57 protein-coding genes, 2 pseudogenes and 1 riboswitch (2 of these 60 only partly in view) are annotated in these 57671 nt (G+C 42.4%); of the genes and pseudogenes, 22 read left to right on the top strand and 37 right to left on the bottom strand.

The features are described 5' to 3' along the window. The 3 genes from pyc to KS242_RS07345 all read right to left on the bottom strand — a co-directional run. On the bottom strand, positions 1-1470 hold the 5' end (the start) of the coding sequence (pyc, locus tag KS242_RS07355) for a pyruvate carboxylase (protein ID WP_217323725.1). Its footprint begins 1974 nt before the window's first position; the window shows 1470 of its 3444 coding nt (coding positions 1-1470); it begins with the start codon at positions 1468-1470; the stop codon falls past the left edge of the window. After that, entirely contained in the window at positions 1458-2702 is a 1245-nt protein-coding gene (ftsW, locus tag KS242_RS07350; protein WP_217323724.1) for a putative lipid II flippase FtsW, read from the bottom strand. Before ftsW ends, pyc begins: the two co-directional genes overlap by 13 nt. Positions 2703-2850: 148 nt before the next feature. Beyond that, positions 2851-3141 (bottom strand): Fpa/YlaN family protein, encoded by a 291-nt coding sequence (locus KS242_RS07345; RefSeq protein WP_077309827.1) that lies wholly within the window; start codon positions 3139-3141, stop codon positions 2851-2853. A 179-nt stretch (positions 3142-3320) separates the two neighbouring features. Between KS242_RS07345 and KS242_RS07340 the strand changes: the two genes are divergently transcribed. The 3 genes from KS242_RS07340 to KS242_RS07330 all read left to right on the top strand — a co-directional run bounded on the left by KS242_RS07340 (position 3321) and on the right by KS242_RS07330 (position 4286). After that, on the top strand, positions 3321-3785 hold the full coding sequence (locus KS242_RS07340; protein WP_217323723.1) for a hypothetical protein: 465 nt from the start codon (positions 3321-3323) through the stop codon (positions 3783-3785). Positions 3786-3900: 115 nt separating this feature from the next. Beyond that, positions 3901-4104 (top strand): YlaI family protein, encoded by a 204-nt coding sequence (locus KS242_RS07335; RefSeq protein ID WP_217323722.1) that lies wholly within the window; start codon positions 3901-3903, stop codon positions 4102-4104. Positions 4105-4121: 17 nt separating this feature from the next. After that, positions 4122-4286, top strand: coding sequence for a DUF5325 family protein (locus KS242_RS07330; RefSeq protein ID WP_179636866.1), 165 nt, complete (start codon positions 4122-4124; stop codon positions 4284-4286). 26 nt (positions 4287-4312) lie between these two features. Here the strand turns inward: KS242_RS07330 and KS242_RS07325 are convergent, their stop codons facing one another. Then, positions 4313-5113, bottom strand: a complete 801-nt coding sequence (locus tag KS242_RS07325) for an inositol monophosphatase family protein (protein WP_217323721.1) — start codon at positions 5111-5113, stop codon at positions 4313-4315. A 42-nt stretch (positions 5114-5155) separates the two neighbouring features. Next, the gene (locus KS242_RS07320) at positions 5156-5344 is read right to left on the bottom strand and encodes a hypothetical protein (RefSeq protein ID WP_217323720.1); all 189 of its coding nucleotides are present in this window, start codon (positions 5342-5344) and stop codon (positions 5156-5158) included. A gap of 156 nt (positions 5345-5500) precedes the next feature. Between KS242_RS07320 and KS242_RS07315 the strand changes: the two genes are divergently transcribed. After that, a complete protein-coding gene (locus KS242_RS07315; RefSeq protein ID WP_217323719.1) occupies positions 5501-6124 on the top strand; it encodes a YktB family protein in 624 nt (207 codons plus the stop codon). A gap of 42 nt (positions 6125-6166) precedes the next feature. On the opposite strand, the gene KS242_RS07310 is transcribed toward KS242_RS07315, so the two are convergent. Continuing rightward, on the bottom strand, positions 6167-6436 hold the full coding sequence (locus tag KS242_RS07310; RefSeq protein ID WP_217323718.1) for a UPF0223 family protein: 270 nt from the start codon (positions 6434-6436) through the stop codon (positions 6167-6169). A 124-nt stretch (positions 6437-6560) separates the two neighbouring features. Here KS242_RS07310 and KS242_RS07305 point away from each other — a divergent pair, with 124 nt between their 5' ends. Further along, the gene (locus tag KS242_RS07305) at positions 6561-8033 is read left to right on the top strand and encodes an aminotransferase class I/II-fold pyridoxal phosphate-dependent enzyme (RefSeq protein WP_217323717.1); all 1473 of its coding nucleotides are present in this window, start codon (positions 6561-6563) and stop codon (positions 8031-8033) included. Between the two features lie 139 nt (positions 8034-8172). On the opposite strand, the gene KS242_RS07300 is transcribed toward KS242_RS07305, so the two are convergent. Further along, positions 8173-9006: a polysaccharide deacetylase family protein gene (locus KS242_RS07300; RefSeq protein ID WP_217323716.1), complete on the bottom strand. Its 834-nt coding sequence runs from the start codon at positions 9004-9006 to the stop codon at positions 8173-8175. A gap of 209 nt (positions 9007-9215) precedes the next feature. Here KS242_RS07300 and KS242_RS07295 point away from each other — a divergent pair, with 209 nt between their 5' ends. From KS242_RS07295 to KS242_RS07285, 3 genes are all read left to right on the top strand, one after another. Then, a complete protein-coding gene (locus KS242_RS07295; protein WP_217323715.1) occupies positions 9216-10769 on the top strand; it encodes a glycine betaine uptake BCCT transporter in 1554 nt (517 codons plus the stop codon). Positions 10770-10960: 191 nt separating this feature from the next. Continuing rightward, positions 10961-11365, top strand: coding sequence for a C45 family autoproteolytic acyltransferase/hydrolase (locus KS242_RS07290; RefSeq protein ID WP_371747630.1), 405 nt, complete (start codon positions 10961-10963; stop codon positions 11363-11365). Further along, positions 11352-11849 (top strand): C45 family autoproteolytic acyltransferase/hydrolase, encoded by a 498-nt coding sequence (locus KS242_RS07285; protein ID WP_217323713.1) that lies wholly within the window; start codon positions 11352-11354, stop codon positions 11847-11849. Before KS242_RS07290 ends, KS242_RS07285 begins: the two co-directional genes overlap by 14 nt. Positions 11850-11864: 15 nt before the next feature. Here KS242_RS07285 and lpdA read toward each other — a convergent pair whose 3' ends face one another. From lpdA to KS242_RS07260, 5 genes are all read right to left on the bottom strand, one after another. After that, positions 11865-13274, bottom strand: a complete 1410-nt coding sequence (gene lpdA / locus KS242_RS07280; RefSeq protein ID WP_217323712.1) for a dihydrolipoyl dehydrogenase — start codon at positions 13272-13274, stop codon at positions 11865-11867. 3 nt (positions 13275-13277) lie between these two features. Further along, complete coding sequence (locus tag KS242_RS07275; protein ID WP_077309851.1) at positions 13278-14576, bottom strand: dihydrolipoamide acetyltransferase family protein; 1299 nt, start codon at positions 14574-14576, stop codon at positions 13278-13280. A 24-nt stretch (positions 14577-14600) separates the two neighbouring features. Then, a complete protein-coding gene (locus KS242_RS07270) occupies positions 14601-15578 on the bottom strand; it encodes an alpha-ketoacid dehydrogenase subunit beta (RefSeq protein ID WP_077309853.1) in 978 nt (325 codons plus the stop codon). Positions 15579-15581: 3 nt separating this feature from the next. Further along, entirely contained in the window at positions 15582-16625 is a 1044-nt protein-coding gene (gene pdhA, locus KS242_RS07265) for a pyruvate dehydrogenase (acetyl-transferring) E1 component subunit alpha (protein WP_179106613.1), read from the bottom strand. Between the two features lie 404 nt (positions 16626-17029). After that, positions 17030-17683, bottom strand: coding sequence for a YkyA family protein (locus KS242_RS07260; RefSeq protein ID WP_217323711.1), 654 nt, complete (start codon positions 17681-17683; stop codon positions 17030-17032). 179 nt (positions 17684-17862) lie between these two features. Here KS242_RS07260 and def point away from each other — a divergent pair, with 179 nt between their 5' ends. Further along, a complete protein-coding gene (gene def, locus KS242_RS07255; RefSeq protein ID WP_217323710.1) occupies positions 17863-18417 on the top strand; it encodes a peptide deformylase in 555 nt (184 codons plus the stop codon). 33 nt (positions 18418-18450) lie between these two features. Here def and KS242_RS07250 read toward each other — a convergent pair whose 3' ends face one another. Then, complete coding sequence (locus KS242_RS07250) at positions 18451-19224, bottom strand: Cof-type HAD-IIB family hydrolase (RefSeq protein WP_217323709.1); 774 nt, start codon at positions 19222-19224, stop codon at positions 18451-18453. A 461-nt stretch (positions 19225-19685) separates the two neighbouring features. Between KS242_RS07250 and KS242_RS07245 the strand changes: the two genes are divergently transcribed. Further along, a complete protein-coding gene (locus KS242_RS07245; protein WP_097040186.1) occupies positions 19686-19898 on the top strand; it encodes a DNA-dependent RNA polymerase subunit epsilon in 213 nt (70 codons plus the stop codon). Further along, positions 19895-21562 carry a ribonuclease J1 gene (gene rnjA / locus KS242_RS07240; protein WP_217323708.1) on the top strand — a complete coding sequence of 556 codons (1668 nt, stop codon included), beginning with the start codon at positions 19895-19897 and terminating at the stop codon, positions 21560-21562. Before KS242_RS07245 ends, rnjA begins: the two co-directional genes overlap by 4 nt. 40 nt (positions 21563-21602) lie before the next feature. On the opposite strand, the gene KS242_RS07235 is transcribed toward rnjA, so the two are convergent. The 9 genes from KS242_RS07235 to KS242_RS07195 all read right to left on the bottom strand — a co-directional run bounded on the left by KS242_RS07235 (position 21603) and on the right by KS242_RS07195 (position 32656). Next, the gene (locus KS242_RS07235; RefSeq protein ID WP_217323707.1) at positions 21603-23327 is read right to left on the bottom strand and encodes a pyruvate oxidase; all 1725 of its coding nucleotides are present in this window, start codon (positions 23325-23327) and stop codon (positions 21603-21605) included. 96 nt (positions 23328-23423) lie between these two features. After that, positions 23424-24086: a potassium channel family protein gene (locus tag KS242_RS07230; RefSeq protein ID WP_217323706.1), complete on the bottom strand. Its 663-nt coding sequence runs from the start codon at positions 24084-24086 to the stop codon at positions 23424-23426. A 59-nt stretch (positions 24087-24145) separates the two neighbouring features. Beyond that, a complete protein-coding gene (locus tag KS242_RS07225; protein ID WP_217323705.1) occupies positions 24146-25159 on the bottom strand; it encodes a cytochrome d ubiquinol oxidase subunit II in 1014 nt (337 codons plus the stop codon). Further along, on the bottom strand, positions 25156-26511 hold the full coding sequence (locus tag KS242_RS07220; RefSeq protein ID WP_254391837.1) for a cytochrome ubiquinol oxidase subunit I: 1356 nt from the start codon (positions 26509-26511) through the stop codon (positions 25156-25158). Before KS242_RS07220 ends, KS242_RS07225 begins: the two co-directional genes overlap by 4 nt. 226 nt (positions 26512-26737) lie before the next feature. Then, complete coding sequence (locus tag KS242_RS07215) at positions 26738-28558, bottom strand: ABC transporter ATP-binding protein (RefSeq protein ID WP_217323704.1); 1821 nt, start codon at positions 28556-28558, stop codon at positions 26738-26740. Positions 28559-28569: 11 nt separating this feature from the next. Beyond that, positions 28570-30324, bottom strand: coding sequence for an ABC transporter ATP-binding protein (locus tag KS242_RS07210; protein ID WP_217323703.1), 1755 nt, complete (start codon positions 30322-30324; stop codon positions 28570-28572). Between the two features lie 123 nt (positions 30325-30447). Next, positions 30448-31617, bottom strand: a complete 1170-nt coding sequence (locus KS242_RS07205) for an alanyl-tRNA editing protein (protein WP_217323702.1) — start codon at positions 31615-31617, stop codon at positions 30448-30450. A 66-nt stretch (positions 31618-31683) separates the two neighbouring features. Further along, entirely contained in the window at positions 31684-32109 is a 426-nt protein-coding gene (locus tag KS242_RS07200; RefSeq protein WP_217323701.1) for a TlpA disulfide reductase family protein, read from the bottom strand. A gap of 1 nt (position 32110) precedes the next feature. Then, a complete protein-coding gene (locus tag KS242_RS07195; RefSeq protein ID WP_217323700.1) occupies positions 32111-32656 on the bottom strand; it encodes a peroxiredoxin in 546 nt (181 codons plus the stop codon). 126 nt (positions 32657-32782) lie between these two features. On the opposite strand from KS242_RS07195, the gene KS242_RS07190 reads away from it, so the two are divergent. Next, the gene (locus tag KS242_RS07190; protein WP_217323699.1) at positions 32783-33637 is read left to right on the top strand and encodes a mechanosensitive ion channel family protein; all 855 of its coding nucleotides are present in this window, start codon (positions 32783-32785) and stop codon (positions 33635-33637) included. Positions 33638-33652: 15 nt separating this feature from the next. Here the strand turns inward: KS242_RS07190 and KS242_RS07185 are convergent, their stop codons facing one another. From KS242_RS07185 to cbpB, 3 genes are all read right to left on the bottom strand, one after another. Beyond that, positions 33653-34765 carry an N-acetyldiaminopimelate deacetylase gene (locus KS242_RS07185; protein WP_217323698.1) on the bottom strand — a complete coding sequence of 371 codons (1113 nt, stop codon included), beginning with the start codon at positions 34763-34765 and terminating at the stop codon, positions 33653-33655. A 59-nt stretch (positions 34766-34824) separates the two neighbouring features. Beyond that, complete coding sequence (dapD, locus tag KS242_RS07180) at positions 34825-35538, bottom strand: 2,3,4,5-tetrahydropyridine-2,6-dicarboxylate N-acetyltransferase (RefSeq protein ID WP_217323697.1); 714 nt, start codon at positions 35536-35538, stop codon at positions 34825-34827. A gap of 99 nt (positions 35539-35637) precedes the next feature. Beyond that, the gene (cbpB, locus tag KS242_RS07175; protein WP_217323696.1) at positions 35638-36111 is read right to left on the bottom strand and encodes a cyclic-di-AMP-binding protein CbpB; all 474 of its coding nucleotides are present in this window, start codon (positions 36109-36111) and stop codon (positions 35638-35640) included. A 211-nt stretch (positions 36112-36322) separates the two neighbouring features. Here cbpB and KS242_RS07170 point away from each other — a divergent pair, with 211 nt between their 5' ends. The 3 genes from KS242_RS07170 to KS242_RS07160 all read left to right on the top strand — a co-directional run bounded on the left by KS242_RS07170 (position 36323) and on the right by KS242_RS07160 (position 38452). Beyond that, the gene (locus tag KS242_RS07170) at positions 36323-36955 is read left to right on the top strand and encodes a PAQR family membrane homeostasis protein TrhA (protein WP_217323695.1); all 633 of its coding nucleotides are present in this window, start codon (positions 36323-36325) and stop codon (positions 36953-36955) included. A 70-nt stretch (positions 36956-37025) separates the two neighbouring features. Continuing rightward, positions 37026-37895 carry a metallophosphoesterase gene (locus tag KS242_RS07165; RefSeq protein ID WP_217323694.1) on the top strand — a complete coding sequence of 290 codons (870 nt, stop codon included), beginning with the start codon at positions 37026-37028 and terminating at the stop codon, positions 37893-37895. Between the two features lie 83 nt (positions 37896-37978). Next, the gene (locus KS242_RS07160) at positions 37979-38452 is read left to right on the top strand and encodes a YkyB family protein (RefSeq protein WP_217323693.1); all 474 of its coding nucleotides are present in this window, start codon (positions 37979-37981) and stop codon (positions 38450-38452) included. On the opposite strand, the gene KS242_RS07155 is transcribed toward KS242_RS07160, so the two are convergent. Together KS242_RS07155 and KS242_RS07150 are read right to left on the bottom strand one after the other, a co-directional pair. Then, complete coding sequence (locus tag KS242_RS07155; protein ID WP_217323692.1) at positions 38453-38719, bottom strand: hypothetical protein; 267 nt, start codon at positions 38717-38719, stop codon at positions 38453-38455. 113 nt (positions 38720-38832) lie between these two features. After that, positions 38833-38970: an FbpB family small basic protein gene (locus tag KS242_RS07150; RefSeq protein ID WP_077309895.1), complete on the bottom strand. Its 138-nt coding sequence runs from the start codon at positions 38968-38970 to the stop codon at positions 38833-38835. Positions 38971-39083: 113 nt separating this feature from the next. Between KS242_RS07150 and KS242_RS07145 the strand changes: the two genes are divergently transcribed. Next, positions 39084-40244, top strand: a complete 1161-nt coding sequence (locus tag KS242_RS07145; RefSeq protein WP_217323691.1) for an aminotransferase A — start codon at positions 39084-39086, stop codon at positions 40242-40244. Positions 40245-40275: 31 nt separating this feature from the next. On the opposite strand, the gene KS242_RS07140 is transcribed toward KS242_RS07145, so the two are convergent. After that, positions 40276-40503: an aspartyl-phosphate phosphatase Spo0E family protein gene (locus KS242_RS07140; RefSeq protein WP_306278132.1), complete on the bottom strand. Its 228-nt coding sequence runs from the start codon at positions 40501-40503 to the stop codon at positions 40276-40278. A gap of 363 nt (positions 40504-40866) precedes the next feature. Here KS242_RS07140 and KS242_RS18085 point away from each other — a divergent pair. Then, a pseudogene (locus tag KS242_RS18085) lies at positions 40867-40953 on the top strand (YjcZ family sporulation protein); the annotation flags it as partial. A 44-nt stretch (positions 40954-40997) separates the two neighbouring features. Here KS242_RS18085 and KS242_RS07130 read toward each other — a convergent pair. Together KS242_RS07130 and KS242_RS07125 are read right to left on the bottom strand one after the other, a co-directional pair. Next, the gene (locus KS242_RS07130) at positions 40998-42362 is read right to left on the bottom strand and encodes a TrkH family potassium uptake protein (RefSeq protein ID WP_217323689.1); all 1365 of its coding nucleotides are present in this window, start codon (positions 42360-42362) and stop codon (positions 40998-41000) included. Positions 42363-42439: 77 nt separating this feature from the next. Next, positions 42440-42850: a YwpF-like family protein gene (locus KS242_RS07125; protein WP_217323688.1), complete on the bottom strand. Its 411-nt coding sequence runs from the start codon at positions 42848-42850 to the stop codon at positions 42440-42442. A gap of 136 nt (positions 42851-42986) precedes the next feature. Between KS242_RS07125 and KS242_RS07120 the strand changes: the two genes are divergently transcribed. After that, positions 42987-44333, top strand: coding sequence for a dihydrolipoyl dehydrogenase family protein (locus KS242_RS07120; RefSeq protein WP_217323687.1), 1347 nt, complete (start codon positions 42987-42989; stop codon positions 44331-44333). 46 nt (positions 44334-44379) lie between these two features. Here the strand turns inward: KS242_RS07120 and KS242_RS07115 are convergent, their stop codons facing one another. Next, the gene (locus KS242_RS07115; protein ID WP_217323686.1) at positions 44380-44871 is read right to left on the bottom strand and encodes a class I SAM-dependent methyltransferase; all 492 of its coding nucleotides are present in this window, start codon (positions 44869-44871) and stop codon (positions 44380-44382) included. A gap of 138 nt (positions 44872-45009) precedes the next feature. Then, positions 45010-45366 carry a hypothetical protein gene (locus KS242_RS07110; RefSeq protein WP_217323685.1) on the bottom strand — a complete coding sequence of 119 codons (357 nt, stop codon included), beginning with the start codon at positions 45364-45366 and terminating at the stop codon, positions 45010-45012. A 173-nt stretch (positions 45367-45539) separates the two neighbouring features. Here KS242_RS07110 and KS242_RS07105 point away from each other — a divergent pair, with 173 nt between their 5' ends. After that, positions 45540-45890 carry a YflT domain-containing protein gene (locus tag KS242_RS07105; RefSeq protein ID WP_217323684.1) on the top strand — a complete coding sequence of 117 codons (351 nt, stop codon included), beginning with the start codon at positions 45540-45542 and terminating at the stop codon, positions 45888-45890. A 39-nt stretch (positions 45891-45929) separates the two neighbouring features. Here KS242_RS07105 and thiT read toward each other — a convergent pair whose 3' ends face one another. Beyond that, the gene (gene thiT / locus KS242_RS07100; protein ID WP_217323683.1) at positions 45930-46493 is read right to left on the bottom strand and encodes an energy-coupled thiamine transporter ThiT; all 564 of its coding nucleotides are present in this window, start codon (positions 46491-46493) and stop codon (positions 45930-45932) included. A gap of 85 nt (positions 46494-46578) precedes the next feature. Then, positions 46579-46678: riboswitch (TPP riboswitch) on the bottom strand. Between the two features lie 210 nt (positions 46679-46888). Between thiT and KS242_RS07095 the strand changes: the two genes are divergently transcribed. Continuing rightward, entirely contained in the window at positions 46889-48265 is a 1377-nt protein-coding gene (locus KS242_RS07095; RefSeq protein WP_217323682.1) for a peptide MFS transporter, read from the top strand. On the opposite strand, the gene KS242_RS07090 is transcribed toward KS242_RS07095, so the two are convergent. Together KS242_RS07090 and KS242_RS07085 are read right to left on the bottom strand one after the other, a co-directional pair. Beyond that, positions 48243-49196: an ABC transporter ATP-binding protein gene (locus tag KS242_RS07090; RefSeq protein ID WP_217323681.1), complete on the bottom strand. Its 954-nt coding sequence runs from the start codon at positions 49194-49196 to the stop codon at positions 48243-48245. The genes KS242_RS07095 and KS242_RS07090 overlap by 23 nt on opposite strands. A gap of 168 nt (positions 49197-49364) precedes the next feature. After that, entirely contained in the window at positions 49365-50867 is a 1503-nt protein-coding gene (locus KS242_RS07085; protein ID WP_217323680.1) for a glycine betaine uptake BCCT transporter, read from the bottom strand. Between the two features lie 320 nt (positions 50868-51187). Between KS242_RS07085 and KS242_RS07080 the strand changes: the two genes are divergently transcribed. Next, positions 51188-51742, top strand: a complete 555-nt coding sequence (locus tag KS242_RS07080) for a TetR/AcrR family transcriptional regulator (protein ID WP_217323679.1) — start codon at positions 51188-51190, stop codon at positions 51740-51742. A gap of 89 nt (positions 51743-51831) precedes the next feature. Here KS242_RS07080 and KS242_RS07075 read toward each other — a convergent pair whose 3' ends face one another. Then, positions 51832-53625 (bottom strand): M3 family oligoendopeptidase, encoded by a 1794-nt coding sequence (locus KS242_RS07075; protein WP_217323678.1) that lies wholly within the window; start codon positions 53623-53625, stop codon positions 51832-51834. 124 nt (positions 53626-53749) lie between these two features. Beyond that, a pseudogene (locus tag KS242_RS07070) lies at positions 53750-56913 on the bottom strand (NTTRR-F1 domain). A gap of 401 nt (positions 56914-57314) precedes the next feature. Between KS242_RS07070 and ilvD the strand changes: the two are divergent. Next, positions 57315-57671 carry the beginning of a dihydroxy-acid dehydratase gene (gene ilvD / locus KS242_RS07065; RefSeq protein WP_217323676.1) on the top strand. Its footprint extends 1311 nt past the window's final position, so 357 of the gene's 1668 nt are visible here — the first part of the coding sequence; it begins with the start codon at positions 57315-57317; the stop codon falls past the right edge of the window.

Here is a 57671-nt window from a genome sequence, read left to right as displayed (position 1 = left end):
TGCTTTGCCGCTCCCGTCAAAGCCATTGACCGTCGTATAGCCGATATACTGAAGCATTTTCGTTCCTCTGTCCCGGCTTTTCGGAAAATCAAACAGCTCTGGCGTCTCATCTATAAAGCTTGTTGTGTAATCCGCCGATAAAAACTTTTCATGCAATACTAAATTTTCCAAAAATGGAATGTTGGTTTTGATACCGCGAATACGGAACTCACGCAGATTTCTTTCCAATTTGTAAGCTGCTTGCTGATAACCAGCCGCCCAGGTTGAGACTTTCACTAACAAGGAATCATAATAGGAGCTAATCACTGCGCCTTGGAAGGCATTACCTCCATCCAAACGCACACCAAATCCTCCACTGGAACGGTAAGCCATAATTTTACCTGCATCCGGCATGAAATTATTTAACGGGTCCTCCGTTGTGACACGTGCTTGGATGGCATAACCATTTGTTTTGATGTCAGCTTGCGCAGGTATTCCAAGTCGCTCATCTGTTAAGCTGTACCCTTGCGCCAACAATAACTGTGTTTGCACAATATCTACGCCTGTTACCATTTCTGTGATCGTATGCTCTACTTGGACACGAGGGTTAACCTCGATAAAATAGAATTGATTATCTGCCACAAGAAATTCAACTGTACCCGCATTCAAGTAGGATACATTCTTCATCAATTGAACAGCTGCATCGCAAATTGCAAGCCGCAATGACTCAGGCAAGCCGACACTTGGAGCTACTTCTATGACTTTCTGGTGACGTCTTTGAATCGAGCAATCACGTTCATACAAATGAATAACGTTGCCTGCACTGTCACCAAGTATTTGCACTTCAATATGTTTCGGATTTTCAATCAGTTTCTCTACGTACATTTCATCACTGCCAAATGCAGCTTTCGCTTCGGATTTCGCACGCTCATAAGCTTCTGCTACTTCTTCCGCATCACGCACAACGCGCATACCGCGTCCTCCGCCGCCAAGTGATGCTTTTATGATGATTGGATAGTCATGTTGGACAGCAAAAGCTTTTACTTCTTCAAGATCTTGGACTGGTCCATCACTTCCAGGAATAACTGGTATTTCTGCCTGTAATGCTTGCTGTCTTGCTTTTACTTTATCTCCGAACATATTCAGCTGTTCGCTGCGCGGCCCAATGAAAGTGATACCTTCGTCTTCACAGCGTCTCGCAAAATGAATGTTCTCCGAAAGAAAACCATAACCTGGATGGATAGCATCCGCCCCAGAAGTTTTCGCAATTTCAAGAATATTCTCGATATCAAGATAGGCATCAATCGGCTTCTTCCCCTCGCCGACCAAATATGCCTCATCCGCTTTAAAGCGGTGACTGGAGGATTTATCCTCCTTTGAATAAATCGCGACCGTCTGTATACCGAGCTCAACACAAGCTCGGAATACACGAATCGCGATTTCCCCTCTGTTTGCAACTAAAACTTTACTTATTCCCCTTAGTTCGTCCATCGTTCTCCTCCTCTAGTCTTTCCCCTGGTTTGTGTAGTCGTACTAGTGGTGCGGATCCTCTGTCGATTGGAGGGACGTTTTCCCCGCTTATCTTGTGTGAAGGTGCTGTCTGACACGATCAGTTCCTGTGAACGTACATGCTTGGCAACGTTATTCAAAATTCCCATAGAAGCGAACAAAATCAGCAAGGATGTACCACCGTAACTGACAAACGGCAGTGTGACACCTGTAATTGGCAATAGGCCGGTGATTGCACCCAAATTAATAAAGGTCTGGATGCCCACCATCGACGAAATGCCTATTGCCAGTAATGAACCAAAGCTATCTTGACACTGCTTGGCAATATAAAGTCCTCGCAGCACAATAATGGCTAGCATAGCCAGGACAGCGGCTACGCCAATAAAGCCAAGTTCTTCTGCTATAACGGCCATAATGAAGTCTGTGTGCGGTTCTGGCAAGTATCCTAGTTTCTGTACGCCCTGACCGAGACCGTCACCAAACACACCGCCAGTCCCAATGGCCAGGTAGGATTGAACGAGCTGGAAACCGTCATCTTGAACATGTTCCTCATCAAATGGCTGATAAGCACCTGTAAAACGGGAGACCCTTTCATCTGTAACCATATGCGGCGATACTGCCAAAATTAATAAAAGTCCCGCTACAATTAATAAACTCAAATGTCTAATCTTTATCCCAGCGCTGAAAATAATCGTACAGGAAATCAAGAATATAATGGAGGCGTTCCCAACATCCGGCTGAATAACAATTAGACCAAGAATAATTCCCAATGCGATTAATGGAGGCAGAACGCCCTTAGAGAAACTATCTAAATAGCTCTGTTTCTTCGAATAAATAGAAGCGAGATAAATAATCATCCCTACTTTAGCCAATTCTGCAGGCTGCACACTGAAAAATCCGAGGCTGAACCAAGAGCGGGAACCATTTACTTTACCTGTGAATAACACAAGGACTAGCATTAAAAAGATAACTAGCATGAGCGGCTTAATTACTTTATGGTACTTTTGATAGGGTACGAAACTAAAAAACGCAAACACTGGAATAGCCAGTGCAAACCATACAAGTGTCCGTACAAAGAAGTGTGTTGCTGACCAATCATACTTGACTACAGCAACTGTATAACTGGCACTGTAGATCATTACTGCTCCAAAAGCAGTTAGCAGTAAAGGTGTGAACAGCAAAGTAAAGTCAAAATTACGCAATCTTTTTTTCATATTAAAGCTCCCAGTATGTATTTTACGATCTTCACTAAATCGCAGGATGGAATAATAAAAAAACCCCGCCGATTTTGAAGGGCAAGGGGTTTTCATCTTTCATATGGGATGCCCGTACAAGTGTATGTCAAGCGGCCTGCCCTCTGTATTAAGAACGCATAGACCGCTGTGCCGCTTCATGCAGCACATTCAACTGTCTTTCCAAGTTTTCAAGAAGCTCTTTTCCATCTTCTTCTTTCACCAGGTTCAATCGAATAGCAAAATCTATCTCACGAGACAATCCAAACATTTGTGTATCAAGCACTTCTTCATAAAGCGGACATTGCGGCATCATCAAATTGTCCATCTGTACTTTGATTAGTTTAAGTATCTTATCAGCATCCGCCAAAAGAAGGGCATATGCTTTCTCTTGATTACTAACGGTGATCTCAGATATCAAAATTATCCCTCCGTTAAACAGACTTCTTCTATACAATTCTAGCGGTACTCCTGCTAAATTGCAAGACACGTCCACCTATTAATTTTGTCGAATCTTTGTCATTCGACGCAATACTTATGTTAAACTACCAATATGTTGTTCAAAAAGAGAGTATATTCTGTTAAAGGAAGTGTCTCCATATGATAATTACATTGACAGGCAAGGTGGAATTTCCACTTACACTTGACCCATCAGTCTGGATTTTTGATGATCGCAAAGTCCTTTTTGAAAACGCTTTTAAAGAGGCTGAACCCGATCCTGATACCGAAGAGAAACATTGGGATCGATCTATTTACCAACAAAAGATGAAACCGCCTATTAATAAAAGTCTGACACGAGAAGAACGAAAAAAAGCGCTGGAGAACAGCTATGTGATGCCAATTGCTGATTTTATCGCTACTGCTAACGTACACGATGACGCAACACATGCCGTGTTCGTGACAGAAACCGGAGAAGAAAGCGTCGGTTTGGACGATTTCAAGGAAAGTATGTTTCTATTTGCAGTAGACGGACGCAGCATTAAAGAAACTGGCCCTGCTCACTGCTACCTTCCGAGCAAGAAAGAACAACCTATAAAGGCAATCCGCCAAATTCGTATCAGCTAAGCTGCTGTATAGCGATGCCTCCTATTGGGTAAGATGCGAGGGCCGGCGCAAACCAAAGCACAAAGTCGCTTCGTATGGTAAACTGAAAAAGTATTATACTTTCTGAGGTGATAGCATGCGAGTAAAGTGCGTAATTTGCGATATAGTCGAAGAAATAGATGATGGAAGTCCGCAAGCGAAGAAGCTGCGCAATCGCCGTAACACCATGCATATGTGTACAGCTTGTACAGAGCGCATTACAAGACGGACGAATGAACGAAAAGCAACCGGCAACTTTCAATTGTACCGGGAATCAAAGACAGATGAACCTTTAATTTAATTAAATGAGGTGAAACGATGTCAAAAGGACTAGCTTTATTAACTGCCATTTTGGTAATTGCCTGTTTTGTAGCAGCAGGCGTGACGATCAGCTACCAGAATTACGGCTGGATGACAGTGGCCATCCTAGCCGGTTTCGTCATTATGGGAGCTGGCATTTTTGCCAAAAGAAAAGGGCAATAAAAAAAGACGGAGTCTCCGTCTTTTTTTTATTTTAATTCAATATAATCATCAATTAATTCTTGATGAATACTCGCATTTGCAGCTACTACTGTTGTACTGCTTAAGAAATCGACTGGCTGTCCTGCAGCATTCGTCAATTTAGCTCCTACTTCTTCTAATAAAACATAACCGCCCGCATAATCCCAAGGCTGTAAACTGAAAGTCAAATAAGCATCCGTAATACCTTCAGCAATAAAAGCAAGTTCTAATGCAGCTGAACCATAAGCTCTCGTTCCTATTGCTTTGTATACTAGCTGCTGGAGCTTTACTTCATTTACACGACGGTTTGGGCATAACCAAAAATGATTCAATTCAATCAAACATTGATCGAGCGTTTTCTCCGGAAGTTTTGGAAGCTGCTTATCATTTTTAAAAGCACCTTCTCCTCGTTTTGCATGATAAATGGTGCCCTCCATCACGTTGTAAATCAAACCAATTTCCGCTTTGCCTTCATGAATTATTCCAATTGAGACAGCAAAATTAGTCTTCTGGTGGACAAAATTCATTGTTCCGTCGATCGGGTCGATGATCCAGACGGTACCGGTCGTCTCACGCGCAGCTTTTCCAACGCCTTCTTCACCTAAGACATTGTGATTTGGATAATTTTCTTCGATCTTCTCTAAGAAGAAGGACTCTACCGCTTTATCCATTTCAGTCACAAGATCTTTTGGGCTTGACTTTGTCATGATTTCCAACGGTGTGTCCATTTTATCTTTAATCAGCTGTCCCGCTTCCAGCACCCATTGATAGGCCTGTTCATGTAATGTATGCTTCAATGATTGCTCCATCTGTGCTCCCCCATTCTTTCCACTAGCTTAACATAAAAAATCTTATCGTTCGAATTGATTCAGTCGCTCCCGCAGCATAAACAGTCTAGCTTTCGTTTCTTCGATTACCGCCCTATCTTCCTCCTGCATAGCATCATGCAACGTAACAAGCTGATAATCGATTTCCAGACGAATGGCCGGCACTTTTTCCTCTGCTTCTCTTCTCCGTAATGCTTCCACTACATCACGCATTTTCTTCCCCCTCCTTCATCGATTTATCATTTAGCCAAGTTGTTTCTTTTTACCACTGTTGTGCCGTTTGTAAACCTTTCCTTGCTTGCAATCTTCCTATATGACAGGTATGATAAAAAAGATTTAACGGACAGATTTCGGCAAGGAGTGACACAGATGTCAGCATTATTTACTCAACAGGATTTTGATGTATTTACGATAGATGGATTGGAAGAAAGAATGGAAGAGCTGCGTAGCCGGCTGTCTCCAAAGTTAGAGATGCTCGCGAATGAACTGGCTCCTTTTGCAGAGCAAGTAACGGATGAAGATATGTATGTACATGTTGCAAAGCATGCTCGCCGTACGAAAAACCCTCCAAAAGATACATGGTCGGCTTTAGCATCCAGTAAGCGAGGATACAAAAAGCTTCCACATTTCCAAATAGGTCTTTGGGGCAGTCATGTATTTGTGCAATTTGCTCTTATTTATGAAAGCCCATTGAAAGAAACTGTCGGCCTCAAAATGGCAGAAGCAAAACAGCAGATTCTAAATACAATCCCAGCCCACTACGTCTGGTCAATGGATCATATGAAGCCAGATGCTTCTCCTATCTCCGATGAATTGTATGATAAAATAGCAGAACGTTTGCAGCATATTAAGAAATCGGAGTTGGTTTGCGGTGTTCATCTGCAGCCTGACGATTCTGCGCTTGCTTCAAAAGAAGCATTTCTTAAGGTGTGTCAAGATGTCTTGAAACATACAGCTGTTTTATACGAACAAGCAGCGCATCAACATGCTTAATAAATAACAAATCCCCTTCCTGGCCTGGAGGGGGATTTTGCTTTACATTTTTATTTTTTCTCCTGGAGATGCAGCTTTTGCTTTTTGAACGGCTCGATAACTAGAGTAACCAAAGTCTTTTTCAAATTGCGCTCCCAATTGTTTTTCTTCTGACTTGGAAGGTACTATCTGTTTGAAGCGCTCATATGCAAGCAGCAACTCATCCCGCAAAATACCATCTTCATATGTACGCTCGACTAAGGAAAAGAAATTGACAACATCAATAATTTCTTCTTTTGTCCACGTTTCATCTAATGGATAGCTATAGCTCATTTTACCCCTCCTTCTCTGGATAATAGTGTAACACGAAAAGAGCAATCCATGCGAAGCTAGTAATCACAAGCTAGTTCTGCTATAATTCTTTTGTTTTTAACAAGTAAAGAGGGTGTCAGCAAAGATGTGTTCACAAGAACAAGCACCATTGTTCGAAGGCTTGCGTAAGCATGCCGCGAACAAACCACTTCAATTCCATATACCTGGACATAAAACCGGCAAAGGGATGGACAGTGCATTTTCGGCTTTTATCGGTGAAAACACGCTTTCCATTGATTTAATCAATATAGAACCATTGGATGATCTGCATCATCCGCGCGGCATGATTCAAGAAGCACAGCAGCTTGCAGCCAAAGCATTTGGTGCGGATTATACCTTCTTCTCTGTTCAAGGTACAAGCACTCCCATTATGGCGATGGTAATGAGTGTGTGCAAACCTGGTGACAAAATTATTGTTCCACGGAATGTGCATAAATCTGTTACGAGTGCATTAATTTTTTCTGGAGCTATACCTATTTTCGTACATCCGCAGCTGGATCATCAGCTTGGCATCTCGCATGGGATTACACCTGCTGCTGTTGAGAAGGCCTTAGAGGCGAATCCTGAAGCTAAAGGCGTCCTTGTCATTAACCCGACGTACTTTGGTGTTGCGGCGGATCTTACTAAAATTGTAGAGGTGTCACATCGATATAGTGTTCCAGTTCTAGTCGATGAAGCCCACGGTGTTCATATTCACTTTCATGAACAAATGCCTGTTTCTGCTATGGTAGCTGGAGCAGATTTGGCGGCAACAAGTGTTCACAAACTGGGCGGTTCTTTAACGCAAAGTTCTATATTGAATCTGCGTGAAGGACTTGTACGGCACGAGCAAGTCCAAACGGTGCTTTCCATGCTTACTTCGACAAGCACCTCTTATATCCTGCTGGCATCGTTGGATGCAGCGCGCCGCCAGCTTGCTACGAAAGGTGTGGAGATGAACACGCGTACAATCCAGCTTGCAAATGATGCACGACAGCAAATCAATGCTATTACTGGTCTGTATTGTGCTGGAGCAGAAATACTTGATTCAGAAGCTGCGTTTGCTATGGATCCGACGAAGCTGCTTGTGTCCGTTAAACAGCTTGGCATTTCTGGAAGTGATGCAGAGCGGTGGCTGCGACAAGAAAAAAATATGGAAGTAGAGCTTTCTGATTTATACAACTTGCTGTTCTTAATTACTCCTGGCGACACAGAAAAGGAAACACAGCAGCTGTTGAGTGCTTTAGCAGACCTGGCAGCATTACATCAAGGAGGCGTTTCTGTTTCTAATATCGAAGTCTCTGTTCCTGAAATGCCCGTTTTGTCACTTAGTCCTCGTGATGCGTTTTATGCTGACACAGAAGCAATTCCGCTAACGGAATCTGAAGGGAGAATTAGTGCTGAATCTATTATGGTCTATCCGCCAGGCATCCCGATTTTCATTCCCGGCGAAATCATAAGTGCTGAAAATATTAGCTATATTAAAAGCAATATAGAAGCAGGTCTTCCCGTACAAGGGTTGATGGATGAATCGAGCGAATACATTCGTGTCATTAAAGAACATCGTGCATTTCGGTAACAAAACGGCAAAACTACATTTGTCCTAAGAACATTTATTGTACCGCTTCACTTCCTGCTCTAAACGCAAAAAAATCCGAGCTGCGTCAATTCTTATCAAAGAATTGAGATAGCTCGGATTTTTGTTTAATCAATCCTAGTTAAGCCGGCCTTTCAATTGTATCTGGATCTACTAGTGTGAAGCCTTTATCTCTTAAGCCTTTCACAATTTCAGGAACAGCTGCTGCTGTCCATTCTCGGTCATGCATAAGCAGATTTGCACCATTTCCGAGCAATTCTGTGTTTACCATTATATCTGCCAGCGCAGCTTTGTCTTGATACTGACTTACCCAATCATATCCATAAGTCCAGTTCATGACTGCCATCCCCTCTTCTTCAGCCAGCTGTCTAGAGTAATCCGTGTTTTCTCCAAATGGTGCACGGAAGAATGCTGGCTTCTCCCCTGTAATTTCTTCTACCAGTTTGTTTACTTTTAAGATTTCTTCTTTTGTTTCTTCTTGTGTTAAGTCGTTTAGGTTCGCATGACTATATGTATGGTTACCAATGGCAAAACCCATGTCATGTATCTTCTTCAACGTTTCTTTTTCTTCATCAGTTGTTAAAAAATGTCCGTTCACAAAAAAGATTGCCGGTGCATTTTGTTCTTTTAATTTTTTTGCAATTTCTAATGCATGCTTATCCGGCGCATCGTCAAATGTCAGCAAAGCTACCTGTGCTTCTGCGTTATCAATAGGTACAATGGAAGAAACTTCGGAAACCTTGTACTGCGGTTCCTGCTTCTCCACCTGTTTAACCGCTTGTTGTTCTGCTTCCTTCTCCGCTTTTACTTCCTCTTCCTTTTCTTGCTCTTGTTCCTGCTTTTGGGAAGTATTTTTCTCAGTTTTCTCAGATGATGACTGGTCCGCATTTGCACAACCGCTGAATACCAAAACGGATAATACAGCCAGCAGCGGAAATACTAAGTATCTCTTCATAACTTACACCCTCCAAATGACATATTATTGCCATTATAGAGGAAACGTCTGCTCATGTAACGTAAGAAGACCTTTTTTGTCGATATAGCAAGAATTATATCAATAATGGTTTATTTAAATGGAATTATGGGTATCTAAAGAAAGTGATAATTTGTTATAATGGTTATTTGCATAAGAATATACAAGCTTTTAGCGGAAAGGATTGACTTATGAAAAAAACAACTAGTGTATTCTGGTGGGGAGTCGGAATCGTTATTGCTTTTCTAATTTGGGGAAGCATTCCTGAATCTGTACTTCCTAACGGAAATACTGCGAATGTGACAAACATTATACAAGCTTTTCTAATTGATCAATTTGGCTGGTTTTATTTGATTGCTGCAACTATCTTTCTTGGTTTCGCTATTTTCCTCATGTGCTCGAAGTACGGGAAAATCAGACTAGGTAAACCAGAAGACAGACCGGAGTACAGCTACATATCATGGTTTGCAATGCTGTTTAGTGCCGGTATGGGTATTGGGCTTGTGTTCTGGGGAGCTTCAGAACCTCTAAATCATTTCAATACACCTCCTACAATTGTAGGCGAAGCAAGCTCAGCAGAAGCTGGAACAACTGCCTTAGCATACAGCTTCTTTCACTGGGGTCTGCATCCATGGGCTATTTATGCCACACTAGCTCTGGCAATTGCTTACTTTACTTTCCGTAAAGATTCGAATGGCGGTGTGATTAGTTCCATTCTTGAGCCAATCTTTGGTAAACGCATTTTGGGTCCATTAGGTAAGACAATTGACATCATAGCGGTCTTTGCTACTATCTTTGGTGTTGCAACTTCTTTAGGATTGGGTGCCATTCAAATCAGCACTGGTTTGGGGTATGTATTCGATGGGATTGAATCATCATTCGGACTTCAGTTATTAATTATTGCTATTGTGACAGTGCTATTCATCACTTCTGCATTAAGCGGCCTTGATAAAGGAATTAAAATACTAAGTAACGCTAACATTATTATCGCGATTATCCTGATGGTAGCAGTACTTATATTAGGTCCAACTAACTTTATTCTAAGTTCATTCTCAACGTCACTTGGACAATATATCCAGCATCTGCCGGAGTGGAGTTTCCGTTTGACACCTTATGATACCGACAACGCATGGATAGGTAACTGGACTCTATTCTACTGGGCTTGGTGGATTGCTTGGGCTCCATTTGTTGCGACTTTCATCGCTCGTGTTTCTCGCGGACGTACCATCCGAGAATTTGTGACAGGCGTTCTCTTGGTTCCAACTATATTTGGCGCCATCTGGTTTGCTGTATTTGGAGCAACAGGTATTCACATGGAATACTTTGAAGGAATTGACTTGTTCAGTGACATTTCTCAAATAGGCTCAGAAGTCGGCTTGTTCGCACTGTTATCCAATATTCCAGGCGGAACAATTCTTTCAATTGTTGCCTTGCTGTTGATTAGTACATTCTTCATTACCTCAGCAGACTCCGCTACCTTTGTATTGGGTATGCAGACAACCAACGGAGATATCCATCCAAGCAAGAGCGTACGTCTTACTTGGGGACTGATTCAATCAGCAACAGCAGCTATCCTGCTCTGGGTAGGCGGATTGAATGCCTTACAAACAGCATCCATCATTGCAGCTTTTCCTTTTGCAATTATTCTGGTGCTTGTCGTCGTCTCACTCATTATTTCGTTTAAACAAGAAGCTAAACGTGTTGATTTAACAGCCACAACAAAAAAGGAAAAAACAGGAGAGTAAATCTCCTGTTTTTTTGTTTGCAGGAAGTTTGACTCCCTTGACGAAATTCAATTAGCAAGAGGTGAATTTCGTGGAATTTAAAGTAGACATTTTGCAAATACGAGAAAGTTCCTACACTATCGGTAAAAAAACAGGTGCTTTTTATGCTGATAACCCCATACTAAAGCAATTTAAACAATTATCCGCTCCACATACAAACTACCAAGTTTTCCTCTTTTGCTCCTCATCTTCTTGATGAACTACAGGGAATTGCAGATGGTATAGGTATTCACCCTCAGCAAGCTGCTTATTTTTACATTGGATATAATATGCAACGCCCTCAGGCCCTCGGCTGCTCCGCCTTTGTGAATCATGCTATTTATGCGCGTAATTATGATTTTGGTCCTGACTTATACGATCATTGCTTAAGTTTTCTGTCTCCAAAAGATTCTTATGGTTCAATCGGCTACAATCTTCAACTGATTGGCAGACATGATGGCCTGAATGAAAAAGGACTCGTCATGGGGCTCCATTTTGTCAGTAACAATGGTTTCAGCAAAGGCTTGGCTGCTTGGACTGCCATCCGGATAGCGCTTGATACTTGTGCGAACAACTGATCAAATAATTGAATTATTTAAACAGATTTCTCAAGCATCTTGCTATAACTTTTCCGTGGGAGATGTAAATGGACATTATGCAGTACTGGAAGTATCGCCCAATGCAGTTCTTGTTCGTACGTCGGATACAGGCTTAATCTGTACCAATCACTTCTTGCAAGCAGAGGCTTGTAACCGTCCAGATGTGACTTGCTCGCGTAATCGTTACAGCTTCTTAACTGAACAGAAAGCTGCCTCGATGACGCAGAATGATTTATTTAATCTTTTCGCAGATTCTGCTTCTCCCCTCTTTTTTGATGACTATGACAACTTATTTGGTACATTACATACCTTTTCCTATTCTTTTGAAACAAGACGATTGATAACTGCTTTAGCTCAAGGAAATGTATTAGATATAAATGCTTCAGAATGGTTTGCCGGAAAAGATCTTACCATGAAAGCTATATATGGGAATATAGCAAAAAAGCCTACCCAAGACGGGTAGGCTTTTTAGAATCCATTATTTTACGATATGGATTGGTGTGCCGATTGCAACTTCAGCAGCTTCCATTGTGATCTCACCAAGAGATGGGTGAGCATGGATTGTAAGAGCGATATCTTCAGCAGTGATACCAGACTCAACAGCAAGTCCAAGTTCAGCAATCATATCACTAGCATTAGGACCAGCGATTTGCGCGCCTAGGACTACACCGTCTTCCTCACGAGTGATAAGTTTCATGAAACCGTCACTGTCGTTAAGAGATAGCGCACGACCATTTGCAGCAAATGGGAATTTAGACGCTTTTACTTTGTAGCCAGCATCTTTAGCAGATTTCTCTGTGTGACCTACAGAAGCAAGTTCAGGCTCAGAGAATACTACCATTGGAATACCGTTGTAATCGATAGCAGATGGTTTGCCGCTGATTGCTTCTGCAGCAATCTTACCTTCGTAAGAAGCTTTGTGAGCAAGTGGCGGTCCTTCTACGATATCACCGATTGCATAAATATTTTCAACATTTGTACGGCACTGTTCGTCGATTTCGATCAAGCCGCGGTCTGTCATTTTGATTCCTACTCCTTCTAAACCAAGTTCAGAAGTGTTCGGACGACGACCTACAGTTACAAGTACATAATCTGCATCGATTGTTTCTTCTTTACCGTTTGCTTCATATGTTACTTTAACGCCATCAGCAGACTCTTCAACGCCTTTAGCCATAGCTTCTGTAACAATGTTTACGCCTTTTTTCTTCAGTCCGCGGGAAACAAGTGAAGTCATTTGTTTCTCGAAACCGCTAAGGATGTCTTTCATTCCTTCAAGAACTGTTACTTCAGTACCGAAGTTAGCATAAGCAGTACCAAGCTCAATCCCTACGTAACCGCCGCCAATAACGACAAGTTTCTTAGGAATCTCTTTAAGATTAAGCGCGCCAGTTGAATCTAGAACACGATCAGTGTACTTGAATGTCGGTAGCTCGATTGGCGTAGAACCTGTTGCAATAATACAGTTGTTAAATGTGTAAGTTTGAGAGTTCTTCTCATCCATTACTTTTACTGTGTTTTTGTCAACGAAGTAAACTTCGCCGGATACTACATCTACTTTGTTACCTTTCAATAGACCGCCAACACCAGATGTAAGCTTGTTTACAACGCTAGCTTTCCAGTCTTGTACTTTAGAGAAATCAACTTTTGCACCTTCAGTAGAAATACCAAGATCAGCATCACCATGTGCATATTCTACTTTGTGACCAGCTTGAATCAATGCTTTAGAAGGAATACAACCAACGTTTAAGCAAACACCGCCAAGGTTGCCTTTCTCTACTACTGTTACTTTTTGACCTTCTTGTGCAGCGCGGATGGCAGCTACATAGCCGCCAGGTCCCGCACCTACCACAAGTGTATCTAATTCGATTGGGAAGTCTCCTACTACCATTCCTTATCCCTCCATCATGATTAGTTGTGGATCTGCTAATAGACGTTTCAAGTGGTTCATTGCTGTTTGAGCAGTTGCACCGTCAACGATTCTGTGGTCAAAGCTTAGAGAAAGCGCAAGCACTGGAGCTGCTACGATTTCACCATCTTTAACGATTGCTTTTTCAGCGATACGTCCAACACCAAGGATTGCTGCTTCAGGGTAGTTGATTACCGGAGTGAACCACTGACCACCTGCAGAACCGATGTTAGAGATAGTGCTTGAAGCACCTTTCATTTCGTTCGGTCCTAGTTTACCGTCACGCGCTTTAACTGCAAGCTCGTTGATTTCCTGGGAAATAGTAAACACGGATTTGCGATCTGCATCTTTAACAACTGGTACAAGAAGACCTTTTTCAGTGTCTGCTGCAATACCGATGTTGTAATAATGTTTTGTAACGATCTCATCTGTCGCATCATCGATGGAAGAGTTCAAGATCGGGAAGTTTTTCAATACAGAAACAAGCGCTTTGGCAACGTATGGAAGATACGTAAGCTTGATTTCTTTTTCAGCAGCAACTGCTTTGAATTTCTTACGATGTGCAACAAGCTCAGTAACATCAACTTCATCCATCAATGTAACGTGAGGAGCTGTTGTTTTAGAAGTTACCATCGCTTTTGCAATCGCACGACGGATACCGCTCATTTTCTCTCTGGATTCTGGGAACTCGTCGCCAGAAACAACAGGAGCAGAAGCAGTAGCTTTTTCTTCAGCAGCTGGTTCAGCAGCATCTGTTTGCGGAGCAGCTTTTGCAGCACCGCCATTTTTGAAGCTGTCGATATCTTCTGCTAGTACACGGCCGCCTTTACCAGAGCCAGATACTTGCTTGATGTCAACACCTTGCTCACGAGCATATTTACGTACAGAAGGCATTGCAATAACTAGGTCGCCTGATGGCGCTTCTGCTTTAGGGCCTTCTTCTTTAATTTCTTTAACTGTTTCGTTAGATTCAGTTCCATTTGCTTGGATGGAAGTCTGTTCTTGCTCAGCTGGAGCCGGAGCATTTCCGCCTTCAGCGTCGCCGCCTTCTCCGTCGAAAGTGATAAGTGTATCACCAACAATAGCTACTTCACCTTCACCAACAGAGATTTTAGAAACAGTACCATCGTAAGGAGATGGAATTTCTACTACTGCTTTATCGTTTTGAACTTCGCAAAGTACGTCGTCCTCTGCTACAGTGTCGCCTTCTTTGACGAACCATTTTACGATTTCACCTTCGTGAATACCTTCACCGATATCCGGCATTTTAAATTCGAAAGCCAAAATAATTACCTCCTGATTCTGCTTTTAGAAATTGATTACTTCGTTCGCTTTTTCAACAATGTCGCTATGGTTTGGAAGCCATACTTCTTCTGCTTGTGAGAAAGCAAATACAGTATCCGGTGCAGTAACTCGCATTACTGGAGCATCAAGATGCAGGATAGCGCGTTCTTGAATTTCAGAAATCAAGTGAGCTGCAACACCAGCTTGGCGCTGTGCTTCTTGAACAACTACTACACGGCCTGTTTTCTTAACAGAAGCTAGAACTGTATCAAGATCAATTGGGCTTACTGTACGCAAGTCAATTACTTCAGCAGATACGTTGTTTTTCTCAAGTTCTTCAGCAGCTTTCATGGAAGCTTGTACCATAGCACCATAAGCGATAAGTGTGACGTCAGTACCTTCACGTTTAACAGCTGCTTTACCGATTTCTACAGTGTACTCTTCTTCAGGTACCTCTTCACGGAATGAACGGTAAAGTTTCATGTGCTCAAGGTAGACAACCGGATCGTTATCACGAATCGCGGAGATCAAAAGACCTTTTGCATCGTATGGATTGGATGGGATAACTACTTTCAGACCAGGCTGTTGCGCCATAAGGCCTTCAAGGGAATCCGCATGCAGTTCAGGAGTGTGCACACCGCCGCCGAAAGGAGCGCGGATTGTTACTGGAGCACTTTGCGTGCCGCCAGAACGATAACGCAAACGAGCCAATTGTCCGCTGATTGCGTCCATTACTTCGTATACGAAACCAAAGAATTGGATTTCCGGAACTGGACGGAAGCCTTCAACTGCAAGACCTACAGCCATACCGCCGATTGCAGACTCAGCAAGTGGTGTATCGAATACACGTTCTTCGCCGAACTCAGCTTGCAAACCTTCAGTCGCACGGAATACACCGCCGTTTTTACCAACGTCTTCCCCGAAGATCATAACGTTTTCGTCATTCTTCAGTTCTGTACGTAGAGCATCAGTGATTGCTTGGATCATTGTCATTTGTGCCATGACTTACTTCGACTCCTTTTCTTTGTACACTTCCAATTGTTCTTTAAGGTTAGAAGGAAGTACTTCGTACATATTGTTGATCAAGTCGGATACTTTCATCTTAGGATGCGCATCTGCTTGTTTAATCGCGGCTTTGATTTCTTCTTTCGCCTGATCGATTACTTTGTTTTCTTCTTCTTCGGACCATAGGCCTTTTGCTTCCAAATACTTACGGAAACGAACCAATGGATCTTGTTTTTCCCACTCGGAATCCATATCTTCTGTACGGTAGCGAGTTGGATCGTCACCAGCCATTGTATGCGGGCCGTAACGGTAAGTAAGAGTTTCGATCAATGTTGGGCCTTCGCCGTTGATCGCGCGCTCACGAGCATCTTTAGTAGCTGCGTATACTGCAAGTACGTCCATACCATCCACTTGGATGCCGTTAATACCTACTGCAACTGCTTTTTGAGCAAGTGTTTTAGCTTTTGTTTGTTTTTCACGTGGTACAGAGATAGCGAATTGGTTATTCTGCACAACGAAGATTGCTGGTGCTTCGAATGCTCCTGCAAAGTTCATACCTTCATAGAAGTCACCTTGTGACGTACCGCCATCACCAGTGTAAGTAATTGCAACCGCTTTTTTGCCGCGGCGTTTCATACCAAGTGCTACACCAGCTGCTTGCGTGATTTGAGCACCAATGATGATTGCTGGGCTAAGTGCGTTTACACCTTCAGGGAATTGGTTTCCATGGAAGTGTCCGCGAGAGAATAGGAATGCTTGGTAAAGTGGAAGACCATGCCAAATTAGCTGTGGTACATCACGGTATCCAGGCAAGATAAAGTCTTCTTTTTCCAAAGCAAACTGTGTACCAAGCTGGGACGCCTCCTGACCTGCTGTCGGCGCGTAGAACCCAAGTCTACCTTGTCTATTCAATGCAATGGAGCGCTGATCAAGGATGCGCGTATACACCATTCTGTGCATTAATTCCTTCAATTCTTCATCTGACAAATCCGGTAAAGCTTCTTCGTTTACGACTTCGCCATCTTCGTTAAGAATTTGAAACATTTCAAATTGATCTTCGATTCCTTCTAGCGTACGTTTCAAAGCTAGTCACCTATCCTTCCTAGAACTATATTTACTGTAATAGCCTTTCCAAAAACACGGGAAGTACCACAATAGTTTACTGTACCCATCTCGTCCCCCCGTATAACCGGATAAAACAGAAGTACACAAAACTGTTACATTAATCATGCGAACAAATAGTGATACAATTCATGTCCTGTTATAGTTTAGCTTATCTTGCCGGAAAAGGTCAATAACTTAGATTTGATATTAATAAAAATTTATGAAAACGTTATTAATAGAATCTTCGCACTTCTCCTGTTTTTGAACTGTACTACACAATATTTTAATACTGTATCAGTAATTGTAAAAACCCTTTTCTTTATATAAGAAAAGGGTTTCACGCTTTACTTTGTCTCTACGTCTAGTCCTGCTGCGTCATAAAATTGCTGTTTTTGTTCATTAAATGCTTCTGTCTGCTTATTAAATCCATCATTGGCCGTCTTGATGGTTTCGTAACTTGTATTGATTTTCTCAATTTGAGCAGTCAGTTCATCTTGCGAAATGTCTTCTTGCTGGAACATTTCATATAGTTTCTCGTCTTGGTCGAGTGCATCAGAATAGGCACTGTGAAGTTTGTCATAAGCATTATATCGAGCTTCCATTGTGTCGTATAGCGTTTCTGCCTTTTGTGTCGCTTCCTCATCTTCCAGATCAGGGATAACCGATTCAATTTCCTCAAATTCTGCTTGTGCCTTTTCTAAGCTCTCCTGTTCCTTCTCCAGCGCATCTCTGCGCTGTTCAATTACATCAATTGCTTCTTTTGCTTTGCTTTTAATCTGGTCCAGCTCGTCTTCTCCCAGCTGAAGGATTTCATTGTATAATTCCTGTTCCTGCTTCTCCAACTTTGTCAGGGGATCCTGCTGATCAACGTAACCCGATTCGAGCGAAACCGTCTCTTCCAGGTGATTATAAACCTGTTCTTCCGGCGATGCATTGTTACATGCAGTGAGTCCCACAGCACTCCCTATCAGGAGTATGCTAAGTCCTAACTTGCGCAAAACGTATCCTCCTCTGCCATGTTTCCCACAGCTTCTATGTAGTCCCACCCATTGTATACCAAATAAGAAAATGGTGAAAGAAATTCGATAATTCAATTTCCAGTTTGATTCTGGTGTCATACATGCATACTTGTGATAGACTATAAAATTGAAAAGTAACAGCGCAAGGAGTGATCAACATGATTACAATGGATGATATTATCCGGGAAGGGAATCCAATTCTCGAGCAAGTAGCAGAGGAAGTTGAGATTCCTGCTACGGAAGAAGATAAACAAACGTTAACAGAAATGCTTGAATACTTGAAGAACAGCCAAGATGATGAAACAGCCGAAAAATACGGTTTGCGCCCTGGCGTAGGTTTGGCCGCACCGCAAATTGGCATATCAAAACGAATGATTGCTATTTATTTTGAAGATCCGAACGGCACACTTTATGATTACGGGTTGTTCAATCCGAAAATCGTCAGCCACTCTGTAGAAAATACGTATCTAATGAGCGGGGAAGGCTGTCTGTCGGTTGATCGTGAGATTCCAGGATATGTTCCTCGACATTCCCGCATCACCGTGAAGGCTGTTACATTAGAAGGAAAAGAAGTGAAGCTTCGGCTGAAAGGTTACGCTGCTGTTGTCTTTCAGCATGAAATCGATCATCTGAACGGCACGATGTTCTATGACCGAATTAACCAAGAAGATCCTTTTGCGCAGCCGGAAAATTCAAAACCAATAGAACTATAAGAAATGCGCACTCAGTCGTGAGTGCGCATTTCTCTATATCAGACCTGCTTGCTTCAGACCGAGCGCAAGACCGTTTTCATCAACATGGGCTGTCTGAATATCAGCGAGCTCTTTCAGTTCGGGTACAGCATTGCCCATGACGATGCCAGTTCCTGCATAAGCAATCATCTCTAAGTCATTCAGGCCATCTCCGCATGCATAGGCCGCATTAACTGATAGTTGGGCAGCATCTAATAATTTCATAAGGCCGACCTTTTTGGATCCATCTCTAGGAAGTACATCACAGGATAGAGGATGCCAGCGGATAAAGCGTACATGGTCATGATGGGAAGCAAATGTTTCTTCTTCCTTCTCTTCACAAAACAAAAGTGCTTGATAAATGGGCTCATGGTGAAAATAATCCTTATCAATTTCCGGGTATGTAAATCCAAGAGAAGCTAAACTCTCTCTTATAAATCCATTATCCGTTTCGGATGCCTTCATAATGGATTCGCCCATAAAGACCATAGCGAGCTCTTTTTCAGATGCTTCATTATATAAATGCAGCAGATGTTCTCTTGCAATCGGATTCTGATGGATAACTTCCCCTTCGAAGACGACATATTGCCCGTTATAACTGACAAAAGACGTAATATCAAGTTCTTGGCGGATATCCTCAAACATGAACGGAGCCCGCCCTGTAGCGATTGCAACGTAATGGTCGTTGTCTTTCAGTGCCTGAACAGCTTCCTTTGTCGCTTGCGGAATTTTACCTTGCGAATTTAAAATTGTGCCATCAATATCTAAGAATACAATCTTTTTTTCCATACTATATCCTCCTCCTCGTTTCCCCTGCCCTTGCATCTTTCCTCTCTACTTCTTATAATCGAGTATAAGTTATGCAGGTTCGTCGAAAAATATCTTTACATGAATCCCAAGAGAAAACAACCATTCCTTCCTTTTACAGGCAGTTTTTTTAAAACTCTATAGTGTTTTTGTTTTCATCTTAGCGTTTTCATACTATACTGTAGGTAAGAGGGATTGGACGGGTAAACGTTTTTTCTTGCTTTTCTGCGAAACGAAAGGAGTTGCTTCGTGTGCTCAAGCGTTTGAAGGAAAAGTTAAAGAAACGGTGGAAAGATTTATTTGGCCAAAAACGACGAGTGCCTACAACGTGCGGACAAGATCTAACTGAATAGCATTACGTCAGCAATTCGGTTGTTTACAGACTTGCTCCGTTCGATATGGATATAAAGCAATTGTCAACCATAAGAATAGGAGAGATAAATATGGTATTTAAAGTATTTTATCAAGAAAACCCATCCGAAATTCCGGTACGAGAAGACACTAAGAGCTTGTACATGGAAGCGGAGAGTGTAAGACAAGTACGTAAGACTCTAGCAGATCGCAACATCAACATCGAGTTCATCCAGCCGCTCGATGAGGAACATCTTGCTTATGAGCAGCAATCAGAACATTACAAATTGGAGCAAGCGAAATGAAATTTGTAAAAAATGACCAAACAGCAGTTTTTGCCATCGGCGGACTAGGTGAAATTGGCAAAAACATGTATGGTGTCCAATTCCAAGATGAAATCATTATTATTGATGCCGGAATCAAATTCCCTGAGGACGAGCTCCTTGGAATTGATTACGTCATTCCTGATTTTACTTATATCATTCAAAATCAAGATAAAATAAAAGGCTTGTTCATCACCCACGGTCACGAAGACCATATTGGCGGTGTTCCTTACCTTCTAAAAGAAGTGAATATCCCGATTTATGCAGGTAAACTTGCAATGGGAATGATCAAGAATAAGCTGGATGAACATGGCTTATTGCGTAACGCAAAACTTAATATTTACGGCGAAGATGATGTAATTAAGTTCAGAAAAACTTCCGTCAGCTTCTTCCGTACAACGCATAGTATTCCGGAATCATTCGGTGTAGTGGTCAAGACCCCTCCTGGCAACGTCGTGCATACCGGTGATTTCAAATTTGATTTCACTCCAGTCGGACAGCCTGCTGATATTGCAAAAATGGCTGAAATAGGCAAAGAAGGCGTACTCTGCTTACTATCCGATTCAACGAACAGTGAAGTCCCTGGCTTCACAATGTCTGAGCGCGTTGTTGGTGAAAGTATCAATGATATCTTCAGAAGAGTGGACGGACGCTTGATTTTTGCAACCTTCGCTTCTAATATCCACAGATTGCAGCAAGTAATTGAATCGGCAGTTAAAACAGGCCGTAAAGTTGCTATCTTTGGCAGAAGCATGGAAACAAATATCAACTTAGGTATTGAGCTTGGATTCATAAACGCACCGAAAGATACGTTTATTGAATCTCATCAAATTAATCGCTTACCTGCGAATGAAGTTGTTATCCTTTGTACTGGTTCTCAAGGTGAACCGATGGCTGCCCTATCTCGTATTGCTAACGGCACACACCGTCAGATTCAAATACAGCCTGGCGATACAGTCGTTTTCTCATCTTCACCAATTCCAGGAAACACAATTAGCGTAAGCCGTATTATCAACATGCTGTATCGTGCAGGAGCAGATGTCATTCATGGTCCATTGAATGAAATTCATACTTCCGGTCACGGCAGCCAAGAAGAACAAAAACTAATGCTTCGCTTAATGAACCCGAAATACTTCATGCCGATTCATGGGGAATACCGGATGCTTGTCGAGCATATGAAACTTGGTAAACTTTGCGGCATTGACGAAGCCAATTCCTTTATCATGGACAATGGAGACGTCTTGGCTCTAGGCAAAGACAGTGCAGCAATTGCAGGGAAGATACCTTCTGGTTCTATCTACGTAGACGGAAGCGGTATCGGTGATATTGGTAATATCGTTTTACGTGACCGCCGCATCCTTTCTGAAGAAGGACTTGTCATTGTTGTTGTCAGCATCAACATGAAAGAATTCCGCATTGCATCGGGACCAGACATTATTTCCCGCGGTTTCGTATACATGCGTGAGTCAGAAGATCTGATTAACGAAGCACAAAAAATTGTTTCTTCCCATCTAAATAAAGTGATGGAAAGAAAAACGACACAATGGTCTGAAATTAAAAATGAAATTACAGATACCATTGCACCGTTCTTGTTTGAGAAAACAAAACGTCGTCCGATGGTACTTCCAATCATCATGGAAGTATAAGCACAAGAAAAGCCTGAGTTTACAAACTCAGGCTTTTTTCTTATTTCAATAGTCGTTTTACGGACTCTTTCATATTCGGTAATTCTATTTTACCAGAGGAGAAGAATTCTTTAATCAGATATTCTGTGTATTTAACCGCTTGCTGGTAAGAGATTTTTCCTGGCAGCGGAGCTAAATCCTCAATCACAATATCAATGACAGCTGGCTTATCAGATAGAAATGCTTGTTTAATACTTGTTTCCAGATCTTCAAATTTCTCTACACGATAACCTTCTCCCCCGCAAGATTCACCAAATTTCGCAAAATTCATTTCGCCCATATCGATGCCGTAGTTAGACGAACCAATTGTTGCTTGTTCAAATTTTATTAAACCAAGTTGACTATTATTCAGTACGATTACTTTAACCGGCAAGTCATATTTCACTGCCGTCACAAAATCCTGCATGTTCATACTGAATCCGCCATCACCACAGATAGCGATTGCCTGCTTATCCGGATACGCCATTTTGGCTGCTATTGCTCCCGGTAAGCCGCAGCCCATCGTAGCCAACCGGCCGGATACGACAAATTCTTGATGCGTTAATGGCAAGTACCGTGTCGTCCAAACTGTTACATTACCGACATCAGAAGAAATAACCGCATCTTTGTCCATATTCTTTTCTAGCGCATACATGATCTGCGGCGGCTGAATCGGGGATTCTTCTCTTTTCTTTTGTGTATGCAGCTGGGTATGCCATTCTTTCATCTTGCCTTGGTATTTCTCAATAAAGTCTGTTTCCTGTTTTGCTTCCGTTGTCGCTGTTAACTCTGTCAGCACATCCTTTGTATCTCCTGGCAATCCGACTTGAATTGGATAAATGCTGCCGATCTTACTTGGTTCTATATCGATTTGGATCGCAGGAACATCCTCCGGTAAGAAGGCGCGATATGGGAAAGTGGTTCCTGCAAGCAGCAGCAAATCCGCCTCCTGTACTGCTTCATAAGATGGTGTAGTACCAATTTGCCCATTTTGTCCTAAGTTATAGCTGTGCATATCTGGAATAACACCTTTAGCCAGCAAGCTAAGTATGATTGGCGACTTAATATGTTCAGCGAACGTGATCAATTCTGCTCGTGCATGCTTCGTTCCTCGGCCTGCAAGAATGACTGGCTTCTTCGCATTATTAATCAATTTAATTGCTTCCTGTAAATCTTGTTTTGCTGGTGAAATTCGAGGTTTCGCATAATTAGCCGACGTTTTACCAGGCTTTTCTGAATGCTTCTGCGCAAATAAATCATCAGGAACAACCAGCACACTTACGCCAGAGTTCGCATAAGCTTCACGGATTGCTTGATTCATTAAATCAGGCAGTTGTTCAAAGGATTCTGCTCTTTCATTGAAGACCGCTACATCTTCAAACATTTGCTCTAGCTTCACTTCTTGAAAGGCTCCTGTTCCTAGTTCGTGACTTTTTACTTGCCCAACAATGGCAAGAACTGGCGCATTATCTTCTCGCGCATCATACAATCCGTTCATCAAGTGAACTGCTCCCGGACCTGCTATGGACAGACAAACACCAAGTTTTCCAGTCAATTTTGCATAAGCAGCGGCTGCAAGGGCCCCTGCTTCTTCATGGCGAACTTGGATAAATTTCAGTTCCTCTTCCTTTCTATGTAAGTCACTGATAAATTCGTTCACAGAATCCCCAGGAATGCCATAAATGTGATCCACGCCCCAGTCAACTAACTGATCAGCAAGGACTGCTCCCGTTCTTCTTTCAAACATGCAATCATCTCCGTTTCTATTTTTATCTCCTTTTGTATGTAACCTTTTTTTGACATAAAAAAACCCCAAACAGCAAAACTGTTTGGAGTCTGTTCATTAATCTTCTGCCAAGGAGCGTTCAAAACGGCCAATATCGCGGTCTGCTCCAATTACAATGAGGACATCATCTGCAGCAAGCTCTGCATCTGGTGATGGGCTTACGTTTATTTCATTCCCCTGTTTAATCGCAACGACGTTACAGCCATATGCAGCCCGAATATCAAGCTCAATTAGAGATCTGCCAGCCATTTTCTTGCCAGCTTGCACCTCTACAATGCTATGTTCGTCACTAAGTTCTAAGTAATCGAGAATATTGTTGCTGATAATCTTGTGAGCAAGTCGTTTTCCCATATCTCGCTCTGGGTGAACTACATGATCAGCACCTATCTTGTTTAACACTTTCTCGTGATAATCGTTCTGTGCTTTTACCGTAATTTTTTTAATACCTAGCTCTTTAAGCATAATTGTCGTTAGAATACTCGCTTGAATGTTTTCTCCGATTGCGACAATGACATGTTCAATATTACGAATTCCCAATTCTTTCAGAACCTGCTCATCTGTCGTATCAGCAATTACTGCATGAGATGCGATATTACGGAATTCATTTACTTTATCTTCTTCCATATCTATCGCTAATACATTGAATCCTTCCCGGCTTAATTCCATACAAATACTGCCACCGAACCGACCTAATCCGATAACTGCAAATTCTCTCTTCATCGTACTTCCTCCACTATTTACAAACTACTCATAGTCTATCATAAACAGTCAAGGTTGTATCACTTCTTTCCTTTTACATATTCTGCATCGAAGAGAAACATGCGCATCACAAGTATGAGGGACGGAATCAGCATGAGCAGTCCCCCTCCAAATGCTAATAGCAATGCGGTACCCATTGCCGGAAGTGTTGCATCAGCAGCTACTTGAATTTGGTCGTACAATATATAAGGCATATGTGCGATACCATATCCTAACAGAGCGAAAAAGAACTGAAGCATCACACAAATGAACGAAAGTCCAAAACGTTTTTCTTTGAAGATCAAGTATACAGCGATTAAAAAGAATAATACAGACAAACCAAACATCCACCAAAGATCCAGCATATTATTATAATGCTCAGGATTTTGTCTGCTTATGGCAATAAAAGCGGTCAAGCTAGCAATAATCTGCGGTGCTGCCCAGAACAGCGCATAAGAACGTAAAAGTTTCTTTGCTGGTTCATCTCCTGCTTTGCTTGCATAATACGTCAGGAAGTTTGCGCTGATATATAAGACAGATACGATTGCCAAGAAAACAACCGCCCAGGAAAATGGATTTGTCAGCAATTCTGTATAGCGTAAATAAACACTGCCATTTGCTTCTCGCAAAAATCCACCTTCTGAAATCGTAAGTCCCGTAGCGATTGCAGCTGGAATTAACAATCCGCTCGCTCCATACAGAAACGTGTACAACAGACTGCTGCGCGAACCGTAATTCTCGAAGGCATAAAAAGATCCGCGAATTCCTATCAAGACTAAAATAATGGACCCTGGAATAAGCATCGCAGAGCCATAGTAATAACCCGCATCAGGGAAGAAGCCTGCTAGTCCATAATAAAAGAAAATAAAAAACACATTTGTGATTTCCCAAACTGGTGATAAATAACGTGCAATCAGCTTGTTTAGGATATGGTCTTTCTTTGTTTGCTTCGCATAATAAGCAAAGAATCCCGCACCGAAATCAATGGATGCGATAATCAAGTAAGCAAAAAGGAAAAACCATAGAGCAGAGAGCCCTAAGATTTCGTAACTCATTTTTGGTCACCTCCAAACAACGTATCCGGAAACCGCTGTTCCCACTCCTTTTGAATCGGGTTCTTCTTGTACAGCCGAACCAATACAACCGTTACAAAAGTACCAAGCAGTACGTACAGGATCAAGAACATGGCAAAGGCAATATGAACATACGGCGAGGAAACAGCTCCTTCAGCCACGCGCAAATATCCACGCATTATCCACGGCTGCCTTCCTACCTCTGCATAAATCCAGCCAAACTCGAGTGCAAGCATAGCAAACGGCGCATTAATGACAATCGCTCGCAGCAGCCATTTGTTATATTGGTCTCGTTTTTTCCAAAACATGAACAATACAAACAACATACTAATCATGATACTGTATGCACCAAGCGTAACCATCAAGTCAAACATATAATGAATCCACAAAGGCGGTATTAAATCTGCATCTACCCGATCCAAGCCAATAACCTCACTATTAAAGTCACCGAAGGATAAGAAGCTGAGCAGCTTTGGCAGATGAATGGCTCCTTTCACTTCATTGTCCTCTGTTAATTTTCCGAAAAGAATAAGATCGGCACCCTTTTCTGTTTCAAAATGCCATTCTGCAGCAGCTAGTTTTTCAGGCTGATACGAGGCGAGGAATTTGGCAGATGTGTCACCCGCTATTGCTGTGAAAATAGAAAAAATTAAGGTTACAATCATCGTAACTTTCAATGCTTTTTTGTAGTATTTGTTGTTGCCGTACTTCAATATAAAAAATGCAGTAATCGCTGCTAAAACTGCTCCACATGTCATATAAGAAGATGTCAGTACATGAAAGACCTTTGAAGGTGTTGCTGGATTCCAAATTGCTTTTAGCGGCTCGACCGATGTGATGGTCCTCCCTACTAAAGTGAAACCTTGCGGGGTGTTCATGAAAGCATTCACACTTGTAATAAACACAGCACTCATTCCGCCGCCAATAATAACTGGCAAGGAAAGATACCAGTGCGTATACCGCCCTTTAAATCGATCCCAAGTATAGATATAGGCTCCAAGGAAGATAGCTTCAAAGAAGAACGCAAACGTCTCCATAAATAGCGGCAAACTAATGACATGGCCAGCTATCTGCATAAATGTTGGCCACAAGAGAAATAACTGCAAGCCAATGGCGGTTCCCGTTACCACCCCTACTGCTACTATAATGACAAAGCCTCGCGTCCATCGTCGAGCTAATAATACGTAATGCGGATCTCGTTTTCTAATGCCGATATATTCGGCTACACTGATTAACAGTGGTACACCGACACCTATCGTTGCAAAAATGATGTGAAAAACGAGCGTCATGGACGTAAGCATTCGAGCTAAAATGACACTATCATATGCGAACAACGTGCATCCCTGCTTTCTTTATAGAATAATCGCTTCTCTTGTTATGCCCATAGAAGAAAAAATTACCCAAGAAAGCGGTGGGAGATAACAGATTTATCAAGTATGCTGCTGAAGCCATCGATTTAACAAAAGGTAGCAAACAGCACAAAAAACGAACAAATCTAAATTCTAATAAAGAATTCATCTTCGTTCGTTTCTCATCTTTTATTTCCTTCGCCCTAACCTGTTATTGCTCTTCGGATTGAAACTGCGTTTTAACCAATTCATAATATTTCCCTTGTCTATCCATTAAACTGTTATGGCTGCCTTGCTCTAAAATACGCCCTTGTTCAAGAACGATAATATTATCTGATTCCCGGATCGTGGACAATCGATGTGCGATCATAATGGCTGTTCGTCCTTGCAATAATGTTTGCAGTGCATGCTGTATCTTTAGCTCAGTTTCTGTATCAATACTTGCGGTTGCTTCATCAAGAATAATGATGCGCGGATTGGCAAGCATAGCACGAGCAAAGGAGAGCAGCTGTCTTTCACCTGCAGATAAAATGTTTCCTCGTTCTTCTACTTCTGTTTCATATCCCTCCGCCAACCGCTGGATAAAATCATCTGCACCAACGATACGGGCAGCTTCTCTTACTTGTTCATCAGTTGCTTCGGGATTGCCAAAACGGATATTTTCCATGATTGTTCCCGAAAAGACAAAGGTATCCTGCAAGACAACACTAATTTGCTGTCTTACATCTTGCAGTCTGACTTCACGTAAATCTTCACCGTCAATTTTCACAGTACCTGCTGTTGGATCATAAAATCTGCTGATCAAGTTAGCGATTGTCGATTTTCCGGAACCCGTGTGTCCGACAAGCGCCACTGTTTGGCCCGCTTGGATGTGTAAATCAATCTCATGCAGTGCAATTCGTTCTGAATTATAAGTAAACACTACTTTTTCAAAGCGAATATCTCCTCTCATTTCGGGAAGCCGTTTCGCATTTTTTTGTACTTTTACATTTGGTTCTTCATCCAGAAATTCAAAGATACGCTCCGACGATGCCATTGCCACCAGAAGCTGATTGTATATTTGACCTAAACGGGAAATCGGCTCCCAAAACATACCGAGGAAGAAAGCAAATGTAACAAAAGTGCCGATTTCAATTTGATTTGTCAAAATTAAGTGCGCACCGTATGCAATTAGAATGACGGTTCCGACCGCGTTACTCATTTCTACAAACGGGCCAAAATATGCGCTTTTTTTCGTAGCAACCCGCTCACTCTCAAAATTATCCCGGTTAAGTGCTTCAAAGTACTCGGTATTTTCCGGTTCCTGCGCAAAAGATTGCGTCACTCGTATTCCTTGGATTGCTTCGTTCAAATGTGAATTAAGACGTGATTTCTGCATGCGTACTTGCTGCCAAGAACGCCGGATATTTCGTCTTAGTCTTGTAGAAATGAAAAACATTAGCGGCAGGATAATCAGTACTGCAATAGCGAGCTTTGGGCTAAGAAAGAACAGAATAGCAATGATTCCAATCAGCATAACCGTATCTGTTAACAAATTGATAATTCCGTTTGTAAACAGTTCCTGTAACGAGTTGATATCATTTAAAACTCTAACCAAGATCGATCCGGCAGATCGCGTATCAAAAAAGCGATGAGACAAATGCTGTATATGACTGAATAATGCTTTTCGCAAATCATAGATCACATGCTGGCCAAGGATATTTACCCATTTGATTCGAAATATATTAGCTGCATAGTTTAAGACATACAAACCACCAATCAACAGTACCAGGTAAACGAGATAACGTGTGTTTCCTGTTGCAATGGCTACGTCTATTGCAACTTTTCCGATTAATATTGGAATGAGCAAGCGAATGAGCGTTGCCAGCAGCATGGTAATAATCGCACCAGGCAGCAATGTTTTGCTGTATGGTTTTATAAACGCGAGCAGCCTTCTTATCTGTGCCCAATCAAAAGGCTTTTCCATGACTTGGTCCTGTGAATAGTGGAATCTGTTAGTATGCCGTTTCTGATTCGATTGCAGATTCTCCATCTTTCCCCCCCTTACTGCGCAGAGCGCATAATTGCTTTTTGATCTTGGTATTGGATATCGTAAATACGTTGGTACAGACCGCCATTTTGCAGAAGATACTCATGAGTCCCCCGCTCGGCAATTGCTCCATTATCCAACACAAGTATTTCGTCCGCATGCTTAACCGAGGAAATGCGGTGCGCAATAATGAATGTCGTTCGGTTTTTCATTACTTCTTTCATTGCCTTTTGAATCTTTACTTCTGTCTGCATATCTACTGCACTTGTCGCATCGTCCAAAATTAGAATACTTGGATTAATCAGCAGCGCCCTTGCAATTGCAATACGCTGTTTTTGTCCTCCAGACAGCCCCATTCCACGTTCGCCGAGCATGGTGTCATACTGATTGGGCAGTTCCATAATAAAATCATGTGCTTGCGCCCGTTTCGCTGCAGCAACAATTTGTTCAAAGCTGACGTTATCCGGATTGCCATAAGCGATATTTTCTTTAATTGTTGTGGAGAAAAGGAATGCCTCTTGCAAGACGAAGCCAATATGCTGGCGCAGCAACCTTAAATCAAAGTCCTGCACCAGCTTTCCATCTATGTAGACTTCGCCGGAAGCAGGTTCATAAAAACGCGTAATCAGCTGTGTGATACTCGTTTTACCCGCACCTGTTCCTCCAACTAGACCGATTACTTTTCCAGGAGGCGCATCAAAGCTGACATCTTTAAGAGCTAAGTCATCTTCTTTTGTATATTGCAAGGATACATGGTTAAATGTCACGTGACCGCTAATCTTTCGCTTCGGAAGCGGCTGCGTATGTTCGGCGATATCTTCCTTTGCTTCCAGTACTTCAAGCAGCCTCTCGCCCGACGCTTTCGCTTGCGAGAACATATTGATAATAAACCCAAGGTTGGCAAGCGGCCCTAGTATATAAGTGACTAAGCTGAAGAATGCAACGAGTGCACCTAGCTCAAGCCGTTCAGATATGACAAGATAGCCTCCATATGAAATAAGTACAACCATACAAACATTGCCAATTAACTCCATGAGTGGGAAGAACTTTGCCCATATTTTTGAAGTAGAGATATAGTTATCACGGTAAGTGGAATTAGTAGTAGTAAAGCGCCCAATCTCGAAATCTTCTCGTGACAATGATTTTACAGTGTTCATGCCACTGATATTTTCCTGCACGCGTGTATTGAGTACGCCTAGAGAGGTTCTAATTTTACGAAAAGCTGGGTGCACACGCCGATCAAAACGATACACTACAATTGCTAGGAATGGCATCGAAACCATGGTGATAAGGGCAAGCGGGATGGAATAGAAAAACATAACTGCTAAGCTGATGACAATTAATAAGATAACTCTTAGTAATTGCCCTACTCCTGCTGATAAGAAAAAACGAATTCCTTCCACATCAGCAGTCAGCCTGGACATCAAGTCGCCTGTTCTGGCATTGTCATAGTACGTGAAGCTTAACCGCTGGAGTTTTTGATACAAGCTGTTCCGCATTCGGAAAACGGTCTGCACACCAAACAAATCCCCTAAATACTGCTGCAGAAAATTGGACACCCCTTTAATCAGCATCAACAAAATGAATACAGCTGACAACATCGGAATAAGCTCATATTGGTTCCCCAGCACAACATCATCAATCGTAATTTGCAAAATAACTGGATATACCACGGTAATCGCAGTGACAACCGCTATAAACAAGAGTGACAAATAGAAGTTTCTTCGGTGCGGCCAGTAGAATTCCTTTAACTTTCGGAAAATATTCAAAGCCTTCTCTCCCTCCACATTTCGTCGCATGTTCTAATATATCGGGTTCCGAACTAATTTACCAGCACTAATTTACGATAATTTAAAAAAGTCTGATTTATGGGTAAAAAAAGAAAGCATCGATTAAACGATGCTTTGATAATGTGCCTTGAGAAAGTCGATATAACGGTCCATATCTTCTTGGGCAGAAAAACTCGCCTGCGCAATTTGCGCATTCCCACCGCCCTTACCATTAAATGCAGCTAGTGACTCCCGAAACAAGCTGCCGCTATGCATACCTTCTATATGGTGAGCGAACACAAGTTTTCTTTCTATATAATTGGACAGAATCACAAAATCTTTTCCGGACTCCGCAACTGTGCCAGCCATTCGCTGCAGTGCTTTGACCGTTTTGCCTTCAAATGAGCGATTGATTATACGCTCTTCTGTTTGCATAATTTCTTTCAGCTCGAGTTGCTCCAGCTGATTCTCTAGAACTTCAGAACGCTTCACAGCAGCTTGTAAATCAGCCGACTGCTTTTCCAATCGTTCCAGCACATTACTGCGGTTTGTCTGAAACTGTGCTGCGGCTTTATCGACAATCCCAAACATCGTCTTTGCAGTGTCAAAAGCCCGCTTGCCGCATTGGAAAAAGATTCGCTGTGCTTGTTTTTGTTTTTCCACCTTTAAAATTTTAATCAAACCTACCTGACCGGTGGATCGAACATGTGTCCCTCCGCATGGATTATACTCCACACCTTCCACCTCAACAATCCGAACATTTTCCGTAACAGTAGGCTGTTTGACAACAGGCAGTTCTGCTAGCTGCTCAGAAGTAACATAATAACTGGAAATGGTCTTATCATCATAAAGCAGCTCGTTTGCTTTGCGTTCAACCTCGACAAGCTCTTCATCTGTTAGTTTATCACCTGCAACGTCTATTGTTACGTCATCCTGTCCGAGATGGAATCCTACGGTTTCCCGGTCAGCTTTTATTCTAAAGCTTGCAGACAAAAGATGCTGTCCCGTGTGCTGCTGCATCAAATCAAATCGATGCTCCCAGTTAATTTGGCAGTCTACTTGTTTATTCACTTGCGATTCTAATCCATAATAAGGAACATCATCTTTCATTTCGACAGCCTGCACTTCCACTCCAGCAATAGAACCACTATCTGCTGGCTGTCCGCCGCCTCCTGGGTAAAAGGCTGTTTCTTGCAACGCGACAAAATAAAGTCCATCTTTTTCATATGTATCAATCACTATCGTCTGCCAATTCTGGCAAAAGCTATTCTCTCTGTATAGCAGCTTGCTCATATCGCTCATCCTTTATTTTCTGATAGAGCAAGCTTACCATGAATTGCCCGCAAGGATAAAGCATGCTTAACTGTATTTCAAGCTATCGAGCTGCTTTGTCAGCATGGTTGTAAAATTACCGCCTGCTTGTATATGTCGTAACCTTCCTTTTTTGTCAATTAGAGCAATACTAGGCAGCTTTTGCACGCGAAAGGTATTCTTCATTTGATGCTTGTGATCCAGATAAACCGGAACATCTAATTGCTGCATATATTCTTTTATTTCATGTACAGCTAAATCCGCTGCTGAACGAGGCACATGAACAAACAGCATATCAAAAAATAACGATTCTTCTTTAGCAAAGTGTAAGAAGCTAGGCATTTTCTCTTTGCACATGGTACAGCTTATTGACCAAAAGAAAACAACTAACGAACGGCCGCCTGTGTGCTGTTCCGGCTGAATGAGCCAATTTTCCGGCTGCTGATTAATGACAGAAGGCAATTGAGCTAGCATATTATACCTCCTCCTGTGTGAGTTGTTCGTCACCTGGCTGCCAATTCACACCGCAAGCTTCTCCCGTTTGGAGAGCCTCCAATACACGCAGCAATTCGGTTGTTTCCCGTCCTACCAAGTCTGCGTGCATGACACAATAGCAAATGACTCCAGTTGGATCAATGATGAATGTCGCACGCTGCGATGTATAGTCTCTTGCATCCAGCACACCAAAGGCTTGAGACACATTACCTGTAAAATCTGAAGCAAGCGGATATGCAGCACCCTTTATTCCATCCTTCTCTCGAGGCGTTTTCTGCCAGGCATGATGCGATGCAAGACTGTCTGTGGACACAGCCACAACATCTGCATCTAATGCTTCAAAAGCAGCCATCCTATCTGCTAGATCATTTAATTCCGTCGGACAGACGGTACTAAAATCGCGCGGATAAAAAAAGAGTACAAGCCACTTTTCCGCTTTTATACTATGTGTCAAGCTTACGGCTGCTGTTCTTCCATCCGGCATAATTGCGGGTAGTTCGAATTGAGGTGCAGTTTTTCCGATCATCGACTCTCCTCCTTCTTTTCACCAGTGTCACTATATGCCAAAATTGCATCTTGCGTTACATGAAGTTTCATGTAGAATGTTACAGGGAATATACCTAGAGTCGATAATCGAAAAAGGAGACGTTCTATGAATTTTCTAACCGACGGACTAAATTTTAACTATGACGGGTTAATTGAAATCGTCATCTCAGTAGGTCTGCAGCTGCTGCTAATTGTAATAGGGTATTTTGTTTTACGAGCAGTAGGTAAAAAGCTTATTAGCTCCAGCTTAAACAAAGCCAGCACAAAACAGCGCATATCAACTAGCAGAATGGTGACGCTGGAAAAACTTTTGCTCAATACATATGGGTATACATTGATTTTCCTGCTTGTTGTCATGATTTTTGGCGTATTTGATATCCAAATTGGACCGCTAATTGCCGGTGCCGGCATTATCGGATTGGCAATCGGTTTCGGTGCGCAAGGGTTAGTAAGTGATGTGGTTACAGGTTTCTTCATATTACTTGAAAGGCAAATAGAAGTTGGCGATGTCATTACGACTTCCGGCTATAATGGCGTAGTAGAAGAAGTAGGATTACGGACAACGCAAGTAAGAAGCTTTGATGGAACACTTAATTTCATCCCAAACAGAAATATTACTGGTATTAGCAATCATTCCCGCGGGAACATGCGCGCAATGGTCGACATCGGCATCAGTTATGAAGATGATATTGATCATGCACTTCGTGTTCTTCAAGAAATTTGCGAAGACTTCCAGCACGATGAACGCTTCCGTGAAGGCCCGGACGTTATTGGTGTTCAAGAATTGGGAGCCTCTGAAGTGACGCTTCGTATTATCGGTCATACTGCTAATATGGAACAATATGGTGCTGAAAGAGATATGAAAAAAGCGATCAAGGAAGCTTTCGACAAAGAAGGAATCGAAATCCCTTATCCGCATCAAGTATTTATGCAGCGGACAGAAGAAAGCGCAAAGCAATAAGCTTTGCGCTTTTCTTTATGTTTCGTTTATATAAGCTAGTACCGCTTCAACGCCGCAGTTTATCGCTTGTTCGTCTGGTGTCAATTTACTGTGGTGCAAGCCGTACGGGGAATCGACTCCCAGCCAGAACATGAATCCTGGTATCTCCTTCAGCATATAACCAAAATCTTCACCGGTCATCGCAGGGTTAGCTTCTTTATATGTTAAAGCAGTCATTGCTATCGCTTTTTGAAAAGCTTCTACTTTCGTGTTATCGTTATACACTTGATAATAATTGGAGCCGTAATCGATACCGATCTGGCAATCATGGCTGATTTCCAGTCCTTTTGCCTGCTGCTCGATATGCTGCTTTACTACAGCAATTGCCTCTGGGTCCATCGTGCGAATTGTCCCTTCCAGCCGCGCAGTCTCCGCAATTGTATTTTGGACAAATCCGCTCTCCATTTTACCGATTGTTATAACAGCACTTTGTAACGGATCAAGATTACGAGCAACTATCCCTTGCATATTCGTTACGAAGGTACTAGCTGCGACAACCATGTCCTTCGTTAAGTGGGGGTAAGCAGCATGACCGCCTTTTCCTTTGAAATCTAAAAACAGCTCACTCGTATTAGCAAAAAGAATCCCTGCTCTGGAGGAAACCGTTCCAACAGGCAGCTCCGGGGCAATGTGGAGTGCAAAAATCTCATCCGGCCACCATTCTTTCAGCACGCCACTTTCTAAAAGAGGCAGCGCGCCTCCTGGGCCTTCTTCCGCTGGCTGAAAAATAAAAACCATATTCTGATGCGGCTGTTTGTTTGCGCAAGCTGTTAATGCACCTAAAGCGATTGTCATATGTAAATCATGACCGCAAGCGTGCATACGGCCTTCGTGCTGCGACTCAAAATGCAGTCCAGTTTCTTCCGTTATGGGCAGACCATCAATATCGGTTCGGAAGCCGATTGTTTTCGAACCTTCCGCCCCCGCAACTCGTACAATAATGCCTGTTCGCCAAGTTTTGATTTGAAGATGATCCTGCGGAAGCTGCTTTATGTAATCGAGCAAGTAAACTTGAGTTTTCTCTTCTTGAAAACCGAGCTCCGGTATTTGATGTAAATCTCTTCTGATTTGAATCAGCTTGTCTTCCATTTTTTTGTCACCCGCTTTATGTGATAATAAAAAAAGGAGCAGCAGCTGCTCCTTCCTTCTTAGTTCAATTTACGAAGTTCCTGACGAATCTCTGTCTTGGATTTCGTTTGATCATCAATTTCTTTCAATACGCGTGCCGGCGTGCCGCCAACAAGTGTGTTTGGAGCTACATCTTCTGTCACAATCGCACCAGCTGCAACAATGGAACCTTTTCCAACCGTTACCCCTTCCAACACGACAACGTTCGCACCAATGACAACATCATCTTCAATTACGACTGGTTTCGCGGAAGGTGGTTCAATTACACCTGCCAAGACAGTACCTGCACCAATGTGACAGTTTTTACCGACAGTAGCACGTCCACCCATTACAACGTTCATATCAATCATTGTTCCTTCGCCGATTACAGAACCGATGTTAATAGAAGCACCCATCATAATAACTGCGCCATCACCGATTTCCACTTGATCACGAATAACTACGCCTGGCTCAATACGGGCGTTAATACCTTTCATGTCTAAAAGCGGAATAGCTGAATTGCGACGGTCGTTTTCAATGACATAATCTTCAATAGCAGCTGTATCTTTCAAGAAGCCCTCAAGCTCGCTCCATTCTCCGAAAAGAACGGCTGTATTTGCTTCTGGGAATGCTTTGACACTTTCCGGATAAGTCAATTTATCCAAGTCATTACCTTTTGCGTATACTTTTACTGGTGTAGATTTTTTACTATTCGAAATGAAAGAAATAATTTCATTTGCATCCATCATTTTCATGGTTTTGGCCTCCTATGTAGAACGTATGGAATTACTTTAACAAAACTTTTACTAATCAACAAGCATTTAAGCGGGGTTCATTGCATAATAAATACAAGCTTACGCATTCGTTTTATCCCCAGCAGGGTGAAAGTGCACTTGCTCATGCAGATACCTGTTCATCTGCTTGAGAATAGCACGGCGAGTCAGAATTCCTTCAAAGTACCCTTCCTCGTCCAGCACACAAAGAAAAGCATGATTCACCACAGCCTTTAATGCTGTCAGAAATGGATCAGATTTCTTTAAAACCGGTACATCTGTCAGCATGGTGTCCAGCACCTTCAGCTCGGAAAGCTTCTCCATTTCAAATCTTTCCATACCGAGTACTTCATTTAAAATTGCAGTCTTTGATATCATACCTTGCAGCCTGTACGTATGGTCAAGTACAGGAATAACAGAGTAACCAGATTTAACAAGTACGAGTAAAGCATGCTCCAACGGATTATTCAATTGAACATGGGCGACTTTTTCAGATTCAATCATCAAGTCTCCCACTATCATTTCAGTGAGTTCCTGAAGCTCTAATTTTGCCATGCGATCTCTCCTTTTGTCTGTGGCAATAGAAGGAGGCAACTACCCCTAACAGTTTACCACATCCCTAGGCAGGCTACCAATTTCGACGTCATCTGCAATGTGTCACATTTGGGCCGCTGTACCATAAAATATTTCCAGGATTGAACCGCTTTTAATGGTGTTAAGCTAGAAAAAGCATTATACTGAAACAAAGCAGAAATGAGGTAAATAATTGGAAACATATATTTTCACCAAAAAAGAGGAAACAGCCCATTCGATTACACATGGCTTTGGAGCCTTGCTTAGTATAGCTGCCCTCGCTGTCGCAATCGTCTTGGCAAGTTTTTCGAGTGACCCATGGGTTATTGTCTCTGTCACAATCTTTGGGACGACGATGCTGCTTATGTATCTCTCTTCTACAATAGTGCACGCATTACCGGAAGGGAAAACAAAAGATATTTTCCAAATTATTGATCATGCGGCTATCTATTTATTTATAGCCGGTACGTATACACCGATACTGCTGATCAGCCTTAGAGATCCGCTCGGATGGACAGTTTTCGGGATTGTTTGGGGAATTGCCATCGCCGGAACTATATTTAAGATTTTCTTTGTTAAGAAATTTCTAATCATGTCAACGATACTTTATCTTCTAATGGGCTGGATGATTATGTTCATTTGGAAACCGTTGCTTGAAGTATTGCCGCAGCAGTCGCTTCAGTATTTACTCATTGGCGGTCTGCTTTATACAATTGGTGCTGTATTTTACGTTTGGCGAAAGATCCCTTATCACCATGCCGTGTGGCATATGTTTGTACTTGCGGGGTCGGCGTTTCATTTCTTCGCTATTCTTTTTCTCATTTGAAGACAAAAGGCATTCTTCCATTTATTTTAGGGAAGAGTGCCTTTATTAACGGTTAAAAGAAGGTGCTTTTATGAAAAACAACAAAAAAAAATGGCTGTCCGCAGCTGCGGGGACACTACTTGCTGGTGCCGGACTTGGACTTACATATGCCAGATACATTGAACCAGCAACATTAGTTACCAAATCCTACACGCTGACAAGCGAGCGTTTGCCGGAGGAATTCAGCGGACTGAAAATTGTGCAGTTTAGTGATTTACATTTGGGTTATCATTACTCTATTAGGAAACTAAGACGGCTTGTTCGTCACATACAAGAGCAGCAAGCAGATCTAATCGTATTCACAGGCGATTTCGCCGATCGACCAATCCGGCTGAAATGGAAGCAAGAAATCGTTGACTGTCTAACGGACTTGCACGCTCCCCTAGGAAAGTATTGGATTTTTGGAAACCATGACTATCGCGATGATAGCGAAGCAATCGTTGCGAAATACATGAAAGCTGGGGGCTTCACTGCACTCCATAATACTGCCACTCTATTAAAACGCCAGCAAAAACATATTATTCTTGCAGGTATTGATGATGTTATACGGAGTACACCAAATTTGCATGCTGCAACACAGCACAGCAGTGATGACCTCTTCACCATTCTGTTAGCGCACGAACCTGATTTAGCTGAGAACGTAAAACATTTACCAGTTGATGTTCAGCTTTCTGGACATTCACATGGCGGTCAAGTACGTATTCCTTTTTACGGAGAGGTAATTGTCCCGCCTTATGGAAGACGCTATCCAAATAGTTATTATGAGATTGGTTCCCGGCCTTTGCATGTATTCGTATCCAGAGGCGTTGGAACAACCAGGATGCCAATTCGATTTGCATGCCCGCCCGAAATCAGTACCCTTACCTTAAATTACGGACAGCAGAATGTGGAAGAGCATTAAAAAGAACTTGCCAACTTTACAGCTTTTTTGTACGATAGTACCATTCTCCGCTAGGTTTATCCCTGCAATAGGAGGTTACACAATTGAAAGTAAACACAACATTAAGTGATATTGCGAAAGCATTATTTGTTGTTAATCGCCATGCGAAAACAGCACCTGACCCTAGCTACTTATATCAATTAAAGAAACTGACGGTAGCCAAGCTTCTTGAGCAGAACAAAGCAAAAAAGATTGGTCTCCACTTTTCGGAACATCCAAAACTGAGCCGCCAGCATTCCACAATGCTGGTGCAGGTTGCAGAATATTATTTTCACATTCCAGCTGCTAGAGAAGATTTTAAGACACTGCCGCATCTTGGAGAATTGGACAAGACCTTTCGGAATCCTAAACCGAACCTCTCCCTCTCACAAGCAAAACGGATTCTTTCGTCTTATTTGAATCTGCCACCGCAAGAAGCCAAGAAAAAACAGCAGCCACCAGTCAGCAGATCCGCATACTATACGCCATCCTCCCTTGGTCAATTTACATGGCCCGATAAGAAAAAGCGACGCAGCTAATTAGACTGTACGCTTTTTCTTTTTGTATTCCAGCAATTTTACAAGTACAAGCATACCGCAAGCTATTGTTATCATTAGCTGCAATTCCGCCTGTGAAAAAGGCAAGTAAAGCCATCCCTTACTGAGCAGATAACTTAACATTAAATGCGCACAAAGTACGGATAAAAAGGCGTACCATTGCTTCTTGACAAACCAACGAACAAGCAAAAAGATAACTGCAAAAAACGACACCGCACCTATCATGCCAAATACCGGTATAATCGCCATGATCATCCCTCCCTTTCAAAGCTTCGGCCAAAAATATTGTTTCTAAACGAAAAAGGAATCCCGTCTGAACAGGATTCCTTGTGTGATGTCACTATGTTATAATGTATCAATCGTTATTCCATATGATCAGTTTGGATGCCGTATTTCTTATCCAGCGATTCTTCAATTCGAAGCATTTCCTGATCATCTTGTAATAACTCATTTTTGTTTTGCGTGACTAATTCCTCTAAAGAAAGCTTACGAGGTCTCATATTAAATTGGCCTCCCTATTTATTTTCCCTTAGCTATTCCCAATATTATCACGTTATAATCAAAATTGTTTGAACATTATGTTAAGAAAGTATGAAAAATTGGAGGGGTCTTGATGGAACAGTATATCAACCCGCATGTAAAAGACATTCAAATTTCCGGTATTCGCCGGTTCTACAATTTGGTAGCAGGTAAAAAAGATATGATCAGTCTCACAATCGGTCAGCCTGATTTCCCGACTCCGCTTCATGTAAAAGAAGCAGGTATCGAGGCAATTCGCTCTAATCAAACAACGTATACACCAAATGCGGGCTTAATGGAATTGCGACAAGCTGTTCGTTCCTTTTATACAAAGTACGCACCTGCTTATCAAGCTGAAGATGAGATTATTGTTACGACCGGAGCTTCTCAAGCAATAGATATTACGCTGCGTACAATTCTCCAGCCGGGAGATGAAGTCGTTGTACCAGGTCCTGTTTATCCGGGATATGAACCGCTTATTGCCCTTGCAGGAGCAAAAACAGTTTTAGCAGATACAACAGCAAATGGTTTTAAATTAACAAAGTCGGTGCTAGAACAATACATTACACCGCAAACGAAATGTGTTATTCTGCCTTATCCATCAAATCCGACAGGTGTCACACTTACATATGAAGAACTAGAAGAGATTGCCGCATATTTAGCTAATAAAGACATTTTCATTTTATCTGATGAGATTTATAGTGAACTTACGTATGACCAGCCACATGTTTCGATTGCTAGTTTCCCGCAAGTTCGACAAAAGACAATCATTATTAATGGTTTAAGTAAATCTCATTCCATGACAGGCTGGCGAATCGGATTCACATTAGCACCTGCCTGGTTAAGCACCCATATGCTTAAGGTTCATCAATACAATGCAACATGCGCTTCTTCTGTCAGTCAACACGCTGCCACAGAAGCATTAACAAACGGTTTAGAAGATCCTGCTGATATGCGTCTGGCTTATCGAGAACGTCGTGATTATTGCTTGGAACGCCTAGCAAGAATGGGGTTAACAGTCGAGAAGCCGAACGGCGCTTTTTATATATTTCCGAAATTCCCAATAAAGCAAATGACTTCATTTGAGCTCGGATTAGCGCTCGTCGAGAAATCTGGATTAGCAATCGTACCAGGAGATGCATTCTCTCATCTTGGCGAGGGGTATATGCGCCTTTCCTATGCTTATAGCATGGAGCAGCTTGAGGAAGGCATGGACCGATTGGAAAGATTTCTTTCTTCCCATCTACTGACATAATAAAAAGGACAGGTTTTGGCACCTGTCCTTTTTATATTTTCCGTTTCGCTTCGTATAAGTTCAAGAGCTTGTCTAGCTCCTGGCTTTTAGCAATGGATTCGCTGCTTGTAAATCCTTTTTCAAAAGCGACTTCGGCCATTTGCTCGCGAAGCACTTCGATTTGGCGTGTTAGCCTATTTAAGTTAATTAATTTATTTGAGTGTTGCAGGCAATATCTTGCGTGCTCAGGCAATATCATATCATCACCATTATCCTTCATAAGTTTCAAATCTTTTCCATAACTTATCATGCCAAAAGATTGTCAAAAAGTAAAGTTTATCGTTTACTTTTCACACTTTTTCCATATGTGTTGAACGCTTCCGTTACACCCATCCTAAACTTCAGCAAAAAATGACAATTAACCGTTTCCTTTGTCATACAAGCATGTAGTCCTTCCTTCATAATTCTCTTCCATCGCCAGCAAAGAAAAACACCCGTAAATCTGGGCGGATGACCATACACCTTCTAGCTGTTTGCCATATAGTAAGGTGTAAGCATTAGGAGGTGAAACAATATGGGTTACGGATACGGTGGCTTCGGCGGTTTCGGCGGCGGTGGCTATGGCGGCGGTTGTGAAAACGTCGGCGGCTACGGCGGTGGCAACGGTTTTGCGTTGATCGTTGTACTTTTCATCTTGTTGATTATTGTAGGTGCAGCATTCTACTGCTAATATCTTTAAAAAGGCGGCTTCCCGTTAGGGGTGCCGCCTTTTTCTTAACCTATGATAATACGTTCTTTCGGATAGTGATAATTAGCTCCAGAAGACTTGCGATGTAGAGAGTAAAGGAATGTCAAGATACCGACCCTCCCAAGGAACATTAAGATCATCAGTATGACTTTACTTACATCGCTCAACTCAGCGGTAATTCCTAGGCTCAGGCCGACGGTTCCGAATGCACTGCATACTTCAAACAGTACTTCCGTAAGAGTAAATGGTTCAATGGATGCCAGAATAACGGCTGAGGTAAAGACGATTAGAATACCGAAAATCGTCACATTTACTGCCTTGAATAAATCTTCTGCGTGAATTTCTCTGCGGAAGATATTAATCTGCTTATTTCCTCTGGCAAAGTGATACAGAGCAATAACAACTAAAGCAAACGTCGTCGTCCGGATACCTCCGCCCGCACTGCTTGGTGAGGCCCCGATAAACATAAGTGCAGACATAAATAATTCATTTTGTTCGGTAAGCTGCCCAACATCCATCGTGGACAATCCTCCGCTGCGGGTCGTAACAGATTGGAAGAGCGAATAAAAAAGAATTTCATGCCATGATTTATTTGCGAAGAAGTGACCGGAATCCAATAAAGCGATGACAATAGCACCCATTACAATCAGCACTAAAAACGTCACTGTCGTTAACTTTGTAAACAAAGTAAATCGGATAAAATTCCGTTCTTCATTCGAAGCGAAAATAAAATGCTTCACCTCAATTAGTACAGGAAAGCCAATTGCACCAAGAACAATGAGAAGCATATGTACAAACTGCACAAAGTAATCATCTTGAAAGGGAATTAGCGATTGCCCTGTAATGTCAAACCCACCATTAGTCGTAGCACTTATTGATGCAAATAACCCTTGGAAATACGCCTCTTTAGCAGTAGGAAAGTATTGCAGATAATAAGTTCCCAATACTAAGAATCCAATAAGTTCTATTGTCAGGACAACTATGAGAATTTGACGCATTAATGACACGGCACCTTTAAAAGAACCTTGATTTTGGTCAGCCATGATTAATCTGCGCTCTTTGAAACCGATTTTCTTACCGAACAATAACCAGACGAAGGTACCAAGCGTCATTACACCGATACCACCGAGCTGCATTGTAAAAGCGATTAGAATAATACCTGTTGTATTAAAATATTCATGAATTGGTACGGAAGAAAGTCCGGTCACACTAATAGCGCTTACCGCTGTAAACAGTACATCTATAAAAGAAAGATCTGTGTCTTTCTGATGTGCGATTGGCAATGCCAATAGACAAGTAGAGATTAATACCGCTGCTAAATAAAATAGAATGATCAATCGAGTTGGCGATATATTATTAGCCCAGCGCCAACGCGGGTCGTAGGTACGCATAGTAGAACTCCTTTATTGCACGTTTCAAACGTATATTATAGCAGGGATATAAAAGAATAGCTTGGTTTTTTAATGCCTTATTCTGTTAAATCTGTTCCGCTCAAGAGAATCTCACCTTCTTCTTTGCCTTCCTTGCGCAGGCGTTGAATTGTCATGAGCAAATCAGACCGGTCCTCTCTTCTTAAATTGCCCCTCATAATGACATTCCCTTCTTCCTCTAAGTCATTGACTTCCTGCACTTGAACAAGGAATAAAGCCGGGCGATTTTCTGGTTTCGTAATCCGCACTTGCGCAAGCACTACATTGCCATCTTGTGATAAGTTACTTACGATTGCCAAATCTTTTTTGTCTAGTACCGCTTCTAATACCCATTCGTTATCTTCTTCTTTATTAATAATTAACCCCTCTGTTAACTGCATTTCTTTACCTTCTAGGCTATCTTCGTTAGTCGGGTACAAGATAAGTTCTGCTAATTTGAACGTTTTCATAAGTGCCACTCCTATCATTTGTCTCATAAAGCTGTTTTCTCTATCTTATCAGAACTTATCCTTCTCGTAAGTACTGTGTTTTTGCAAGAAGTCTTACGGGTAAATGTAACAGGATATATGGAGGAAGGATGATACGATGCAAAAATTAGATTTGATTGTGATTGGTTCAGGCGTGAGTGGTCACAGCACTGCTTCAGCCGCGAGAGAAAAAGGCTGGTCTGTGGCTGTAATTGATGATAAGCCATTCGGAGGCACATGCCCGCAATGGGGTTGTGATCCAAAGAAAGTATTAGTTGAAACTGTAAAAATTCAAGATGCGTTCAACCGGATGGATGGTTTCGGAATCACCGGAAATTCTCAGTTGAATTGGAAACAGCTGCGCGATTATAAAGATACGTTTACACAGTCAATCCCAAAAGCAACTATAGAAGAGTTCGAGCAAGCTGGTATCCATGTGTATCATGGACATGCGAAGTTCACTGACGATCACACGTTAGAAATTAACGGTAAAAAACTGCAAGCCGCTTATATCTTAATTGCTGCTGGTGCCTCTCCATCAAAACTCCCAGTGGATGGCTTTGAACATTTGACAGCAAGTGATGCCTTTTTTGAATTAGATGAACTGCCGAAAGAGATTATTTTGGTCGGCGGCGGATACATCAGTTTTGAATTCGCCCATATCGCTGCAAGGTTTGGCAGCAATGTTACCATTGTTCACCGCGGGAAAAGACCTCTGGAAGGCTTTGATGCTGATGTAGTCAGTCATTTAGTTGATTACAGCCAAAAGTTGGGCATTGATATCCGCACAAATACGGAACTGGAGTCTGTTGAAAAGCAAGGAAACATGTATCATGTACGTGTAAATAACGATGGTAGCTCTGAACAATTGACAGCGGATATTGTAATTCATGGTGCCGGCAGAACACCAAATGTCCAAAACTTGAGTCTAGATCAAACATCTATTGCTTACAGCAAAAATGGTATAAAAGTAAATAAAAATCAACAAAGTATCTCAGCGCCCCACATTTACGCTGCAGGTGATTGCGCTGACGACGGGAAACTGCCGCTCACCCCGCTTGCAGGCGATGCAGGCAGCCGTGTAATCCAACATATGCTGGAAGAGAAACAGCAGGACGACTTCAAGCATGTCCAGCCTTCTGTCTGTTATACACTTCCAAGCATTGCTTCTGTTGGTATCGGTGCAGAGGAGGCTGCAAAAAACGCAGAAGCCTATACAATCCTAGAACAGGATCTTAGTTCGTTCTTTACAAATAAAACAACAAGACTGGAAGAAGGATACAGCAAAATTGTCCTCGATAAGCACAAACAAACAATTGTTGGCGCTCATCTATATTCCCCATACGCTGAGCATCTCATCAATTTATTTACGTTAGCTATCGAGTTAAACGCAGATATTCAAGTACTCAAGTCACTTCTTTGGGCCTATCCAACAGCTGAAAGTGATATTCCAAGTATGCTGTAAGATAGTTAACACAGATAAACGTTAAAAAACCGCCAAATGGCGGTTTTTATGCTTTATATGCTTTTACGTAATACACTTCCTCATGCAGCTGTCCGTTGGTAACTTCAAAGCCTGCTCCTTGCAATTTATCGGCTACCAAGTCAGCACTTTGATCTTTGCTGTAGCCTAACGCCAGAAAAATACCTTTCTCAATCGTCACCCGATAAATTTCTTTAGCTGCTAATTCCAGATTGTCTGTATTATCTAAGACAAATGCTGCTAAACCGCGCTGAAAGGAAGCATCAGGAAAATTGAGTCTTCCTAATCCGCTTGGCATTCTGTCAATGTTTGAAAGTGTTTCTTCTTCAGCTCGAAGTGCCAGCTTTTCTAATAAGCTCTCGTCTTCCTCAAGTGCTGTCACACGGTCCTTCGTTTTGTGTGCAATAGGAATAACCAAGTCACCGTTTCCAGCACCAAAGATGATTACTTTCTCGCCGCCCTCTATTTCGAGTAGCTCTACTACTTCAGCCGCCGAAACATCCGTTGTTTTATTTGCCATATGACTCTCTCCTTTTAACAATCAATTAGTTCTGTATTGCCTTTCCTATACGAAATGAAACGTCACGCCAATAGGATTTGCAGTTACACACTTTCTATCCTTGCATAAAAAAACAGCAGCTGGCGGCTGCTGATGACTTTAACTCGTATATTTATCTTGCTGTACTTTACGATCAATAAAGCTGCACAAGTCTCCTAGTTTGGGGAACTGCTCAAATTCTTCATCAATAGGAAATTCCTCATCAAGCAAGGTGATTTTCCAATAGCGCAGCAATTCATGATAGCTTGCCTTAAACTGCTTACGATCTCCATTGTATACCTTAGCTAAATCGGATGATGTCGTCATTAGATTTTCATTGGCCGAAACTGGCTGGGCATGTTTGTCTACGTACTTTACCACTGTTAAATAAATTTCGTATTCAATTCCTTTTGGCCTGGCAACCTGAAGCATTCGTTTCTTTGTCCGCACCTGATCCATATCAATGACATTCACCATAATGCTTCCTCCTTCCGATTACATAACCGAAGACATGCAAAGCGCTTTCTTTTAGTTTAACATACATGCGAACAGATGTATGCCTTGCTTCAGGGATTTCTATGATAGTTTAACTTTATTACACGCAGGGTACATAATTACCAGCACAATATTTACTTAAAGGAGAGATACACATGAAACCATATTTAAGAGAATACGCAAACGATGAAAAACTGCAAGAAGACATTCAGCTGCTTAGCACAAAAGGCGTTAGTAAAGATAATATCTACGTTCTGTCACATGATGATGATCGCACAAAACGCGTATCAAGCAAAGTAGATGCGAATACAATCGGTCTTTCCGAGATGGATGCAAAAAGTGCAGTAGGCAGCTTGTTCAGTAAACAAGGTGATGAACTTCGCGCAAAACTAAAAGATATCGGCTTCTCCCAAGAAGAAGCGGAAGATTTTGAAGAAGACTTGGATGAAGGAAAGATTTTCCTTATCGTCACAGAAACTGAAAACGTGGAAGGCTTGCTTATCTAAAGCAAAAGGCACTGTCCAAATGGACAGTGCCTTTAATTTTCACTTTGGAAGAATAAGTTTGGGCTGAGCGAACACTAAAATAATAATAACTGCCATACTAGCGATAAAACTAGGTAATAAATAAGAGCCATTGTAGATTAATGAATAAACCCATACTGACTGCCCAGGTGCTGCTGCACTGCCAAAGAAAACCATGCCTCCCACAAAATGAGCAGCAAAGCGTCCAACGCTACCAATTAATGTTCCGGCGATAAGAAGCAAAGCGAGCTTAAATCGATTGTTCTGCCTTGCTGCTTTTTGTGCCAATCCAGATGTTACCGCAGCGAACCCCACTAAAGTAAAGGCGGCCGGATAATCTAGAAATCCTTGGACAACATGTATGATATAAGGTCCTGTAACAAGTTGGAGCAATCCTACAACTAATCCAGTTACAAGACCGCCTTTCCAGCCCCAGCGGAAAGCCATGAGAAATATTGGCACCATCTGTAAGGAAATACTTCCTCCCTGGGCCCATGCTTTAAATGAAAATAAGTCCAAAACAACAGCTAGCGCAGCAAAAATCGCCACTTCAACTAAAAATAAAACCTTGCTTCTTGATTGCATATTACTTCTCCCCTATAAAAAAGAATGCAACAAAAAAACAATGCTGCAGCGGGATCTTCCGATGGCCCAAATGTGCATTGTTTTCCCATCAAAGAAGCTACATCCCTACGCGAGTGCTAACTCACAGGTTCAAAGGGTCTGGACATATGTCCATCTCAGCCATAATGGCTCCCCCTGCAGGCTTTTTGTACCGATTGTCTTCTGTTGTTCTTCCATTATAAAGAAAAATGACAACGCTAGCAACCAATATTATTTTTTCCTATTGCGGAATTAATCCCCAAGTGCTAATTTTAGCAATTGTTTTACTTTTACTTCATATAACAAAATTGTTTGAATTCGAGAAAAACTATAACGTATAATGGACAATGTTCGACAAAAAGGGAGGATTTTTTATTATGGATACACCAGCTACAATCCCACAAGGGAAGAAGCATCCAAAGGGATTGTATCTTCTCTTCTTCACTGAGATGTGGGAAAGATATAGCTATTATGGTATGCGTGCTGTACTAATGCTGTATCTGACTGCCACAGTAATAAGTGGCGGATTAGGAATGGATACTCAAACCGCAGCGCTTATATATGGTTTTTATACTGGTATTGTATACTTCACCCCTATTATTGGCGGTTGGCTTACAGACAGGTTTATTGGACTGCGAACTGCAATTACAATTGGCGGTATTCTAATGGCTATTGGTGATTTCAGTTTATTCCTTTTCAATACACAAGCAGGGCTTTATGTCGGAATGCTGTTCTTGATTATCGGTAACGGATTTTTCAAACCGAACATTTCGACACATGTCGGTGAATTATATGAGCCGCTTGATAAACGAAAAGATGCTGCCTTCACAATTTTTTATATGGGAATTAATATTGGAGCATTCTTCTCTCCACTTGTAGCAGGTTTCTTAGCAGAAGATCTTTTCCACACCGTAGATGCATCAGGAATTGAACATTTCGGTTTTAAATGGGCATTCCTAGCATCATCAATCGGAATGATTATCGGACAGGTTATTTTTAACTCTTTAAGCAAACGATATCTAGGCGATATTGGGACAAAACCTGCAAGAAAAGTTGCAAGTGTGAATGGCGGGACTCCTGCTAAACTAACAAAAGCGGATAAGAAACGAACAGTAGCTGTATTAATTCTTGCTTGTTTCGTTATCTTTTTCTGGGCTGGTTTTGAACAAGCTGGGACATCCCTAACGCTTTATACACGAGACTTTATCGATCGAACGATTGGAAGCTATGAAGTGCCTGTATCTTGGTTCCAATCACTGAACCCTGTATTCATTGTAATTCTGGCGCCAATTCTTTCAGGTATATGGTTAAAACTAAGTCGAACAAAACGCGGAGACATCAATACTACTACTAAAATGTCTATGGGAATGGTACTACTAGGAATTGGTTTTATAATCTTAGTACCAGCAGTATTATTTACTGGCAGCAATGAAGCTGACATTACCCAAAAAGCGAACATCTTGTTCATTGTATTTACTTATCTCTTCCATACGCTCGGCGAATTATGTCTATCACCAGTCGGGTTGTCAATGATAAGTAAAGTTGCGCCTATTAAAATAGCTTCCCTATTAATGGGTATCTGGATGGCTGCAACAGGAATCTCAAATATCATTGCTGGTCAACTAGCAGCTTTAACAGAATCACTCGGCTATCTTGAAATTTTTAGTGCGATTGGTATTGTGACTATTATAGTAGGTATCATTCTGCTAACAGTATCCAAGAAACTGCAAACTATGCTAGATGCCCGAGACTAACAAAAAACACAGTTCCGCACAGGAGCTGTGTTTTTTTATATGTATGCTTTCTCTTTTGCCAGGTAGACCGCCTGTGAACGGTTTTGTGCTCCGATGTTTCCTCTCCTTCCAGTTCTTCAACATATGTTTCTAACGAATTACTTGTCACTTCAAGCTGTTTTAATGGAACAGCAGCATTTAGCAGTACTTTTATCTCCTCTTCTGCTTTTTTCGTTAATTTCCGATAGATTCCATCTTGGTAGTGATATCCTAAGGAGGACAGCAGAAGGTTATATTCTCTGCCAGCAGAAAAAGATATCGTTTGTTGGTCTTGTTTAATCTCATAAATTGGACGATCCTTCTTAATCATGCCTCCATCCAGATACAACAGTCGATCTGCAAGCTGCTCGGCCTCTGAAAGAATATGCGTTGTTACAATAAAGCTCATCCCTGTTTGACGCATAGCAGCCAATTGGCGGTAAAACTGCCGCTTTGCTTCTAAATCCATTCCAGCTGTAGGTTCATCCATAATCAATAATTCTGGTTTCGCTAAAACAGCAAGCTGGAACAATAACCGCTTCATCTGTCCAGTACTCAAGTTTTCTGCAATTTCTTTTTTCTGCGCTTCCAGCCCCGCTTTCCCCAGCGCTTCAAGGGTTTTTTCCTTTCTCCCATGCAGCGCTAGTAGATAAGAAGCAAACTGCCAGACAGTTAGATTGCCAATCATGGAAGGCGACTGAGGTACATAACTGATTCGCGGCTTCTTCAGCGACCATTCTATTTTTCCGCCATCCTCCCTTAACATCTTCATAATAATCTTCAATAAAGTAGATTTGCCTGCTCCATTTGCTCCCAGCATGACGATGCTTTCCCCCTGCGCCATTCGGAATGTAATATCTTTCAGTACTAATTTTCCTTGAAAGGATTTCTTAATGTGAGTCAGCTTCAGCATCTATACCCACCTCCTGTTTTCAGAATAGCAAGATACCTTCGGAAGAGTAAGGATGTTTTGTCACAATTAGAAGTGACAAATGTCATACACATACACCAGAGTTACACTTTATGGAACAAAAAAATAGCCTGCATCCTATCAACATAGAACCAGACTATTACATTTTATTTATTTTTTACTCTTACTTCTTCTTTCCTTCTTCAAGTCTTCATTCATAGCCTTTACAAGTGCCACAATCATAATTAGTAATATGAAAGCGAATGGAAAGGCCGACACGATGGACGCTGTCTGTAATGCATTTAGCCCACCTGTTGCAAGCAGTACGGAAGCTGTTGCTGCTTGGATAATTCCCCAAATCATTTTAATTTTATTAGAAGGGTTCAAGCTTCCTTGTGTCGTTTGCATTCCTAGAACGAACGTTGCAGAGTCAGCCGATGTAATAAAGAAGGTGCTAATCAAGAACAATGCAATAATTGTTAGTACGGACGACATCGGCATTCCTTCAAACAAACCAAACAACGTTTCTTCTTGCGCCAAATCAGTAAGACCCGTATTGATACCATTTATCTCTTGGAACAAGCTGGATCCGCCAAATACGATAAACCAAAAAGCACAAAAGATAGTTGGAATGAATAACACGCCTATCACAAATTCACGAACTGTTCTCCCTTTTGATACACGTGCAATAAAGGTACCAACGAAAGGTGACCAAGCAATGAACCAAGCCCAATAGAATATTGTCCAGCTTTGAATCCATCCGTTGAAATCATCATTAAATGAACCTGTTTGGAAGCTAAGGGAAGGCAAGGACTCCACGTAAGAACCCATAGTAGCAATAAATGTATTAAGAATAAACTGCGTTGGTCCCAAGAATAACGTTAGTAAAAGAAGCAAGACAGCTAATACAATATTCGCGTTACTTAGCCACTTAATTCCTTTGCCAATACCTGACCAAGCAGATGCCATAAACAATATTGTTACGATAATAATAATGATGAATTGTGTTGTAAAGTTATTCTTAATATCCGAGATAAATGACAAACCGCCAGCAATTTGAGAAGCTCCCAAACCTAGAGAAGTTGCAACACCAAATATAGTTGCAAATACCGCAATAATATCAATAACATTACCCATCCAGCCTTTTGTTCTTTCTCCAATTAAAGGTTCGAAAGTTGAACTGATAAGACCTGGTGCACCTCTTTTGAATTTGAAGTATGCAATTGCTAAAGCAATTACTGTGTATACAGCCCACGTCTGTAATCCCCAGTGGAATACCGAGTAACGCAGTGCATTTTTAGCAGCTTCAATGCTTTCCGCTTCTGCTTCAGGCGGTGCAGCGTAGTGAGCTAACGGCTCTGCCGCTCCCCAGAAAATAAGCCCAATACCCATTCCTGCGCTGAATAGCATGGCAAACCAAGTAATTCTATTGTACTCTGGTTTTTCTCCTTCTCTTCCTAAACGCATATGACCAAAACGGCTAAAAATAAGGTATATGGAAAAGACTAAGAAAATAGCAACTGAAACGATATAAAACCACCCGAATTGCGAGGTTAAGAAAGATTGCACCTCGTTAGAGATATATTCTAATTTTTTTGGTGCTGCTACACCCCAAACAACAAAAATAGCTGAGATGGCCAAAGATATCCAAAAAACTTTGCCCACTTTACTCATAAAATATTCCCCTTTCATGTACAACTAAGTTCTAAAGCTACTGCTATACAAATTTTATCCTCGCATTACGAGCAGCAGCAAAAAACTATAGTATTTTAGATAGAACGACCTTTCTAGTTTTAACATATAGCTGTCTTAGAATCAACTGATTAACGCTAATTGATTAGATTCACAATCACTATTAAATTATTCGGATAAGTAATCAAGACCGGAATTCTCTGTAAACTATAGGCCGGACAAACGAACTATTGCTTGACTCTAGTTACTGGAAATTGTAACTTGTAGATTGGTTCTAATTAATTTAAGGAGCAGTTAATCATATGAGTCGACCAACTAAAAAGGATATGCTACTACAAGTAGCGGAACGGTTGTTTTACGAACATGGGTTTCGCGGTGTGGGTTTAAAGCAAATTATTAAAGAAGCAGATGTAGCTACAATGACACTATATAATCATTTTCCTTCCAAGGATAAGCTAGTAGAAGAAGTATTAAAGCGACGTGAGGAGCGTTATTGGTCCTACCTTGATTCCTCTATTGCATCAGACTCAGATTCTCCTTTTATTCGAGCTGTAGAAGGTCACTGTCGCTGGTTAAAGGAACACTCCTATAATGGGGATATGTTCTTAAGAGCGATAGAGGATTATACCGGAACAGATAATGAGATTGAAACAATTGCAAGAGAACATAAATCAAAATTGCTTCATTATTTTCAGCAATTAACGGAAGAAAAGCAGGATAAGAATCAGCTGCATTTAGCCAATCAGCTCACATTACTGCTCGAAGGAACTACTTCTATGACAACCTTAATAGGTGCTGACAAAGCAACTGAATATTCAATTTCCATGGCGAAAGTTCTTTTCCAACAAACTTCGTAATGTGGCGCGATATGCAGTATTTTTTATTGCTTTAAAAAAATGGACCAAACAATTAGATACCTCTAAATGTTCGGTCCATTTTTCATATATTATTTTGCAGTCAAGCGCAAGAATTCTTCCACGTCTTGCTTACACACTTCAATTGCTTTCAGCCAGAAGTCTTTTTCCGTTAAATCTTCTTGTAAATGTTTCATCGCCAGATCCTCAACCGTCATACGTCCTGTATCTTCAAGCAATGCATTATAAGAGCTTTCAAATGTCTCCGGGTTTTCTGCTGCTTTCGCATAAATACCCGTACTGAATAAGAAACCGAATGTATAAGGGAAATTGTAAAACGGTACATCTGTTGCATAGAAATGGAGTTTGGAAGCCCAGAACGTCGGATCATATTCTCCAAGCTGATCACTGTACGCCTCTTTTTGAGCCTCAACCATTAATTCGCGCAAGCGCGCTGCTGACACAAGACCATTTTTGCGTTCTTCATAAAATCTAGTTTCAAATAAGAAGCGAGCATGGATATTCATGAAGAAAGCGATACTGCGCTGGATTTTCTCCTCAATTAACGCAATCTTTTCTTCCTTTGTTGCTGCTTCTTTTACAGCAGCGTCTGAGACAATCAATTCAGCTAAAGTGGACGCTGTCTCCGCTACGTTCATTGCATATTCCTGATTCAGCTGCTCCACATCATTCATCGCATAACTATGGTAAGCATGTCCTAATTCATGCGCAAGTGTCGATACGTTATTCGCTGTTCCGCTAAACGTCATGAAAATCCGGCTTTCCTTTTTGTCTGGGAAGCTTGTACAGAATCCGCCGGGACGTTTACTATTACGATCTTCCGCTTCAATCCAGCGTTTTTCAAATGCTTGCTGCGAGAAATCAGCCATTTGTGTACTATATGCTCGGAAATGCTTTACAATAAAGTCTGCTGCTTCATCGTATGTTACATGCTTCGTAGTCGAAGATAATGGCGCATCAATATCGTACCAGCTCAATTTCTCCAAACCGAGTAAATCAGCTTTTCGCTGAAGATAGTTGACAAAGGTATCTTTCTCATCTGCAATTGCGCCCCACATTGCATCCAATGTTTGCTGAGACATACGGTTATACGCTAACGGCTCTTTTAAAACGTTATCCCATTCACGATGCTTGTATGTTTGCAAACGAAAACCAGCCAGATGATTGAGCGTTTCGGCAAAGAAGTCCTCTTTTTCTGTCCAAGCTTCCTGCATTCTTCCAAATACATGCTGTCTCACTTTACGATCTGCCGCATCCAGTTTATTTGCTGCCTGGCCAACAGAATATGTTTTCTCTTCTCCATCTATTTCTAATGGCACTTGAATGCTGCTGACAATTGTGTCATACATGCTTCCCCAGCCATGATAACCATCGATAGCCAAATCATTCAACAGTACCTCCTGTTCTGGAGATAACTTCTCAGCTGCTTCTTTTCTGCGTTCCTCAAGTACAAATGCATAATTAATCAATTCATCTTTCTCAAGCATCTGTTCCCATGTCTGCTGCGGCACTTGCGTAATGACTTTATCTACACCCGTTAGTGTTCCACTGTAGGCAGCCATAAGCTCATCCTTTTTACCTGACCACTGCTTCGCTTTCTTATCTGTTACATCTTGTGCCACGAGACATTCCACGAACGCAACAATCTCAAATACACGTTTCGCCGATTCTTCCCATTTTTCTACTATACTTAATAAACCAGCAGGATTTGCGGACTCATCCGGAACTTGGAAATCCTCCAGCGCTTGTTTCCATTGATGCAGTGCTTGCTCTGCTTGCTGAGCGTATTCAGTAAGTTCACCAGAGTCACTGCCACCCGGGAAAATCACATCCAAATCCCATGTTTGTCCATATTTATTTGTCATTATGTACGCCTCCTTCAATTACCATTCTATTATACGCTTCGAACTATTGACTGAAAAGTTTTAGTGTTCGATATTTTTCATCAAAGGAGGCTATAGCATTATTCGTTACTATAGACCCATGCATTTATATAAAACGGATACCATTCAAGTTACGCGTCTCAGCAGTTGCTGAGGTTACATTTGAGACGGGAACAACCGTCACACTAACTGTATAGGAAGCACTCCCAGTTGCAGGAGCGACATCTACAAATGTATTTGGGATGAGTATTCTTTGGGTACCGGCAGGCTGACCTGTCCTTGTAATAGTAACTGAATTTATAAGAGTACCTCCCCTGCGAAGATTGAGCACAATTGAAACATTCCAGTTTGCAGTAACTACTTTTGCCACTTGGGCATTTAAATCCAGCTTTATATTATTTCCTGTAGTTACAGCAGGAGCTATTGTGTTTATTGTTGTCTCTGTATTTAGAGGGATTGGAAGAGAAGCAGTTGCCTGACTTGCTGTAATTGCAGCAATAGAAGGCAGCGTACCGCCGGTTGGTCCAGTTGGTCCAGTGATTCCGGTTGCCCCGGTGATTCCTGTTACTCCCGTTGTTCCCGAGATTCCGGTTGCCCCGGTGGTTCCTGTCGCTCCGGTGATTCCGGTTGATCCAGTGATCCCTGTTACTCCAGTTGTCCCCGGGATTCCGGTTGCTCCAGTGATCCCTGTTACTCCTGTAAGCCCGGTTGCCCCGGCGGTTCCTGTCGCTCCGGTTATTCCGGTTGCTCCTGTGATCCGGTTGCTCCGGTAACTCCCGTTGTTCCTGGGATTCCGGTTGCTCCGGTAACTCCTGTTACTCCAGTTGTTCCTGTTGCTCCGGCGGTTCCTGTCGCTCCGGTGATTCCCGTTGTTCCCGTGATCCCTGTGGCTCCTGTGATTCCCGTTGTTCCTGGGATTCCGGTTGCCCCGGTGGCTCCTGTTGCTCCTGTAAGCCCGGTTGCCCCGGTGACTCCTGTTGCTCCTGGAATTCCGGTTGCCCCGGTGGTTCCTGTCACTCCGGTGATTCCGGTTACTCCCGTTGTTCCTGGGATTCCGGTTGCTCCTGTCACTCCAGTGATTCCTGTCACTCCAGTGATTCCGGTTGCTCCGGTGGTTCCTGTCACTCCAGTGATTCCGGTTGCTCCGGCGGTTCCTGTCGCTCCGGTGATTCCCGTTGTTCCCGTGATCCCTGTGGCTCCTGTGATTCCCGTTGTTCCTGGGATTCCGGTTGCCCCGGTGGCTCCTGTTACTCCCGTTGTTCCTGGGATTCCGGTTGCTCCTGTTACTCCTGTTACTCCTGTTACTCCTGTAAGCCCGGTTGCCCCGGTGACTCCTGTTGCTCCTGGGATTCCGGTTGCCCCGGTGGTTTCTGTCACTCCGGTGATTCCGGTTACTCCCGTTGTTCCTGGGATTCCGGTTGCTCCTGTCACTCCAGTTGTTCCTGGAATTCCGGTTGCTCCGGTGGTTCCTGTCGCTCCGGTTACTCCTGTTGCTCCGATGATCCCGGTTGATCCTGTTGCTCCGGTGATTCCGGTTGCTCCTGTGATCCCTGTTACTCCTGGAAGCCCGGTTGCCCCGGTGGTTCCTGTTGCTCCAGTGATTCCGGTTGATCCTGTTACTCCAGTGGTTCCTGTCGCTCCGGTGATTCCGGTTGCTCCGGTAACTCCCGTTGTTCCTGGGATCCCGGTTGCTCCGGTGGTTCCTGTTGCCCCGGTGGTTCCTGTCGCTCCGGTTACTCCCGTTGTTCCTGGGATTCCCGTTGCTCCGGTTACTCCAGTTGTTCCTGGGATTCCGGTTGCTCCGGTTGATCCTGTCACTCCAGTTATTCCAGTTGCCCCGGTGGTTCCTGTCGTTCCGGTAACTCCCGTTGTTCCCGGAATTCCGGTTGATCCGGTGATTCCTGTTGCCCCGGCGGTTCCTGTCCCTCCGGTGATTCCCGTTGTTCCCGTGATCCCTGTCGCTCCGGTAACTCCAGTTGTTCCTGGGATCCCTGTCGCTCCGGTGATCCCTGTCGCTCCGGTGATTCCGGTTGTTCCCGTGATCCCTGTGGCTCCTGTGATTCCCGTTGTTCCTGGGATTCCGGTTGATCCTGTTACTCCTGTTACTCCTGTAAGCCCGGTTGCCCCGGTGGTTCCTGTCGCCCCGGTGATTCCGGTTGTCCCGGTGGTTCCTGTCGCTCCGATGATTCCTGTCGCTCCGGTGATTCCTGTCGCTCCGGTAACTCCGGTTGCTCCAGTAACTCCTGTTGCTCCAGTTACTCCTGTTGCTCCGGTGATTCCCGTTGCCCCGGTGGTCCCTGTCGCTCCGGTAACTCCGGTTGCTCCAGTAACTCCTGTCACTCCAGTTATCCCAGTTGCCCCGGCAGTTCCTGTCGCTCCGGTAACTCCGGTTGCTCCAGTAACTCCTGTTGCTCCGGTGATTCCCGTTGCTCCGGCGGTTCCTGTCGCTCCGGTGATTCCTGTTGCCCCGGTGGTTCCTGTCGCCCCGGTGACTCCTGTTTCTCCTGTGGATCCTGTGACTCCCGTTACTCCAGTTACTCCAGTTACTCCAGTTACTCCAGTTACTCCAGTTACTCCTGTTGCTCCAGTTAGTCCTGTTGCCCCAGTAACTCCTGTTTCTCCTGTCGCTCCTGTTTCTCCTGTTGCTCCCGCGACTCCGGTTGTTCCAGTAATCCCTGTTGCTCCGGTTACTCCTGTTGCCCCCGTTATTCCCGTTGCTCCTGTAATCCCTGTCGATCCTGTGACTCCAGTTGCTCCAGTTGCTCCAGTCGGTCCCGTTAATCCAGTCGAACCTCCGCCGACTGTTGTCACACTAACATCATCCACTAAAATATCAGCCGATCCCGGATCAGACAGCGTGTTTATTAACAAAAAGACTTGAGCTGCTCCTGCTGGTGCAACATCGGTAGTAACCGTAGTTTCTCTCCAACCATCTAACCCGGCAAACGGTATGTTTTCTGCCGGTACGGTTATAAACACGCTTCTTCCAACAGATTGAAAGTCTTCTGTTAAGAAGAGCAATTGTATCTGCACTGGCGGCGCAGGGAGTGTGCTTGCCTTTACCAAGTACAAAGTCAACGTATAGTTGTTTCCTGGAATGATTGGAGACGCGTACTGTGCAAGATAAGCGACGTTTTGTCCTCCGTCTAGTAACGCTGCAAAGTTTCCGCTATTCGTATATTGCTGTGTAATAGATGCAAAAGATGAGATCCAAGGTTCTAAACTTCCAGACTCGAACCCGCCATTAACAATAATATTCTGGGGGGACATTGAATTTATTTGCCTCCTGTAAGAAGAATGATTAATTCTTTCCATGCAACCTCTTCTTATGCTTATTCACTTTAAAACTGAACTGACCCCTCCAGTGACCTATAGACTTACGTTTTTTCCATTTACAGGTGATCAACAAACGCAGGAATGTGCTAAAAAAAGTTTCTTGGCAAATTTTCTCACAAACAAACCCACTCTTATCCTATTGTTAACGCTTTCAATTTAATTGAATCATTTAAAGAATCTGAAAATTTATTGTTTTTGCTGTTGACCTAGCTCTAGTTAGGCGTTATGATAACTGACAATTAATTAAATAAATGAATTTTCGAATTATTTAAAAATGGAATGTATCACTCGAGAAAAAAAGAGAATTTATTGCAATTGGGAGGTGTTTTGATCTTATGCGAAGCGACATGATCAAAACAGGAATTGACCGGGCACCACACCGCAGTCTGCTGCATGCGACGGGTGTAAAAACGTCCGACCTAGGAAAGCCATTCATCGGAGTTTGTAACTCCTACATTGATATCATTCCTGGACATATGCATTTAAACAAATTTGCAGAAGTTGTAAAAGATGCTATTCGTGAGGCAGGCGGTATACCATTCGAATTCAATACAATCGGTGTAGACGATGGTATTGCAATGGGACATATCGGCATGCGCTACAGTTTGCCCAGCCGGGAGATTATTGCTGACAGTGCAGAGACGGTTATTCAGGCTCACTGGTTCGACGGCGTCTTTTATATACCGAATTGC

This window comes from Terribacillus sp. DMT04 (genome assembly GCF_019056395.1).
In the GTDB taxonomy this organism is placed as follows: domain Bacteria; phylum Bacillota; class Bacilli; order Bacillales; family Amphibacillaceae; genus Terribacillus; species Terribacillus aidingensis_A.
Note: the sequence above shows the minus strand (reverse complement) of the source record. Positions and strands in the feature narration are given on the sequence as shown.

Bases quoted from the DNA above. Each gene is read 5' to 3' on its own strand.
- ftsW (WP_217323724.1), bottom strand. From the start codon at position 2,702: ATGAAAAAAAGATTGCGTAATTTTGACTTTACTTTGCTGTTCACACCT.
- KS242_RS07340 (WP_217323723.1), top strand. From the start codon at position 3,321: ATGATAATTACATTGACAGGCAAGGTGGAATTTCCACTTACACTTGAC.
- KS242_RS07335 (WP_217323722.1), top strand. From the start codon at position 3,901: ATGCGAGTAAAGTGCGTAATTTGCGATATAGTCGAAGAAATAGATGAT.
- KS242_RS07330 (WP_179636866.1), top strand. From the start codon at position 4,122: ATGTCAAAAGGACTAGCTTTATTAACTGCCATTTTGGTAATTGCCTGT.
- KS242_RS07325 (WP_217323721.1), bottom strand. From the start codon at position 5,113: ATGGAGCAATCATTGAAGCATACATTACATGAACAGGCCTATCAATGG.
- KS242_RS07320 (WP_217323720.1), bottom strand. From the start codon at position 5,344: ATGCGTGATGTAGTGGAAGCATTACGGAGAAGAGAAGCAGAGGAAAAA.
- KS242_RS07315 (WP_217323719.1), top strand. From the start codon at position 5,501: ATGTCAGCATTATTTACTCAACAGGATTTTGATGTATTTACGATAGAT.
- KS242_RS07310 (WP_217323718.1), bottom strand. From the start codon at position 6,436: ATGAGCTATAGCTATCCATTAGATGAAACGTGGACAAAAGAAGAAATT.
- KS242_RS07305 (WP_217323717.1), top strand. From the start codon at position 6,561: ATGTGTTCACAAGAACAAGCACCATTGTTCGAAGGCTTGCGTAAGCAT.
- KS242_RS07300 (WP_217323716.1), bottom strand. From the start codon at position 9,006: ATGAAGAGATACTTAGTATTTCCGCTGCTGGCTGTATTATCCGTTTTG.
- KS242_RS07295 (WP_217323715.1), top strand. From the start codon at position 9,216: ATGAAAAAAACAACTAGTGTATTCTGGTGGGGAGTCGGAATCGTTATT.
- lpdA (WP_217323712.1), bottom strand. From the start codon at position 13,274: ATGGTAGTAGGAGACTTCCCAATCGAATTAGATACACTTGTGGTAGGT.
- KS242_RS07270 (WP_077309853.1), bottom strand. From the start codon at position 15,578: ATGGCACAAATGACAATGATCCAAGCAATCACTGATGCTCTACGTACA.
- pdhA (WP_179106613.1), bottom strand. From the start codon at position 16,625: ATGTTTCAAATTCTTAACGAAGATGGCGAAGTCGTAAACGAAGAAGCT.
- def (WP_217323710.1), top strand. From the start codon at position 17,863: ATGATTACAATGGATGATATTATCCGGGAAGGGAATCCAATTCTCGAG.
- KS242_RS07250 (WP_217323709.1), bottom strand. From the start codon at position 19,224: ATGGAAAAAAAGATTGTATTCTTAGATATTGATGGCACAATTTTAAAT.
- KS242_RS07245 (WP_097040186.1), top strand. From the start codon at position 19,686: ATGGTATTTAAAGTATTTTATCAAGAAAACCCATCCGAAATTCCGGTA.
- rnjA (WP_217323708.1), top strand. From the start codon at position 19,895: ATGAAATTTGTAAAAAATGACCAAACAGCAGTTTTTGCCATCGGCGGA.
- KS242_RS07235 (WP_217323707.1), bottom strand. From the start codon at position 23,327: ATGTTTGAAAGAAGAACGGGAGCAGTCCTTGCTGATCAGTTAGTTGAC.
- KS242_RS07230 (WP_217323706.1), bottom strand. From the start codon at position 24,086: ATGAAGAGAGAATTTGCAGTTATCGGATTAGGTCGGTTCGGTGGCAGT.
- KS242_RS07225 (WP_217323705.1), bottom strand. From the start codon at position 25,159: ATGAGTTACGAAATCTTAGGGCTCTCTGCTCTATGGTTTTTCCTTTTT.
- KS242_RS07215 (WP_217323704.1), bottom strand. From the start codon at position 28,558: ATGGAGAATCTGCAATCGAATCAGAAACGGCATACTAACAGATTCCAC.
- KS242_RS07205 (WP_217323702.1), bottom strand. From the start codon at position 31,617: ATGAGCAAGCTGCTATACAGAGAGAATAGCTTTTGCCAGAATTGGCAG.
- KS242_RS07200 (WP_217323701.1), bottom strand. From the start codon at position 32,109: ATGCTAGCTCAATTGCCTTCTGTCATTAATCAGCAGCCGGAAAATTGG.
- KS242_RS07195 (WP_217323700.1), bottom strand. From the start codon at position 32,656: ATGATCGGAAAAACTGCACCTCAATTCGAACTACCCGCAATTATGCCG.
- KS242_RS07190 (WP_217323699.1), top strand. From the start codon at position 32,783: ATGAATTTTCTAACCGACGGACTAAATTTTAACTATGACGGGTTAATT.
- KS242_RS07185 (WP_217323698.1), bottom strand. From the start codon at position 34,765: ATGGAAGACAAGCTGATTCAAATCAGAAGAGATTTACATCAAATACCG.
- dapD (WP_217323697.1), bottom strand. From the start codon at position 35,538: ATGAAAATGATGGATGCAAATGAAATTATTTCTTTCATTTCGAATAGT.
- cbpB (WP_217323696.1), bottom strand. From the start codon at position 36,111: ATGGCAAAATTAGAGCTTCAGGAACTCACTGAAATGATAGTGGGAGAC.
- KS242_RS07165 (WP_217323694.1), top strand. From the start codon at position 37,026: ATGAAAAACAACAAAAAAAAATGGCTGTCCGCAGCTGCGGGGACACTA.
- KS242_RS07155 (WP_217323692.1), bottom strand. From the start codon at position 38,719: ATGGCGATTATACCGGTATTTGGCATGATAGGTGCGGTGTCGTTTTTT.
- KS242_RS07150 (WP_077309895.1), bottom strand. From the start codon at position 38,970: ATGAGACCTCGTAAGCTTTCTTTAGAGGAATTAGTCACGCAAAACAAA.
- KS242_RS07145 (WP_217323691.1), top strand. From the start codon at position 39,084: ATGGAACAGTATATCAACCCGCATGTAAAAGACATTCAAATTTCCGGT.
- KS242_RS07140 (WP_306278132.1), bottom strand. From the start codon at position 40,503: ATGAAGGATAATGGTGATGATATGATATTGCCTGAGCACGCAAGATAT.
- KS242_RS07130 (WP_217323689.1), bottom strand. From the start codon at position 42,362: ATGCGTACCTACGACCCGCGTTGGCGCTGGGCTAATAATATATCGCCA.
- KS242_RS07125 (WP_217323688.1), bottom strand. From the start codon at position 42,850: ATGAAAACGTTCAAATTAGCAGAACTTATCTTGTACCCGACTAACGAA.
- KS242_RS07120 (WP_217323687.1), top strand. From the start codon at position 42,987: ATGCAAAAATTAGATTTGATTGTGATTGGTTCAGGCGTGAGTGGTCAC.
- KS242_RS07115 (WP_217323686.1), bottom strand. From the start codon at position 44,871: ATGGCAAATAAAACAACGGATGTTTCGGCGGCTGAAGTAGTAGAGCTA.
- KS242_RS07110 (WP_217323685.1), bottom strand. From the start codon at position 45,366: ATGGTGAATGTCATTGATATGGATCAGGTGCGGACAAAGAAACGAATG.
- KS242_RS07105 (WP_217323684.1), top strand. From the start codon at position 45,540: ATGAAACCATATTTAAGAGAATACGCAAACGATGAAAAACTGCAAGAA.
- thiT (WP_217323683.1), bottom strand. From the start codon at position 46,493: ATGCAATCAAGAAGCAAGGTTTTATTTTTAGTTGAAGTGGCGATTTTT.
- KS242_RS07095 (WP_217323682.1), top strand. From the start codon at position 46,889: ATGGATACACCAGCTACAATCCCACAAGGGAAGAAGCATCCAAAGGGA.
- KS242_RS07090 (WP_217323681.1), bottom strand. From the start codon at position 49,196: ATGCTGAAGCTGACTCACATTAAGAAATCCTTTCAAGGAAAATTAGTA.
- KS242_RS07085 (WP_217323680.1), bottom strand. From the start codon at position 50,867: ATGAGTAAAGTGGGCAAAGTTTTTTGGATATCTTTGGCCATCTCAGCT.
- KS242_RS07080 (WP_217323679.1), top strand. From the start codon at position 51,188: ATGAGTCGACCAACTAAAAAGGATATGCTACTACAAGTAGCGGAACGG.
- KS242_RS07075 (WP_217323678.1), bottom strand. From the start codon at position 53,625: ATGACAAATAAATATGGACAAACATGGGATTTGGATGTGATTTTCCCG.